General features: G+C 46.2%; 56 protein-coding genes and 1 tRNA gene (1 of these 57 running past the window's edge). 20 read left to right on the top strand and 37 right to left on the bottom strand.

Annotated features, from left to right (window positions below; all coding sequences use genetic code 11):
* Nucleotides 1–197 precede the first annotated feature (197 nt).
* The 16 genes from nuoI to ACTUJY_RS17850 form a co-directional block, all read right to left on the bottom strand.
* A complete protein-coding gene (gene nuoI / locus ACTUJY_RS17925) occupies nucleotides 198–692 on the bottom strand; it encodes an NADH-quinone oxidoreductase subunit NuoI (protein WP_463617500.1) in 495 nt (164 codons plus the stop codon).
* 11 nt (nucleotides 693–703) lie between these two features.
* A complete protein-coding gene (gene nuoH / locus ACTUJY_RS17920) occupies nucleotides 704–1726 on the bottom strand; it encodes an NADH-quinone oxidoreductase subunit NuoH (RefSeq protein ID WP_463617499.1) in 1023 nt (340 codons plus the stop codon).
* Nucleotides 1719–3947, bottom strand: a complete 2229-nt coding sequence (gene nuoG / locus ACTUJY_RS17915; protein ID WP_463617498.1) for an NADH-quinone oxidoreductase subunit NuoG — start codon at nucleotides 3945–3947, stop codon at nucleotides 1719–1721. Before nuoG ends, nuoH begins: the two co-directional genes overlap by 8 nt.
* Nucleotides 3948–3970: 23 nt before the next feature.
* Entirely contained in the window at nucleotides 3971–5257 is a 1287-nt protein-coding gene (nuoF, locus tag ACTUJY_RS17910; protein ID WP_463617497.1) for an NADH-quinone oxidoreductase subunit NuoF, read from the bottom strand.
* On the bottom strand, nucleotides 5247–5780 hold the full coding sequence (nuoE, locus tag ACTUJY_RS17905) for an NADH-quinone oxidoreductase subunit NuoE (RefSeq protein WP_463617496.1): 534 nt from the start codon (nucleotides 5778–5780) through the stop codon (nucleotides 5247–5249). Before nuoE ends, nuoF begins: the two co-directional genes overlap by 11 nt.
* On the bottom strand, nucleotides 5780–7033 hold the full coding sequence (locus tag ACTUJY_RS17900) for an NADH-quinone oxidoreductase subunit D (RefSeq protein ID WP_463617495.1): 1254 nt from the start codon (nucleotides 7031–7033) through the stop codon (nucleotides 5780–5782). The genes nuoE and ACTUJY_RS17900 overlap by 1 nt, the downstream gene beginning before the upstream one ends.
* Nucleotides 7033–7719: an NADH-quinone oxidoreductase subunit C gene (locus ACTUJY_RS17895; RefSeq protein WP_463617494.1), complete on the bottom strand. Its 687-nt coding sequence runs from the start codon at nucleotides 7717–7719 to the stop codon at nucleotides 7033–7035. The genes ACTUJY_RS17900 and ACTUJY_RS17895 overlap by 1 nt, the downstream gene beginning before the upstream one ends.
* Nucleotides 7720–7727: 8 nt before the next feature.
* Entirely contained in the window at nucleotides 7728–8204 is a 477-nt protein-coding gene (locus ACTUJY_RS17890; RefSeq protein WP_463617493.1) for a NuoB/complex I 20 kDa subunit family protein, read from the bottom strand.
* Complete coding sequence (locus ACTUJY_RS17885) at nucleotides 8195–8551, bottom strand: NADH-quinone oxidoreductase subunit A (RefSeq protein WP_463617492.1); 357 nt, start codon at nucleotides 8549–8551, stop codon at nucleotides 8195–8197. Before ACTUJY_RS17885 ends, ACTUJY_RS17890 begins: the two co-directional genes overlap by 10 nt.
* A 208-nt stretch (nucleotides 8552–8759) precedes the next feature.
* Entirely contained in the window at nucleotides 8760–9278 is a 519-nt protein-coding gene (locus ACTUJY_RS17880) for a retropepsin-like aspartic protease family protein (protein ID WP_463617491.1), read from the bottom strand.
* A 10-nt stretch (nucleotides 9279–9288) separates the two neighbouring features.
* Entirely contained in the window at nucleotides 9289–9624 is a 336-nt protein-coding gene (locus ACTUJY_RS17875) for an MGMT family protein (RefSeq protein ID WP_463617490.1), read from the bottom strand.
* Nucleotides 9625–9749: 125 nt separating this feature from the next.
* A tRNA-Leu gene (locus ACTUJY_RS17870) sits at nucleotides 9750–9835 on the bottom strand.
* 61 nt (nucleotides 9836–9896) lie between these two features.
* Complete coding sequence (secG, locus tag ACTUJY_RS17865; protein WP_463617489.1) at nucleotides 9897–10355, bottom strand: preprotein translocase subunit SecG; 459 nt, start codon at nucleotides 10353–10355, stop codon at nucleotides 9897–9899.
* A 5-nt stretch (nucleotides 10356–10360) separates the two neighbouring features.
* Nucleotides 10361–11113, bottom strand: a complete 753-nt coding sequence (tpiA, locus tag ACTUJY_RS17860) for a triose-phosphate isomerase (RefSeq protein ID WP_463617488.1) — start codon at nucleotides 11111–11113, stop codon at nucleotides 10361–10363.
* 225 nt (nucleotides 11114–11338) lie between these two features.
* Nucleotides 11339–13429 (bottom strand): EAL domain-containing protein, encoded by a 2091-nt coding sequence (locus ACTUJY_RS17855; protein ID WP_463617487.1) that lies wholly within the window; start codon nucleotides 13427–13429, stop codon nucleotides 11339–11341.
* Entirely contained in the window at nucleotides 13429–13941 is a 513-nt protein-coding gene (locus tag ACTUJY_RS17850) for a YfiR family protein (protein WP_463617504.1), read from the bottom strand. Before ACTUJY_RS17850 ends, ACTUJY_RS17855 begins: the two co-directional genes overlap by 1 nt.
* A 490-nt stretch (nucleotides 13942–14431) precedes the next feature.
* Here ACTUJY_RS17850 and ACTUJY_RS17845 point away from each other — a divergent pair, with 490 nt between their 5' ends.
* From ACTUJY_RS17845 to nqrM, 8 genes are all read left to right on the top strand, one after another.
* Nucleotides 14432–15775 carry a Na(+)-translocating NADH-quinone reductase subunit A gene (locus tag ACTUJY_RS17845; protein ID WP_463617486.1) on the top strand — a complete coding sequence of 448 codons (1344 nt, stop codon included), beginning with the start codon at nucleotides 14432–14434 and terminating at the stop codon, nucleotides 15773–15775.
* Nucleotides 15775–16992, top strand: coding sequence for an NADH:ubiquinone reductase (Na(+)-transporting) subunit B (locus ACTUJY_RS17840; protein ID WP_463617485.1), 1218 nt, complete (start codon nucleotides 15775–15777; stop codon nucleotides 16990–16992). The genes ACTUJY_RS17845 and ACTUJY_RS17840 overlap by 1 nt, the downstream gene beginning before the upstream one ends.
* Nucleotides 16982–17788, top strand: coding sequence for a Na(+)-translocating NADH-quinone reductase subunit C (locus ACTUJY_RS17835; RefSeq protein WP_463617484.1), 807 nt, complete (start codon nucleotides 16982–16984; stop codon nucleotides 17786–17788). The genes ACTUJY_RS17840 and ACTUJY_RS17835 overlap by 11 nt, the downstream gene beginning before the upstream one ends.
* On the top strand, nucleotides 17778–18410 hold the full coding sequence (locus ACTUJY_RS17830) for an NADH:ubiquinone reductase (Na(+)-transporting) subunit D (RefSeq protein WP_463617483.1): 633 nt from the start codon (nucleotides 17778–17780) through the stop codon (nucleotides 18408–18410). The genes ACTUJY_RS17835 and ACTUJY_RS17830 overlap by 11 nt, the downstream gene beginning before the upstream one ends.
* Nucleotides 18410–19018, top strand: coding sequence for an NADH:ubiquinone reductase (Na(+)-transporting) subunit E (gene nqrE, locus ACTUJY_RS17825; protein ID WP_463617482.1), 609 nt, complete (start codon nucleotides 18410–18412; stop codon nucleotides 19016–19018). Before ACTUJY_RS17830 ends, nqrE begins: the two co-directional genes overlap by 1 nt.
* Before the next feature lie 18 nt (nucleotides 19019–19036).
* Complete coding sequence (gene nqrF, locus ACTUJY_RS17820; RefSeq protein ID WP_463617481.1) at nucleotides 19037–20263, top strand: NADH:ubiquinone reductase (Na(+)-transporting) subunit F; 1227 nt, start codon at nucleotides 19037–19039, stop codon at nucleotides 20261–20263.
* Between the two features lie 138 nt (nucleotides 20264–20401).
* Complete coding sequence (locus tag ACTUJY_RS17815) at nucleotides 20402–21418, top strand: FAD:protein FMN transferase (RefSeq protein ID WP_463617480.1); 1017 nt, start codon at nucleotides 20402–20404, stop codon at nucleotides 21416–21418.
* A 12-nt stretch (nucleotides 21419–21430) separates the two neighbouring features.
* Nucleotides 21431–21658 (top strand): (Na+)-NQR maturation NqrM, encoded by a 228-nt coding sequence (nqrM, locus tag ACTUJY_RS17810; RefSeq protein ID WP_463617479.1) that lies wholly within the window; start codon nucleotides 21431–21433, stop codon nucleotides 21656–21658.
* 46 nt (nucleotides 21659–21704) lie between these two features.
* Here nqrM and ACTUJY_RS17805 read toward each other — a convergent pair whose 3' ends face one another.
* The 5 genes from ACTUJY_RS17805 to rlmE form a co-directional block, all read right to left on the bottom strand.
* The gene (locus tag ACTUJY_RS17805; protein ID WP_463617478.1) at nucleotides 21705–22112 is read right to left on the bottom strand and encodes a CBS domain-containing protein; all 408 of its coding nucleotides are present in this window, start codon (nucleotides 22110–22112) and stop codon (nucleotides 21705–21707) included.
* A 388-nt stretch (nucleotides 22113–22500) separates the two neighbouring features.
* Nucleotides 22501–23841: a phosphoglucosamine mutase gene (gene glmM, locus ACTUJY_RS17800; protein ID WP_463617477.1), complete on the bottom strand. Its 1341-nt coding sequence runs from the start codon at nucleotides 23839–23841 to the stop codon at nucleotides 22501–22503.
* 5 nt (nucleotides 23842–23846) lie between these two features.
* The gene (gene folP / locus ACTUJY_RS17795) at nucleotides 23847–24671 is read right to left on the bottom strand and encodes a dihydropteroate synthase (protein WP_463617476.1); all 825 of its coding nucleotides are present in this window, start codon (nucleotides 24669–24671) and stop codon (nucleotides 23847–23849) included.
* A gap of 100 nt (nucleotides 24672–24771) precedes the next feature.
* Nucleotides 24772–26679 carry an ATP-dependent zinc metalloprotease FtsH gene (gene ftsH / locus ACTUJY_RS17790; protein ID WP_463617503.1) on the bottom strand — a complete coding sequence of 636 codons (1908 nt, stop codon included), beginning with the start codon at nucleotides 26677–26679 and terminating at the stop codon, nucleotides 24772–24774.
* Nucleotides 26680–26799: 120 nt separating this feature from the next.
* Nucleotides 26800–27420, bottom strand: coding sequence for a 23S rRNA (uridine(2552)-2'-O)-methyltransferase RlmE (rlmE, locus tag ACTUJY_RS17785; protein WP_463617475.1), 621 nt, complete (start codon nucleotides 27418–27420; stop codon nucleotides 26800–26802).
* 184 nt (nucleotides 27421–27604) lie between these two features.
* On the opposite strand from rlmE, the gene yhbY reads away from it, so the two are divergent.
* Nucleotides 27605–27901 carry a ribosome assembly RNA-binding protein YhbY gene (yhbY, locus tag ACTUJY_RS17780; RefSeq protein WP_463617474.1) on the top strand — a complete coding sequence of 99 codons (297 nt, stop codon included), beginning with the start codon at nucleotides 27605–27607 and terminating at the stop codon, nucleotides 27899–27901.
* 61 nt (nucleotides 27902–27962) lie between these two features.
* Here the strand turns inward: yhbY and slmA are convergent, their stop codons facing one another.
* The 3 genes from slmA to coaBC are packed head-to-tail and all read right to left on the bottom strand — an operon-like array spanning nucleotide 27963 to nucleotide 32331.
* Nucleotides 27963–28547, bottom strand: coding sequence for a nucleoid occlusion factor SlmA (slmA, locus tag ACTUJY_RS17775; RefSeq protein WP_463617473.1), 585 nt, complete (start codon nucleotides 28545–28547; stop codon nucleotides 27963–27965).
* Nucleotides 28548–28571: 24 nt separating this feature from the next.
* Nucleotides 28572–31106 carry a phosphomannomutase/phosphoglucomutase gene (locus ACTUJY_RS17770; protein WP_463617472.1) on the bottom strand — a complete coding sequence of 845 codons (2535 nt, stop codon included), beginning with the start codon at nucleotides 31104–31106 and terminating at the stop codon, nucleotides 28572–28574.
* Nucleotides 31107–31128: 22 nt separating this feature from the next.
* Nucleotides 31129–32331: a bifunctional phosphopantothenoylcysteine decarboxylase/phosphopantothenate--cysteine ligase CoaBC gene (gene coaBC, locus ACTUJY_RS17765; protein ID WP_463617471.1), complete on the bottom strand. Its 1203-nt coding sequence runs from the start codon at nucleotides 32329–32331 to the stop codon at nucleotides 31129–31131.
* A 276-nt stretch (nucleotides 32332–32607) separates the two neighbouring features.
* On the opposite strand from coaBC, the gene radC reads away from it, so the two are divergent.
* A complete protein-coding gene (gene radC, locus ACTUJY_RS17760) occupies nucleotides 32608–33282 on the top strand; it encodes a RadC family protein (protein WP_463617470.1) in 675 nt (224 codons plus the stop codon).
* A 49-nt stretch (nucleotides 33283–33331) separates the two neighbouring features.
* Here the strand turns inward: radC and ACTUJY_RS17755 are convergent, their stop codons facing one another.
* From ACTUJY_RS17755 to ACTUJY_RS17725, 7 genes are all read right to left on the bottom strand, one after another.
* Nucleotides 33332–34255 carry a hypothetical protein gene (locus tag ACTUJY_RS17755; protein WP_463617469.1) on the bottom strand — a complete coding sequence of 308 codons (924 nt, stop codon included), beginning with the start codon at nucleotides 34253–34255 and terminating at the stop codon, nucleotides 33332–33334.
* 234 nt (nucleotides 34256–34489) lie between these two features.
* Nucleotides 34490–36295, bottom strand: coding sequence for an argininosuccinate lyase (gene argH / locus ACTUJY_RS17750; RefSeq protein WP_463617468.1), 1806 nt, complete (start codon nucleotides 36293–36295; stop codon nucleotides 34490–34492).
* A complete protein-coding gene (locus tag ACTUJY_RS17745; protein WP_463617467.1) occupies nucleotides 36295–37515 on the bottom strand; it encodes an argininosuccinate synthase in 1221 nt (406 codons plus the stop codon). Before ACTUJY_RS17745 ends, argH begins: the two co-directional genes overlap by 1 nt.
* A complete protein-coding gene (locus tag ACTUJY_RS17740) occupies nucleotides 37512–38432 on the bottom strand; it encodes a Rossmann-fold NAD(P)-binding domain-containing protein (protein WP_463617466.1) in 921 nt (306 codons plus the stop codon). The genes ACTUJY_RS17745 and ACTUJY_RS17740 overlap by 4 nt, the downstream gene beginning before the upstream one ends.
* Nucleotides 38416–39285, bottom strand: a complete 870-nt coding sequence (gene argB, locus ACTUJY_RS17735; RefSeq protein ID WP_463617465.1) for an acetylglutamate kinase — start codon at nucleotides 39283–39285, stop codon at nucleotides 38416–38418. The genes ACTUJY_RS17740 and argB overlap by 17 nt, the downstream gene beginning before the upstream one ends.
* Nucleotides 39282–40325, bottom strand: a complete 1044-nt coding sequence (gene argC / locus ACTUJY_RS17730; protein WP_463617464.1) for an N-acetyl-gamma-glutamyl-phosphate reductase — start codon at nucleotides 40323–40325, stop codon at nucleotides 39282–39284. Before argC ends, argB begins: the two co-directional genes overlap by 4 nt.
* Before the next feature lie 42 nt (nucleotides 40326–40367).
* Nucleotides 40368–40814 carry an arginine repressor gene (locus tag ACTUJY_RS17725; RefSeq protein WP_463617463.1) on the bottom strand — a complete coding sequence of 149 codons (447 nt, stop codon included), beginning with the start codon at nucleotides 40812–40814 and terminating at the stop codon, nucleotides 40368–40370.
* A 99-nt stretch (nucleotides 40815–40913) separates the two neighbouring features.
* Between ACTUJY_RS17725 and ACTUJY_RS17720 the strand changes: the two genes are divergently transcribed.
* The 10 genes from ACTUJY_RS17720 (at nucleotide 40914) to ACTUJY_RS17675 (ending at nucleotide 49154) form a co-directional block, all read left to right on the top strand.
* On the top strand, nucleotides 40914–42071 hold the full coding sequence (locus ACTUJY_RS17720) for a M20/M25/M40 family metallo-hydrolase (RefSeq protein ID WP_463617462.1): 1158 nt from the start codon (nucleotides 40914–40916) through the stop codon (nucleotides 42069–42071).
* 188 nt (nucleotides 42072–42259) lie between these two features.
* A complete protein-coding gene (rpmB, locus tag ACTUJY_RS17715) occupies nucleotides 42260–42496 on the top strand; it encodes a 50S ribosomal protein L28 (protein ID WP_463617461.1) in 237 nt (78 codons plus the stop codon).
* An 11-nt stretch (nucleotides 42497–42507) separates the two neighbouring features.
* Entirely contained in the window at nucleotides 42508–42678 is a 171-nt protein-coding gene (gene rpmG / locus ACTUJY_RS17710) for a 50S ribosomal protein L33 (protein WP_463617460.1), read from the top strand.
* 130 nt (nucleotides 42679–42808) lie between these two features.
* The gene (locus ACTUJY_RS17705; RefSeq protein WP_463617459.1) at nucleotides 42809–44032 is read left to right on the top strand and encodes an EAL and HDOD domain-containing protein; all 1224 of its coding nucleotides are present in this window, start codon (nucleotides 42809–42811) and stop codon (nucleotides 44030–44032) included.
* Between the two features lie 55 nt (nucleotides 44033–44087).
* Entirely contained in the window at nucleotides 44088–44951 is an 864-nt protein-coding gene (locus ACTUJY_RS17700) for an ABC transporter ATP-binding protein (protein WP_463617458.1), read from the top strand.
* Nucleotides 44945–46954 (top strand): Gldg family protein, encoded by a 2010-nt coding sequence (locus ACTUJY_RS17695; RefSeq protein ID WP_463617457.1) that lies wholly within the window; start codon nucleotides 44945–44947, stop codon nucleotides 46952–46954. The genes ACTUJY_RS17700 and ACTUJY_RS17695 overlap by 7 nt, the downstream gene beginning before the upstream one ends.
* Nucleotides 46930–47412 carry a hypothetical protein gene (locus tag ACTUJY_RS17690; RefSeq protein ID WP_463617456.1) on the top strand — a complete coding sequence of 161 codons (483 nt, stop codon included), beginning with the start codon at nucleotides 46930–46932 and terminating at the stop codon, nucleotides 47410–47412. The genes ACTUJY_RS17695 and ACTUJY_RS17690 overlap by 25 nt, the downstream gene beginning before the upstream one ends.
* A gap of 15 nt (nucleotides 47413–47427) precedes the next feature.
* Nucleotides 47428–48240, top strand: coding sequence for a bifunctional DNA-formamidopyrimidine glycosylase/DNA-(apurinic or apyrimidinic site) lyase (gene mutM / locus ACTUJY_RS17685; protein ID WP_463617455.1), 813 nt, complete (start codon nucleotides 47428–47430; stop codon nucleotides 48238–48240).
* Nucleotides 48241–48374: 134 nt separating this feature from the next.
* A complete protein-coding gene (locus ACTUJY_RS17680) occupies nucleotides 48375–48788 on the top strand; it encodes an ExbD/TolR family protein (protein WP_463617454.1) in 414 nt (137 codons plus the stop codon).
* A 57-nt stretch (nucleotides 48789–48845) separates the two neighbouring features.
* Nucleotides 48846–49154 (top strand): DUF3301 domain-containing protein, encoded by a 309-nt coding sequence (locus ACTUJY_RS17675; protein ID WP_463617453.1) that lies wholly within the window; start codon nucleotides 48846–48848, stop codon nucleotides 49152–49154.
* A 33-nt stretch (nucleotides 49155–49187) separates the two neighbouring features.
* On the opposite strand, the gene ACTUJY_RS17670 is transcribed toward ACTUJY_RS17675, so the two are convergent.
* The 6 genes from ACTUJY_RS17670 to ACTUJY_RS17645 all read right to left on the bottom strand — a co-directional run.
* Nucleotides 49188–49946 (bottom strand): patatin-like phospholipase family protein, encoded by a 759-nt coding sequence (locus ACTUJY_RS17670; RefSeq protein WP_463617452.1) that lies wholly within the window; start codon nucleotides 49944–49946, stop codon nucleotides 49188–49190.
* A 71-nt stretch (nucleotides 49947–50017) separates the two neighbouring features.
* Nucleotides 50018–50278 (bottom strand): YfhL family 4Fe-4S dicluster ferredoxin, encoded by a 261-nt coding sequence (locus ACTUJY_RS17665; RefSeq protein ID WP_463617451.1) that lies wholly within the window; start codon nucleotides 50276–50278, stop codon nucleotides 50018–50020.
* Nucleotides 50279–50404: 126 nt separating this feature from the next.
* Complete coding sequence (gene coaD, locus ACTUJY_RS17660; protein ID WP_463617450.1) at nucleotides 50405–50890, bottom strand: pantetheine-phosphate adenylyltransferase; 486 nt, start codon at nucleotides 50888–50890, stop codon at nucleotides 50405–50407.
* 22 nt (nucleotides 50891–50912) lie between these two features.
* Nucleotides 50913–52484, bottom strand: coding sequence for a GMC family oxidoreductase (locus tag ACTUJY_RS17655; protein ID WP_463617449.1), 1572 nt, complete (start codon nucleotides 52482–52484; stop codon nucleotides 50913–50915).
* The gene (locus ACTUJY_RS17650) at nucleotides 52484–53017 is read right to left on the bottom strand and encodes a hypothetical protein (protein WP_463617448.1); all 534 of its coding nucleotides are present in this window, start codon (nucleotides 53015–53017) and stop codon (nucleotides 52484–52486) included. Before ACTUJY_RS17650 ends, ACTUJY_RS17655 begins: the two co-directional genes overlap by 1 nt.
* A 72-nt stretch (nucleotides 53018–53089) precedes the next feature.
* On the bottom strand, nucleotides 53090–53884 hold the 3' portion of the coding sequence (locus tag ACTUJY_RS17645) for a hydrolase (protein WP_463617447.1). Its footprint extends 180 nt past the window's final position; only the last 795 of its 975 coding nucleotides appear in the window; its start codon lies beyond the right edge, outside the window — the gene reads right to left on this strand; its stop codon occupies nucleotides 53090–53092.

Raw genomic sequence — 53884 nt, 5'->3', positions numbered from 1 at the left:
AAGTTCTAAGTTCTAAGTTCTAAGTTCTAAGTTCTAAGTTCTAAGTTCTAAGTTCTAAGTTCTAAGTTCTAAGTTCTAAGTTCTAAGTTCTAAGTTCTAAGTTCTAAGTTCTAAAAAGATTGTTTTGGACTAACCACTATGTCAACTTTATTTCTGATTTTCTTATTACTTAGTGCTTAGTGCTTAGTGCTTAGTGCTTATCGATATTTCGCATCAGCAGTACGATCCGCGGCAATCTGCGCTTCCAGTTTATCGCCAATGGCTAACAGTTTGGCCTTCGTCATAATATGCTCGCCACGCTTTTCAAAGTGGTAATCTAAAACCCGAGTTTCCACTATCGAATCCACCGGACAAGATTCTTCACAAAAGCCGCAATAAATGCATTTGAACAAATCGATTTCGTATTTGGTTGTACGGCGTGTACCATCACTTTGTCGTGGACCAGCTTCAATCGTAATTGCTAAAGCCGGGCAAACCGCTTCGCAAAGCTTACAAGCAATACAGCGTTCTTCACCATTAGGATAACGACGCAACGCATGCAGTCCTCGAAAGCGCGGCGACTGCGGAGTTTTTTCTTCCGGAAATTGCACCGTCACCTTTTTCTTCCATAGGTGACGGCCAGTTACTCGCAAGCCTTTCACCAACTCGGTAAGAAAAAAAGTATCAATAAAACGTTTTAGTCCCAGCGCCATAATGTACCTTGTCAGTTAAACGGCCACCATTGCAGTTTTATCCATACCGCTAGCACAGCAATCCAAACAATTGTGACCGGTATAAATACTTTCCAGCCAAGTCGCATAATTTGATCGTATCGATAGCGAGGAAAGGTCGCTCGCAGCCACAACATACCAAACAAAAACAGCGAAGCTTTTAGTAGTAACCAAAAGGTCCCAGGGATCCAGTTGGTCCATGCTTCGAGATAAGGCACCCCTTCAAAAGGTGACAACCAACCACCAAAAAACATTAATGCGGTCAGTACCGAGATCAAGATCATGTTGGCGTATTCCGCAAGGAAAAAGAGCGCAAAAGCCATTCCAGCGTATTCCACATGAAAGCCGGCCACAATTTCCGATTCACCTTCGGGTAAATCGAACGGCGCACGATTGGTTTCAGCAACCCCAGAAATCCAATAAACCACCAACAAAGGAAGTAAAGGCAACCAAAACCATTGAAAAACGCCACCCGATTGTTTTAACACAATATCGCCCAAGTTCATGCTACCTGAACACATCAACACGCCCACCAAGGCAAATCCCATCGCAATTTCGTAAGACACCACCTGCGATGCTGATCGTAAAGCGCCAAGAAACGCGTATTTTGAATTCGAGGCCCATCCTGCAATGATGATGCCGTACACTCCGATAGAGGTCATTGCCAACACGTAAAGTAATCCCACGTCGATATCTGAAAGGACAACATCGGCATCAAAAGGGATCACAGCCCAAGCCGCAAATGATGGACCAATAAACAAAATGGGACCGAGAATAAACAAAGCTTTACTGGCACCCGTTGGTAATACAATTTCTTTCATCGCCAACTTGATAACATCAGCAAAAGGTTGCAGCCAACCTTTTGGGCCAACGCGATTCGGTCCCAATCGTAATTGCATGTAACCAATGATTTTACGTTCAGCGTAAGTGGTATACGCCACAGCTAATATCAAAGGCATCAGAATCATGCCGATTTTAAACAGGATCTCGAATAACGTGTTCAGCCACTCAAGCATCAGCCGTCTCCTGGATGAGTTCTGGAGTTGTTCGGCATAAATTCGCAATTTGCTCTATACGCCAGTTTGCCTGGCCAAGTGGAGACTGTTGCAAAGCGGTTGCTCGTCGGGTTAACGGATCGATATCATAAATCGCTAACGGTCGCGGCAGTTCACCGCCAGTTTCCAATTGCTCTGGTGTGTGCCGATGGCCGACACGTGCTTCCGATATGCTTTCAAACTTATATTGCACCTGTTTTTTCACATCCAACGAAGACGTGTATTCGAAATCTTTTAACTCCAATAAATTCCCTAATACTCGCAATACTTTCCACGCTGGCCGCGCTTCGCCCTTGGCTTTTACTGCGGCCGTAAAACTCTGCCACTGTCCCATGGCATTGACAAAAGTACCGGACGTTTCACTGAATGCGGCTATCGGTAACAAGACATCCGCGTAATCTATAAATTCACCTTCAGCAAATGGCGTAAGCATTACGACAAACGAAGCTTTCAATAACGACACACGTGCGGCATCACGATAGCTGGAATCGAGTTCCGGTTCAGTGTTTACCAAGACATAAGCATCCAATCCTTTTTGCAACATTTGTTGCGTATTCCAGCCACAAATGTCGCTTTCAACACCAGCAGCCATCCGGTGAGGCAAGGCACCCGCAATATGCGCTCCAGCTGTATTGGCACCGTGTGTAAGTTCGCCGTAGTGACATTTGGACAAATCTGCGATCAAACGCGCTAACCAACGCAAGTGACCACTGTGTGAGTGCTCCAAAGCAGTCTGCCCAACGATCAAGCAAGCGTTATCGTGAATTCGCATTTCACTGGCAATCGCTAATTGCTCTGGTGTTGGCTCTATCGCAGCAAACAACTCACTGATTTCAGCGCTGACAGGCTCTTTAGCCTGTTGAATTAATGATGCCGCAATACCTTGTAATTGTTCTAAGAGTTGCTGCGGTGGCACCACCAAACGGTTTGAAACCTTGAAGTTGTCATCGGTATGGCTGCAATTGATCGACATCACTTTGCCAAAACGTGTCGACTTTCTTAGCCGTAAAGCCAACAAAGGCTGCTCACGTCTTAGATCAGCCCCTACCAAGAGAGTGGCATCCATTTCTTCCAACGATTCAAAGTCAAATTCAACATCTGGGTAGAGGGGATCATCGTGTTGAGTCGAAAAATCAACCTGTCTTAGCCTGTGATCAATGTTGTTGCTGCCCAGGCCGCGCATCAGTTTTTGAGCAAGAAAACACTCTTCCATGGTGCAGGAAGGTGACATTAGGGCTCCTATACGATCCGCACCCTGCTTACTTGATATCTGCTGTAACTGCCCCGCAACATGCTCTAAAGCAGTTTGCCAATCGCAGTTTTGCCACTGCCCATTACGTTTTATTTTTGGTTCAAGTAATCGCTTACTTTCATTTAAAGATTGATAAGAAAAACGATCACGATCAGTAATCCAAACTTCGTTAATCGCTTCGTTTTCACGCGGAACGACTCGGATCACTTCTCCGCGTCGATGATGAATGTCGACATTGGTTCCCAAACAATCGTGTGGTGCTACCGAAGGAGTCGATTGCATTTCCCATGCCCGTGCTTTGTAGCGCGACGGTTTAGCCGTCAGAGCGCCTACCGGACAAAGATCGATGATATTACCCGAAACCTCCGAGCCCACACTGTGCTCAACATAAGTACTGATCTCCATATGCTCGCCACGTCCCACAGAACCCAGTTCGCGAATACCCACAACTTCGGTACCAAAGCGAACGCATCGAGTGCAATGAATGCAACGCGTCATGTCGGTTTCAATCAAAGGGCCTATATCTTTGTCTTTTACAACGCGTTTTCCTTCAGTAAAACGCGACACATCGTTACCGTAACCTACGGCTAGATCTTGCAATTCGCATTCTCCCCCCTGATCACAGATTGGGCAATCCAGTGGATGATTGATCAGCAAAAATTCCATTACTGACTTTTGTGCAATCAGTGCTTTGGTTGAACGCGTAAGGATCTTCATGCCTTCGGCTACGGGTGTAGCGCAAGCCGGTACGGCTTTGGGTAAGTTGGTAACGTCTACTAAACACATGCGGCAATTGGCCGCCACAGACAGCTTTTTGTGATAACAAAACCGCGGAATATGCATTCCAGCTCGATCGGCCACTTCAATGATCATGGAGCCGGTTTCGGCTTCTAAGGGTACTCCGTCGATTTCAAGATGAACTATGCCCATGATAATTCCAGTCGGTTGTTCTCTTAAGCCGCTTGTTGGTGGTCATCTACCCAACGGCGTCCAGTACGGATCTTGTGTTCAAATTCGTGTTTAAAATGTTTTAAAAAGCCGCCCACCGGCATGGCTGCAGCATCACCTAATGCACAAATGGTGCGCCCCATAATATTTTTCGATATATCGGCCAGTTTATCGAGATCGTCCATATGCCCCTTGCCTTCAAGAATGCGATGGATCACTCGCGACATCCAACCGGTCCCTTCTCGGCAGGGCGTGCATTGACCACAAGACTCTTCGTAATAAAAATGCGCAGTGCGAGCCGCCAATTCCACCATGCAAGTCCCCTCTTCAATCACCATGACAGCACCCGATCCCAGCATGGAGCCCGCTTTACCGATGGCATCATAATCCATGGTTAATTCCATCATCACATCGGCCGGTAAAATCGGTGATGATGAGCCGCCAGGGATCACCGCTTTTAATTCACGCTCACTGCGCATGCCGCCACACAGTTTCAGAAGATCTTTAAAAGGCGTTCCCAACCCTATTTCGTAATTTCCCGGCTTCGCAACATGGCCGGACACAGAAAAAATTTTGGTGCCACCGTTATTGGGAATGCCCAAATCGAGAAACCACTGCCCGCCGTGCTGTAAAATCGGCGGCACCGAGGCATAACTTTCGGTGTTATTAACATTCGTCGGACGACCAAAAACACCATAGTTCGCTGGAAACGGAGGTTTAAAGCGCGGCTGACCTTTCTTACCTTCGAGCGACTCAATGAGTGCGGTCTCTTCGCCACAAATGTACGCTCCAGCGCCGAGATGATTGTATAGATCGAAATTCACACCAGTGCCGAGAATATTCTCGCCAAGATAACCGGCATCGTAAGCTTCTTTTAACGCCTGCTCCATTCGCTCAAAAGGCTCGTAAAATTCACCGCGCATATAGTTGTAGCCCACGGTCGCTGTCATCACGTAGCCAGCAATCGCCATACCTTCAATCAATTGGTGCGGATTAAAGCGCATGATGTCGCGATCTTTAAAAGTACCTGGTTCACCTTCATCGGAGTTACACACCACATACTTTTGTCCTGGCATACCACGCGGCATAAAGCTCCACTTTAATCCGGTAGGAAATCCAGCGCCGCCACGACCGCGTAACGCAGACAACTTTAACTGCTCAATGATGTCGTTAGCCGGTGTTTTATTTTTCAGTATCGTTTCCCATTGTTGATATCCACCAACACTACGATAATTCTCGAGCGACCAGGGGGTATCGAAATGCAACGTTCGAAAGCAAACTTCATTCGCCACTGGCCACCTCCCGACTTTCTGTCAGTTGATCGAGAATTTGATCCACTTTTTGCGGCGTCAAGTTTTCGTAAAAAATTTTTTGTACTTCCAGCATGGGCGCGCCGCCACAGGCAGCCATACACTCCACTTCTTTTAAGGTGAACTTACCGTCTGCCGTTGTTTCACCTAATTTGATACCCAAACGTTTTTCCAGATGATCGACGATCTGCTTGGAGCCACACATCATGCAAGACAAGTTTGTGCATACGGAAATCACATGCTCGCCTACCGGTTGTAAATGAAACATGGTGTAAAAAGTTGCCACTTCGTACACCGCCATTCGTGGCACGTCGAGATAGTCCGCCACCGCGTCCATCAGTTCTTCGTTGAGCCAATTATCATGGTGTTCTTGCACCACTTTGAGTGCGGCTATGATTGGTGGGCGTTTACGATCAGCAGGGTATTTGGTGCGCCAATGCTCAATTTCTTTAATGGCATCGGCGGAAACCAGTTGGGTTAAACGATTGGTATCGATGGTGGTCATTAGCGGTCGATCTCCCCAAATACGATATCCATGGTGCCAATGACAGCCACTACATCGGCCAGCATGTGTCCGCGCACGACTTCGTCCATCGCAGCCAGATGGGCAAAACCCGGTGCTCGAATTTTCACTCGGTAGGGTTTATTGGCACCATCTGAAATTAAATAAATGCCGAATTCTCCTTTCGGATGTTCAACCGCCGCATAAACCTCGCCTTCCGGAACACAAAACCCTTCAGTAAACAACTTAAAGTGATGGATCAGGGCTTCCATATCGTCCTTCATGGCTTCGCGGCTTGGTGGCACTACCTTGTAATTATCAGCAATCACTGGTCCTGAGTTGTTACGCAACCATTCAATACACTGCCGGATGATTCGGTTAGACTGTCGCATTTCTTCCACACGCACCAGATACCGATCGTAACAATCGCCATTTTTGCCAATAGGAATGTCAAAATCCATTTTATCGTACACTTCGTAAGGCTGTGTTTTACGTAAGTCCCATGCAACGCCAGACCCACGTAGCATCGGCCCAGTAAAGCCAAGCTGATAAGCACGCTCAGGCGATACCACACCAATGCCGACCGTTCGTTGCTTCCAGATACGGTTTTCAGTAAGCAGAGTTTCGTAATCGTCAATATGCGACGGAAAAGATTCCGTAAAGTCCCAAAGAAAATCCAATAGGCCGCCTTGTCGTGCTTCGTTTAATGCATCCGTATCCTTTTGACTGCGCCAGCGCGACGACTCATATTGCGGCATGGATTCTGGTAAATCGCGGTACACGCCTCCAGGACGAAAATACGTGGCGTGCATACGCGATCCGGATACCGCTTCATAAGCATCCATTAAGGGTTCACGATCGCGAAAACAGTAGAGAAACATCGTCATGGCGCCAATATCGAGACCGTGTGCACCTAACCACATTAAGTGGTTCAAAATTCGCGTGACTTCAGAAAACAATACGCGTATGTACTGGGCACGTTTCGGTACTTTTAAATCCAGTAATTTTTCAATGGCCAAAACATAGCTGTGCTCGTTACACATCATCGAGACATAGTCGAGCCGATCCATATAGCCGATGCTTTGGTTATAAGGTTTACTTTCCGCAAGTTTTTCGGTCGCTCTATGTAACAAGCCAATGTGCGGATCGGCACGTTGGATGACTTCTCCATCCAGCTCCAGAACCAGTCGTAATACGCCATGTGCCGCCGGATGTTGAGGACCAAAATTCATCGTGTAATTGCGGATCTCGGCCATCAGCTTTGCTCCTCTTGATCCAACTGATAGCGCGAGTCATGGCGGATAACTTTGGGTACCAAAATGCGAGGCTCTATAGAAACGGGCTCATACAAGCAGCGTTTTTCAGTCGCGTCATAACGCATTTCAACATGACCAATGAGAGGGAAATCTTTGCGAAATGGATGGCCGACAAAACCGTAATCGGTAAGTATGCGACGCAAATCGTCGTGATCTTCAAAGCGAATCCCATACAGATCAAAGGCTTCGCGTTCATACCAGTTGGCACTGGCCCAAACACCGGTTAGCGAAGGGACCATCATTGTTTTTTCAGGAACGAAACAACGCATTCGCAAGCGTCGATTATTGGTGAGCGACAGTAGGTGGTACACCACGGCAAACCGGGGTTTGGTCCAATGCACATCAGCATCCTGCATCGCTTCAACCGCGCGCGAAAAGCCACCGCTTGACGCCTGGTCCACCTCCCACTCGGTACTGCCATAAGCCAAATAATCAACACCGCATAAATCAATTAACTGCTCAAAATGAAAACCGTCTTCATCACGAAGTCTTCGTGCCACGGCAATCAACAGTTCTGGCTCCACTTCGATGGTGGTTTCACCCTTTTCAAAGTGGCAATCCGCAATCTGCCCGCCCAGCTGTTTTTTCAGCCACTGGGTCCATTGTTGCATCGAGGTTGATGTCACTGCGACTCCTACACGTTTCGTGCAATTGTATTCGTTCGTTTTATTTTGTTCTGCAGTTGAATAATGCCGTAAACCAACGCTTCAGCAGTCGGAGGACATCCCGGCACGTAAATGTCCACAGGAATGATGCGATCACACCCTCGCACCACGGAATAAGAATAATGATAATAACCGCCACCGTTAGCACAGGACCCCATGGAAATCACCCAACGAGGCTCTGGCATCTGGTCATATACTCGGCGAATGGCGGGGGCCATTTTATTGGTTAACGTTCCGGCCACGATCATGACATCGGACTGACGAGGAGAAGGCCGAAACACAATACCGAAACGATCCAAATCGTAACGTGACGCACCGGCCTGCATCATTTCAACCGCACAACAAGCCAGTCCAAAAGTGACCGGCCACATGCTACCGGTACGCGCCCAATTGATTAGGCTATCGGCGGAAGTGACGAAAAAGCCTTTGTCGGCTGCTACTCCCATTCCAAAGCTCCTTTTTTCCACTCGTAAATAAAGCCGACAACCAGCAACAGTAAAAATACCGCCATGGTGATCACGCCAAACCACCCCAGTTCGTTAAACACTACGGCCCACGGAAACAGGAAGGCAATTTCAAGATCGAAAATAATAAAAAGAATGGCAACCAGGTAAAATCGGACATCAAACTTCATGCGGGTGTCTTCAAAGGCATCGAATCCGCATTCGAAGGGGGCGTTTTTGGCCTCATCAGGGTTGTGTTTACCGAGAATAAAACCGACAAGCTCAAGGCCAAGGCCGAGGCCTAATCCCATAGTAATAAAAACTAAGATGGGCAGGTAATTCTCTAACATTCTGTTTCCCGCTCTTTTTTGGTTTAAGATTAGTTGCAGATCACAGCTTTGTAAACTCGGTTTTTAATTCAAGAACTTTTTTTTCTTCAATAACTTAGCACTGCAATTGAGTCTACACACTTTTGTTAGGAGTGAAAAGTAAAGGTGATTAAAATTCGCAGGTTATGCCAAAAAGGGAATGGCTTAAATCGAAATAGAGAAGGTTACATCAGTGGTATTGACGTAAAATCAATTGGTTTCCGCGTTGCGTAAACTCAATGTGCTTCAGTGCGCTCATACCTAACAACACCTGCTCTCCTGGCATATTTTCGGTGATGCCGCCTCTAATACCCTGTAATGAAATATTGCCGATGTTGAGTTGGTCGATTTCAGTTGCGTAGCTCGTACCGATACCATTAGCAGTCAGTGTTTGAAACTCGCGCCCTTGTGGTAACCCGATTGCTCGAGCTACATTTTTCGGTACTGCAACATGTGACGCTCCAGTATCAAGCATAAAAACGACCGGAACAGAATTGATAGTCCCACTGACCACGTAATGCCCGTATTTATTGCGCTCCAAGATCACTTCCGTAAAGTCAGCATTTTTCATTGATTGGGGTGAACGGTTGGGGTTTTGTTGCTGTTCCAGCAAATCACCGAATATTAGAGTCAGTAACCCTAATCCGATAATCCAGGTGATCACCCAGAACTTTTTACCTATTTGGCCAGTGAGGTCAGTTTGCGACATAGACTTTAAATTAATGATCCAGTTGAAACAATATATCAGCTAATGAAGGTTGCCAACCATAGCGGGACATATCCACTTTGTTACAGATCACTTCAACACCTTCTTCGGCCAGCAAGTTGATTTGCTTTTCAGCCTGTTGTGAGCCAGAAGAAAACGCCAGTGCACCATTCGCACGTATCACGCGGTGCCAAGGTAAATTTAACGAGTCAGGAGCTTCTCGAAGAACCTTACCCACCAGTCGCGCTCTCCCCGGAAGTCCAGCCAAGTCCGCTAACTGGCCATAACTTGCCACTTTACCCGCGGGCAAACAGCGCAAAGTACTTATGATGCGTTGTTGTTTACTCATCTCCATAATGCTCAAATTGTTAAGACGAAACTTTAAACCTTAAGCTGGCTGGGATTGTAATGGATCATGAAGGAAAGATAGACATGCAATAAAGAAAAACCCGACATATAGCCGGGTTTGCAATATGGTGCCCAGGGCCGGACTTGAACCGGCACGGCCTACGGCCACTACCCCCTCAAGATAGCGTGTCTACCAATTCCACCACCTGGGCATAAAACGTTTTTCAAAATATGGTCGGAGCAAAACCTTGCGTAAAACCGACGTATGACAATTTATTGTTCGTTATTGTCTTTCTTCGACTCTGGCTTTTTTTCAGATGAGTCAGCAGGTTCCGCTTTTCTTTCGACTACCGGAGGTTTTTCTTCGCTAGGAATATCGCTTTCCTCAACTTGAGAAGGCGCTTTATTTTCAGCCGGAATATCGCTATCCGTCGCAACTTCGAGCGTTTCAGTTTGCTGCTGCTCCACGGCTTGGTCAAAGATGTCTTTTTCAACCGCACCGTCTTTGCCAGAAAGATACCCCAGCGCCAACGCGATCGCGAAAAAGATAATCGCCAAAACGGTAGTAATTTTCGTTAACACGTTGCTGGAACCAGGAGCCCCAAAAACAGTCCCAGAGGCACCTGCACCAAAAGAGGCACCCATGCCAGCTCCCTTGCCTTGTTGCAGCAAAATAACGCCGACCAAAGCCAAAGCAACAACTAAGAATACAATTAATAATATTTCTTGCATGTCTTTTAACCTGCAGATTGACAAATCTGATAAAAGTCCTCAGCGATCAGCGATGCTCCACCAATCAAGCCACCGTCGATATCTTGCTGAGCAAATAATTCGGCCGCATTGTCTGCTTTGACACTGCCGCCATATAAAATTCTTACACCTGCTGCAACTTCAGCACTTTGTTGCGCTAACCAGCCCCGTATCGCAGCATGAACGTCTTGTGCTTGACTCGGAGTCGCCGTTTTTCCAGTGCCTATTGCCCAAACCGGCTCATAAGCCACCACTAACTGTGCGAAAGCGTTAATGCCACAAAGCGTCACAACCGCCTGCAATTGTTGCTCTACCACCTGTAACGTGTCACCACTTTCTCGCTCTGACAAGGTTTCTCCCACACACAATATGGGAGTTACGCCACCAGCAATGAGAGCGGCAACTTTTTTGGCTACCTGCTCGTTACTTTCAGAGAACAATTGCCGTCGTTCCGAATGGCCAACAATTGCAAACTGACACTGAAGATCGGCTAACATGTCAACCGCAATTTCGCCAGTGTACGCGCCCTGCGAATATTCACTTACCGTTTGCGCACCTACTTTTAACTCGCCTTTGGCCAGCTCTTGAACTTGTGCCAAATACAACGCGGGAGGGCAAACAATGACTTCGCATTTCAGGTCATTTAACGGGTGCTCTGTTAAGGACTGCATCAGCTGCCTGATACTCGAACGGGTACCGTTCATTTTCCAGTTACCGGCAACAATTGGCTGACGACCCATCACATTTCCCCACATCCTGAAGCGGGCGCAAATGTTACACAAGACCGCTCATTGATACAAGCAGAATGCGTACTTTTAACCAATTTAGCGACACAAACCCAGACTGGATGTGGCGAAACATCGAGCAAAGCGAACAAAAACAGCAATTAACTGCCAATTCAGGCGTTGTTACTCCAAGTTAGGAAGCACCGAGGATTGATGGAAGGTTCAAAAGCTGAGATCGCCTCAGGAACCACTGTTAGCAGCGATTTTATCGGAACTGAAACTGCGCAAAAACGCCAGAAATTCATTACTGGGTATCCCTTTACTGATCAGGTAACCCTGTACTTCATCACAATTATGATCAGCCAAAAAGTCCCACTGTTGTACCGTTTCTACACCTTCGGCTACTACTTTAAGACGTAGGCTTTTGGCCATAGAAATAATGGCCAGTGTGATCGCGGTATCGTCAGGGTCCATGCACACTTCATCAATAAAGGTACGATCAATTTTTAATGAATCAAGTGGAAAACGTCTTAAATAACTTAATGATGAATAACCTGTTCCAAAGTCATCTATGGCAATTTGTAACCCCATGCGTTTCATTCGCTGCAGAGTTTTTATGGCTTGCTCAACATCGCGCATCAACATGCTTTCCGTAATTTCCAGCTCCAGAGCGTTCGGTGGCAAGTTGTGTTTTTTTAGCAACATGGCGATGGATTCGGGTAGATCGGGTTGTCGAAATTGCAGTGCCGATAGATTTACCGCAACCTTGATATCGTCGCCGCACTCACGGCGCCACTTTCCAGCTTCGGCACAAGCACTGTCGATCACCCAAATACCAATTTGTTTGATCAACCCAGTACTTTCCGCGATTGGAACAAACTCACCGGGCGACACAAACCCTAAATCGGCGTGCGTCCAGCGCAACAACGCTTCAGCTCCAACCACCTTACCACGCGCGAGATCCACTTGTGGCTGATACACCAGGCTAAGTTCACCCCGATCGATAGCGCCGCGTAAATCGTTTGCGATTCGGTGACGTCGCAAAGCCATTTCGTTCATTTCCGACTCGTAAAATGCGTAGGTATTGCGTCCGACTTCCTTAGCTTTATACATGGCCGCATCAGCAGCTTTCATCAATTCATCAACATCGTTGCCATCATTGGGATACACGCAAACACCGACACTGACAGTGGAATTCACCACATAACTCGATAAGTTAAAGTGCAGGTTAAAGTTATCAACGATCTTTTCAACGACGGTAATAATGTCTTCCGTGTCTTCCACTTCGTTGAGAATAATAACAAACTCATCGCCGCCCAGACGCGCCAAGGTATCTTCTTCGCGCAGCAGTTCCCTTAGCCGGGTACTGGCGGCTTTTAACAGCTCATCGCCCACCGCATGACCAAGCGAATCATTGACGTCTTTAAAGTGATCCAGATCGAGAAACAGCACGGCAGCGAAGGTTCGCGTGCGCGCTGCACGCTTTAATGCGTAACGTATGCGATCCATACAAAGCGCACGATTAGGTAACTGAGTCAACGAGTCGTAATTAGCAAGATACTGTAAATCTTTTACTGCCCGCTCAAGTCGTCGTTTATTTAATTGCAAAGCTTCTTCTGCCGCATCTCGCTCGCGTTGTCGGCGCTCGATGGTCTCTAACATGTCATTAAAAGTGCGAGACAACTTGCCAATTTCATCATGAGTAACAACGGGGACACGTAACGAATAATTCTGACTGGTGCTTACTTGATGGCTGATGCTTTCCAAATTTAGAATGGGTTGGGATATATACTTTTGCATGGCCCGCGCTAATAAATAAGACAAGGCCACCATCACTATCAATAAAAACAGCAAGGTTAAAATAAAAGAACGTAATTTGGCTTTAACCGGCTCAGTTGAAACTCGCAAATACAAAGTACCCAGTTGATCGTTTAAAGAGTCGGTAATGGGTTGGTAAATATGCAGCCAATCGCCATCCCAAACAATACCTTCTTCTTTTTGATAGTCCGTTGTGGAAATATAACCCGCACCATTTTCAAACTGTGTAAAGATACTGCCCTGTCCTTCAAAAATAGCTACGCTGTGGCGTGTACTTAATGATACTTTTTCTAACAAATCATTCTGCGCCTGCCCAGGGCTGCTGAGATTAATATAGATGACACTTTCCGTTGCTAACCACTGTGCCTGCGCTACGGCATCATTTTGTAACGACTCTTTCATATTCTGGTAAAAGCTGATGGACACGACCACGAAGCCGAGACTGATAGTGAGCATGGAAATGCCAGCAATGGTCAGTGTTAATTTAGAGCGGATTGAAGCGTTCCATCGCATCAGAGCTTGCCCCCGTTGCGATTGCTCCCATAAACTTTTTTCGCGTGCTTTAAGAAATTAACTTGTAATTCGCTACCATTTTCAACAAAAGCATCCTGGTTAACCTCAATATCTACCGTTTTTGCTTCACCGACATAAAGACGTATGTGCAATCCCATTTCAGCGCTGTATTCACTGGAAGCCACAAAAATGGAATCTTTAATAATGTTTAGGTCGAGAATTTTTTCTATATCAGCTTTTGAAATTTGCCCAACATAGGACACATGACAGGCACTTAAATCTTCGATATCGCGGGTGAAACGGTATTGAATTTTGGTACCCTTGACTGTTTTATCCTTAAGAAAATCTTTGACGAAATTGTAATAGTCACGATCACGATAAATACAAAGTCGGTACTGAGTTCCCACTTTGTTAAAATCGGAGTCTTTAGCCCAATAGATTAAACCAGGTAGCCGAGCCAGAATAGTTGAACGAACGCGCTCTTCGGTTTCGCGTGCGAAGCCGACCCCCACTGACAATATCAATATTCCTGAGACGATCCGTTTTACAACTTTATACACTCAGCACGCTCTATTCCTAAAAACCGATGTTGAAACTGCCGTTTTATTGATCGGATGGCCAATACTTTGCTTCTTGCGACAATCTGGGGGATTAGCGCAATTCTGCTTAAAATACAATCAATTGCAGGCGGTAGCTACCAGTACTGTATAGTTTGGCAGTTATTTGCCCCCTGTCAAACCACTGCCCAGAAAGAATTTCCACTAAATAAGTGTGGAAACTGGCGATCACTTAATCAAAAGCAGTATAATACCGCGCCCTGAAACGGGCTACCCCTGTTTCAGGAGTTCTTATAGTTCAATTTTCTCGTTTCTGGCCGTAGGTTTTGATACGCAATCGTAGCAAGGCCGGGCTTGGTACGTCTTGTATCCCGGCAGGTCCGGGGATGATGGACTATAGTATTCGTTTTAACTTCCTCTATGTTAACGAGTTCGGCGCAAGCGTATGATTAAAATCAAGAAAGGTCTGGATCTCCCAATTACGGGAACCCCGGAACAAGCAGTGAAAGACGGTAATGCCGTTCGACATGTCGCTGTTCTGGGTGATGATTATGTCGGCATGAAACCGACGATGTTAGTCGAAGAAGGTGATCAAGTAGCTTGCGGGCAACCTCTGTTTTCCGATAAGAAAACCGAAGGTGTGGTTTACACCGCGCCCGCAGCCGGTAAGGTGGTTGCAATTAATCGCGGAGCAAAGCGTAAATTGCAATCGGTTGTCATCGAAATAAACGGTGACGAATCGATTACCTTCGACAAATATTCCAATCAGGAATTATCCACTCTGCCAAGGCAGCAAGTGGTTGATAACCTAGCTAAATCGGGTTTGTGGACAGCGTTCAGAACCCGCCCTTACAGCAAAGTTCCCGCTCTGGAGTCAACCCCAGATGCGATATTTGTTACCGCCATGGATACCCATCCGCTCAGTGCGGATCCGGCAATTGCTATTAAAGAACATAATGAAGCCTTTAACTTAGGTTTGACTTTGTTAAGCCGCCTCACTCAAGGCAAAGTTTACGTATGCAGCGCACCAAGTGCTGATTTTTCAATCAATAGCAATGGTCAAATTCAGCAGGAAACGTTCGACGGCGTACACCCTGCCGGGCTCCCAGGAACACATATTCACTTTTTACACGGCGCCAGTGCACAACATCCCGTTTGGCACATTGGCTATCAAGATGTGATTGCTTTCGGCAAACTTTTCACTACCGGGAAACTCTTTACCGATCGCATTGTTGCCATAGGTGGCCCTAGCGCATTAAAACCGCGACTGGTAAAAACGCGACTAGGTGCCAACCTGAAAGAGCTACTGGTCGATGAAGTTGCTGGCGGTGATGTTCGTCGATTATCCGGTTCGGTATTCAGTGGCTTCGCAGCGACAGGACCACGTGCTTATTTGGGTCGATTCCACAACCAAATCACCGTATTGCCGGAAGGTCGCGAAAAAGAATTTTTCGGCTGGGCCATGCCGGGATCTGACAAGTTTTCGGTCACCCGTGCTTTTATTTCTCATCTGATCCCTGGCAAAAAATTTGACTTCACCACCACAACCGGTGGTAGTGAACGCGCAATCATGCCTATTGGCAGCTACGAGCGCGTCATGCCGTTGGATATTCTGGCGACGCAACTGTTAAGAGCACTGGTTACCAAAGACACCGATACGGCTCAACAACTGGGTTGTCTAGAGCTCGATGAAGAAGATCTCGCATTAGCCACTTTTGTTTGCCCTGGCAAATTTGAGTACGGCCCGATTCTTCGTGATGTTCTCACCACCATTGAGAAGGAAGGGTAATGAAAAAGCTGAAGAATTATTTTGAACACCTGGAACCTCATTTTGAAAAAGGTGGGAAGTACGAAAAGTGGTACGCACTTTACGAAGCCGTGACCACTATTTTTTATACGCCAGGTCATATCACAAACAACACATCGCACGTTCGCGACAATGTTGATTTAAAACGTATTATGATTTTTGTTTGGGCTTGTACTTTTCCAGCCATGTTTTGGGGCATGTACAATTTGGGCGCACAAGCTACCATGGCAATGCAAAGCGTTGGCATGACAGAAATCGAAGGTTGGCGCGGCAGTATCATGAGCCTGTTTGGTGTTGGCTACGATGCTGACTCAATCGGCGGCAGCATGTTCCTGGGTGCGTTGTACTTTTTACCGATATACGCCGTTACTTTTATTGTCGGTGGTTTTTGGGAAGTTCTGTTTGCTAGCATTCGAAAGCATGAAATTAATGAAGGTTTTTTTGTTACCTCTATTTTATTTGCTTTAATTGTTCCGCCCAATACACCCTTATGGCAAGTTGCCCTTGGCATCAGCTTTGGCGTGGTGGTTGCCAAAGAAATTTTCGGCGGAACCGGTAAAAACTTCTTAAACCCGGCTTTAGCGGGTCGAGCGTTTTTGTTTTTCGCTTACCCGACCGATATGTCTGGTACGCAAGTTTGGACGGCAATCGATGCTTATTCCGGAGCAACACCTTTGGCTCAAATGGCAGCTGCTGCTCCCGGTGCATTTGATTACAGCCTGAACGCTTCCTGGTGGGATGCCTTTTACGGTTTTATCCCAGGTTCGATTGGTGAGGTTTCTACCCTGATGATACTCATCGGCGGGGTCGCACTCATGTATTTCCGGATTGCTTCCTGGCGTATTGTCGCCGGTGTAATGATCGGTATGATTGCAACATCCTTTCTGCTAAACAGTGTTGGCAGTGACAGCAACGGTATGTTTGCCATGCCTTGGTACTGGCACCTGGTTACCGGTGGTTTTGCTTTCGGCATGGTGTTTATGGCAACCGATCCAGTTTCTGCATCTTTAACCAATACCGGTAAATTTTACTTTGGTGCTTTGATAGGTGTTATGTGCGTTCTGATCCGTGTGGTAAATCCTGCCTATCCAGAAGGTATGATGTTGGCCATTTTATTCGCCAACTTGTTCGCGCCATTCATCGATCACTTTGTGGTTCAAGCTAATATCAAACGGAGGGTTCGTCGTCATGTCAGCTAACGATGCTCCAACCAAAAATAATGACTCTTTCGTAAAAACAATCATTGTTGCCGTATCACTTTGTTTAGTGTGCTCACTGATGGTGTCAGGCGCTGCAGTCGTTTTGAAAGAAGATCAACAAGCCAATAAAGCAGCGGATATACAAAAAAGTATCCTGTTAGCAGCTGGCTTAGTTGAAGAAGGCGAGATTGCCGATTTTGATCAGATCTTCAAAAATAATGTTGAAACCAAAATCATCGATATCGCCACGGGTGAGTTCGTTGAGGGAATTGACGTTGCTAAATTCGATCAACGCAAAGAAGCCAACAATCCAAAAAATAACATCGTTCTAACCAAAGAACAGGACATTGCCAGTATTAAGCGACGTGCAAAACAGGCAAAAATATATTTGGTGAAACAAGACCGTGCACTTAAATCTGTTGTTTTACCGGTTAAAGGTTACGGGCTTTTCTCAACGTTGCACGGATTTATTGCGCTTGAAGCCGATACTACAACCGTTGCCGGCATTAAGTTCTACGAACATAATGAAACCGCAGGTTTAGGTGCAGAGATTACCAATCCGCTCTGGACAGCAACATGGAAAGGCAAGCAAGTTCTGAACAGTAATCACCAACCCGTTTTAAAACTGGTTAAAACTGGAGCCAGCACAAACACCGAAGTGGATGCGCTGAGCGGAGCCACAATGACCAGCCGAGGCGTTGAAAACTTACTTGCTTACTGGTTGGGTGAAGACGGTTTTGGTCCTTTCCTAGCACGTATTCGTAATCAAAAAGTCGGAGGCAGTCATGGCGTTTGATAAAGCAGAAGCAAAGTCGGCTCTGACCACGCCGATTTTTGATAATAATCCGATAGCATTGCAAGTTCTGGGAATTTGTAGTGCGTTAGCGATAACCAGCAAAATGGATAAAGCCTTGGTGATGAGTATTGCACTCACCACCGTTGTGGCTTTTTCTAATTTACTGATCAGTCTTATTCGTAACCATATCCCTTCCAGCATTCGAATTATTGTTCAAATGACCATCATCGCTTCTTTGGTTATTGTTGTGGATCAGATTCTGAAAGCTTATGCCTATGAGGTAGCCAAAGAGCTTTCGGTATTCGTCGGATTGATCATTACCAACTGTATCGTAATGGGTCGTGCCGAAGCTTACGCCATGAAAAACGGTCCTGGTATGAGCTTTATCGACGGTATTGGAAACGGACTCGGTTACTCGGCTTTATTATTAACCGTTGGCTTCTTCCGCGAACTTTTCGGTAGCGGCACACTTTTCGGTTACACCATTCTTGAGTCCGTTAAAGACGGCGGATGGTATCAAACCAACGGCTTATTGGTGTTACCACCGAGCGCATTTTTTGTGATTGGATTTTTAATCTGGGCACTGCGTACCTGGAAGAAGAATCAGGTGGAGGCAGCATAATGGAAGCGTATATCAGTTTATTTGTTCAAAGCGTCTTTGTTGAAAACCTGGCGCTCTCTGCGTTCCTTGGAATGTGTACTTTTCTTGCGGTTTCCAAAAAAATTCAAACCGCAATGGGACTCGGTGTCGCTGTAATCGTTGTGCAGTCGATTACCGTCCCAATTAACAATTTGTTGGTGAACTACTTGCTGAAAGAAGGTGCATTGAGTTGGGCAGGCTTGAGTGAAGTTGACTTAAGTTTTCTCGGCCTAATTTGTTACATCGGTGTAATCGCAGCGATGGTGCAAATACTGGAGATGACTCTGGATAAGTTTTTTCCGGCACTTTATAACGCGCTTGGGATCTTTCTTCCGCTCATTACTGTAAACTGCGCCATTTTAGGAGGCACTCTGTTTATGGTGGAACGCGATTATCAATTTGGTGAATCCGTGGTGTACGGTATCGGTAGCGGTTTCGGCTGGGCGTTAGCCATTGTGGCGCTTGCAGGTATTCGCGAAAAAATGAAATACAGTGATGTGCCCGCGGGTTTACGTGGCCTGGGCATTACCTTCATTACTGTTGGTCTGATGGCGTTAGGCTTTATGTCTTTCACCGGTGTTTCACTGTAATCATTTAAGGAATTACCCATGCAAGAGATTATTTTAGGCATCTCAGTATTTACCGGGGTTGTCCTTGCGCTAGTACTGATCATTTTATTTGCTAAATCAAAGTTAGTCGCCAGTGGTGACGTAGCCATTTCTATCAATGACGATGCGAATAAATCCATTTCGACAAAAGCAGGAGGCAAATTACTCGGTGCTTTGGCTGACAGTGGTATTTTCGTATCTTCCGCTTGTGGTGGCGGCGGTACCTGTGGCCAATGCCGTTGTAAGGTTTTAGACGGCGGAGGCTCCATTCTTCCAACGGAAGAAAGCCACATCACCAAGCGTGAGGCGGCTGAAGGCTATCGATTATCCTGTCAGGTTGCTGTTAAGCAAGACATGAAGGTGGAGTTACCGGAAGAAGTTTTCGGAACTAAGAAATGGGAATGTGAAGTTATCTCCAATGATAACGTTGCAACCTTCATTAAAGAGCTGCGTTTGAAGCTGCCAGAAGGTGAAGAAGTGCCTTTCCGTGCCGGCGGATACATCCAGATCGAATGCCCTCCTCACGTTTCCAAGTACAAAGATATGGACGTGGCCGAAGAGTATCATCCGGACTGGGATCGCTTCAAAATCTGGGATCTGGTATCGGAGGTAAAAGAAGAAACCATTCGCGCTTATTCGATGGCCAACTACCCAGAAGAAAAAGGCATGATCATGTTGAATGTTCGTATCGCTACTCCGCCACCCAATAATTGGAGTTTACCACCCGGTAAAATGTCGTCTTACATCTTCAACTTGAAAAAAGGTGACAAGGTGACTATTTCCGGCCCTTACGGTGAATTCTTTGCTAAAGACACTGACAATGAAATGGTTTTCATTGGTGGTGGCGCCGGTATGGCACCTATGCGCTCGCATATTTTTGATCAACTGCGTCGCATTAAAACCAATCGTAAAATCACTTTCTGGTACGGTGCTCGTAGCAAACGTGAAATGTTCTATGTAGAAGATTTCGATATGCTGGCACGTGAAAACGATAACTTCGAATGGCATACCGCATTGTCGGATCCGTTACCGGAAGACAACTGGGATGGCTTAACCGGTTTTATCCACGAAGTACTATACGAGCAGTATTTGAAAAACCATAAAGCTCCGGAAGATTGTGAGTATTACATGTGTGGACCACCGATGATGAACGCTGCGGTGATCAAAATGTTGGAAGATTTGGGTGTTGAACGCGACAACATCTTCCTCGATGACTTTGGTGGTTAATCACTTAAGCTCTTAAAAAGCGACTTTCGAGTCGCTTTTTTTTCGCGTTTGTTTTAGCAAGAAAATCGATTTATTCAAAGATCACCGACTAAAATCAGTTACAATAGCGCCTATCAACTTTCCGTGTCTTGATTTCGAATGGCTACCTTCAAATCTATTCTTTACGTTTCACTACTCTTGCTCTTGATTGCCTGTCAGGATAATCATTATCAAAAACTTCAAGGCCAAACAATGGGTACCAGCTACCACATCACCTTCAAGCCCGAAGCAAAGAGCACTGCCGAGTTGCATAGAGATGTGGAAAAGCGACTGGAAGAAATCAATCGACGAATGTCGACCTATCTTGAAGACTCAGAGCTCAACCAGCTTAACCGTGCAAAAGCCGATATTTGTTTTCCTCTTTCAATGGATACGATGACCGTACTTTCAGAAGCCATGTCAATTTATCAATTATCGGGTGGAGCATTTGATCCGGGTCTAGGTCCACTAATCGAGCTGTGGGGATTCGATAAAAAAGAGACTGGAAATCAAATTCCAACCGATGATGCAATCGCCGAACGATTGAAACAATTATCGTTTGGTAAAAGCCGTATTGATACTTCACGAAATTGTGTCAAAAAAGGTGCGGATAACCTTTACATTAACCTTTCGGCCATCGCCAAAGGATACGCCGTCGATGAAATTGCAAAACTGGCGGAGCAAAAATACGGTATTCAACATTACTTGGTAGAGATTGGCGGCGAAGTAAAAGTAAAAGGTGTCAACGCACGCGGCCAAGCCTGGTCGATTGCGATAGAAGCTCCGCAAACAGGGCAAAGAACGGTGCAAAAAATAATCAATCCAGATATAATGGGTGTCGCAACATCGGGAGATTACCGCAACTACTTTGAACGCGATGGGAAACGTTACTCTCATACGATCAATCCAATAACCGGGCTCCCTATCAATCATAAACTCGCGTCGGTTACCGTTATACACCCATCCACCATGACCGCCGATGCGATAGCAACTGCCATTATGGTACTGGGTGAAGAGCAAGGCATAGCGCTCGCTGAAAAGCATAACTTAGCGGTGTTTATGATCACTAAAACCGCTTCGGGTTTTAAAGAGACTTATAGTCAACCTTTTCGAGCTTATTTAAAAGCTTCGCAGTAACAGGATTGAAAAATGCTCAATGTATTTTTAATTACTTTTGGTGCCATGATATCCGTAATCCTTATTATGGCGGTAGGGTATATCTTTCAGCGCAAAACGATCACCGGTAGCTGCGGTGGATTATCGACCATTGGTATAAAAAAAGTGTGCGATTGTGAAGAACCCTGCGAAAAACGCAAAGAAAAAATGCGCGCTGAAGCTCGAAAAAACCAAAGTGAAATTCAAATCCTTGAACAATAAAACGTTTGCCCATTGATAACTTTATAGTCAACGGGCAAAACGAGTCCTAATCCCAGTTCACACCGATTTTTTCCATCGCTTGCAATACATTAGCACGTGAAATCATGCCTACCAGTACATTTTTTTCAATCACAGGAAAACAACGACACGAGCACTTTAAAAAGCGTTCAGCAACATCGGCGATACTGTCATCTGGGTGTGCAGCAATCACTTCTTGAGTCATGCGATCTTGCACACGATCGCCTAAATCGCCGTTGTAAACGGCACTTAGCACCACATGTAAGCAATCCTTTTCCGATAAAAAGCCTATCACTTCGCGGTGCTCATCCACCACGGGTGCGCCCGATAGTTTGTATTCTAATAAAGTTTCTACCGCTTCCAATACATCTTGCTCCGGTTTCAATGTAATGGATGCTGAAGTCATATAATCGCGAGTGGTGACGGATTTGAGCATTTCACTTCCTCCCAAAAGTCCCCTAAGGAGCTTTTGTTTTCTTTTTGTTCGAAAGATATGCGTGACACAACCAAGGGAATATTAATGAAGTCCCTTTCATTTAAGTAAATCACAAGAAGTGGAATTCCACTAGAAAAAACAGGGATTTTTTATGTTGCAGAGCAGGAAAAATTAAGTTGCGAGTTGCGAGTTGCGAGTTGCGAGTTGCGAGTTGCGAGTTGCGAGTTGCGAGTTGCGAGTTGCGAGTTGCGAGTTGCGAGAAAATGATAAAACGCTTTTTCATACTGTAAACGAAATATTTCGGACGATCACCCGATACTAGCTATCTTAGCTCAGGATGCCGCAGCACCCCGAACCTCGTTTCTCACTCCATCAGTAAGCCGGTCAATTAACAGTTGGCTTCGACTTCAGCGGCAATCGCTTGCGCGCATTCTTTTACCAGCGACGCATCTTCACCTTCTACCATCACGCGGATCAACGGCTCTGTTCCGGAAGCCCGCAATAATACTCTGCCTTTGTCTGCCAACTTTTCTTCCATCGTTTTAACTGCATCCTGAACAGCTTGTGATGTCATTGGCTTACTTTCTTTCGAAGGCAGCCGGACATTAATCATGGTTTGAGGGTATTTGCTCATGCCCGACTTCAATTCGTGCAGTGATAATCCCAATTTCGCCATGACCGACAACACCTGTAGAGCTGATATCACGCCATCGCCAGTCGTGGTCGCGTTTAAGCAAATCACGTGTCCTGATGATTCACCGCCATACTGCCAGTTATGTTCTTTAAGCAGCTCCATCACATAGCGATCGCCAACTTTGGCCCGCAAAAATGGAATGCTGTGTTTATCCAACGCTTTTTCCATTCCCAGGTTGGTCATTAAAGTACCGACCACACCACCTTCTAAAGTGCCACGCTTTTTTGCATCGCGCGCAATAATAAACAGCAGCTGATCACCATCAACCTGCTCGCCACGATGATCAACCATCATCACTCGATCGCCATCACCATCGAATGCAATACCCAGATCCGCTCCTTCAGATAATACCGTTTCCGCTAATTTGGTGGTATTGGTTGCGCCACACTGTTCGTTAATGTTTAGACCATTAGGTTTAACACCGATGGTGATCACTTGCGCACCCAGCTCACTGAATACTTCCGGTGCGATATGGTAAGTCGCACCATGCGCACAATCCAAAACAACTTTCAGATTACTGAAGTCAAAAGAGGAAGGAATGGTGCTCTTACAAAACTCAATGTAACGACCACGAGCATCTTCAACACGGCGCGCTTTGCCTAGATCTTCGGAGCTGACCGTTTCCATGGGTTGATCCAACATGCGCTCAATTTCCAGCTCAACAGAGTCGGGCAATTTAAAGCCATCTTGTGAGAAAAATTTAATCCCATTGTCGTGGTAGGCGTTGTGAGAGGCTGAGATCACAATACCAGCGTCCGCCCGAAAAGTACGTGTAAGATAAGCGATTCCTGGTGTTGGCATCGGTCCAAGTTGTAATACATCAACGCCCGCAGCGATTAACCCAGCCTCCAGCGCGGATTCAAACATGTAGCCGGAAATTCGCGTGTCTTTGCCGATCAACACTTTGCTTCCATTTCCTTTGCCTAATACTTTTCCAACAGCCCAGCCCAGCTTTAACGCGAAGTCAGGCGTAATGGGGTATTGTCCTACTGTGCCTCGCACACCATCGGTACCAAAATATTTGCGCTCTGTCATTGAGATTACCCTTCGTTAAACTCCAAATTATTCACTGCTAATACCACTTTCATTGCATCCACTGTTTCAGCAACGTCATGAACACGCACGATGCTCGCGCCTTTGCTTATCGCAATTAATGCCGCGGCAACACTGGCGCTCACACGTTGATGCGGCTGCTTACCGGTAAGCTGTCCAAGCATCGATTTGCGCGACAGCCCCACTAAAATGGGTAAGTTCATTTGTTGAAAGCGATCTAAATGTTGCAATAGCTCTAAATTATGCGTCAGCGACTTACCAAAACCGAAACCAGGATCAATAGCAATTAACTCGCGACTTAAACCAGCACTAACACAGTGCTCGACTCGTTCTACCAGAAAGGCAATCACCTCTTCAACAACTTGCTGATAGTGCGGATTGCTCTGCATGGTTCTTGGTGAGCCTTGCATATGCATCAAGCACACAGGTACGGCTAGTTCGGCGGCAGCTTGCATCGCACCTTCAACTTGCAACGCACAAACATCATTAATCATTTTCGCACCAACAGCGACTGCGGCACGCATCACTTCTGGTTTACTGGTATCGATAGATACTGGCTTTCCAAGAGGAACAATAGCTTCCAGCACAGGAATCACTCGTTGCAACTCTTGCTCAACCGAAACTTCTGCAGCACCAGGCCGAGTTGACTCACCTCCAACATCGATAATATCAACACCGGCATCAATCATAGCTGCAGCTTGTCGAGTCGCGGCTTCTTGAGAGTGATAAAGACCACCGTCTGAAAAAGAGTCAGGGGTCACATTAAGAATCCCCATTACCTGAGGTCGGCTCGATTGATAAAGTGGATGCATCTGATTTCGGCACTTTCAAATCAACAGGGGCGGGATTATCGCAGATAATCCCAAAAAAGAAAAAGGCGCCGAGTAGCGCCTTTGGAAGTGTTCAACCAACTTAGTGTTCGTTAGCTGGGCCACCAATCGGACGTGATGTGACATCCCCCGAAGGAGCTGTACCCGAAGGTGGATTGTCCGAAGGGCCTTTATCATTCCAGCCCTCTGGCGGTCGAGGCTCACGCCCTTCCATGATATCGTCGATCTGCTTAGCATCAATGGTTTCGTATTTCATCAATGCGTCAGCCATCGCATGCAATTTATCCAAATTTTCATTGAGAATTTTTTGCGCTCTATCGTAGTTGCGGTCAATGATGGTTTTGATTTCTCGATCAATCGCACTCGCTGTTTCATCAGACACGTTTTTATGCTGAGTAACCGAACGTCCCAGGAAAACTTCACCCTCATCTTCCGAGAAATTCATAGGTCCCAAAGACGATAAACCGTAATGCGTTACCATATTGCGCGCGATTTCGGTCGCTCGCTGAATATCGTTGGAAGCTCCAGTCGTAACACCTTCCGCTCCATTAATGATTTCTTCGGCAATTCGGCCGCCATAAAGCGAACTCAACATGCTTTCCAACTGCTCTTTACTCTGGCTGTACTTGTCTTCTACCGGTAAGTACATGGTGACCCCTAAAGCACGACCCCGCGGTATAATACTGACTTTGTACACCGGATCGTGTTTCGGAACCAACCGCCCAACAATGGCATGTCCAGCTTCATGATAGGCGGTGTTGCGTTTTTCCTCTTCGCTCATCACCATCGACTTACGCTCAGCTCCCATCATGATCTTGTCTTTGGCTTTATCAAACTCTTCCATCGACACAGTTCGGCGATTAGAGCGAGCAGCAAAGAGAGCGGCTTCATTCACCAGGTTAGCCAAATCAGCGCCCGAAAAGCCTGGCGTACCACGCGCGATAACCGCGGGTTCCACATCATCACCTAAAGGCACTTTACGCATGTGCACCTTCAAAATCTGTTCGCGGCCTCGAATATCTGGTAATCCAACCACTACTTGGCGATCGAAACGACCAGGACGTAATAAAGCCGGGTCCAGAACATCCGGACGGTTGGTCGCGGCTATCACGATGACGCCTTCACCACCTTCAAAGCCGTCCATTTCGACCAACAATTGATTCAACGTTTGTTCACGCTCGTCGTGTCCGCCACCTAAACCCGCACCTCGATGTCGACCGACAGCGTCAATCTCATCAATGAAGATAATACAAGGTGCATGTTTTTTCGCTTGATCGAACATGTCACGCACACGTGATGCGCCCACACCGACAAACATCTCGACAAAATCGGAACCCGAAATAGTAAAGAAGGGGACTTTAGCTTCACCCGCTATCGCTTTTGCAAGCAAGGTCTTACCAGTTCCGGGAGGGCCAACCATCAACACACCACGAGGAATTTTACCGCCCAGCCGCTGAAACTTGCCAGGATCGCGTAAAAAGTCAACGAGCTCTTCTACTTCTTCTTTGGCTTCTTCTACACCGGCGACATCAGCAAAAGTGGTTTTGATTTGGTCTTCGCCCATAAGGCGTGCTTTACTTTTACCAAAAGACATTGCGCCTTTGCCGCCTCCGCCTTGCATTTGACGGAGCATAAAGATCCAGAAACCGATTATCAGCGCTGTGGGTAGAAGGTATAAGATAATGCTCCAGAATGAACCACCATCGTCGCGCTTTTCGCCCGTAACGGTAACATTACTCGCTTCCAGCTTTTCTACCAAACGTTCGTGCGCTCCAGGCGGAATAATTGCCTCTCTTGGACCTTCATTACGCACATTAACTTTAATACTTTCAATACCCATTTTCGCAGACTCAATTTTGCCGCGTTCTAAATCAGCCAATAACTGATTGTAGGTATATTCCTGACTGTAGCTTTGAGTCGGTCCAAAGTTATTGAATACCGTGATCAGCACCACAGCGATCACTGCCCAAAGCAACAGATTTTTTGCCATATCGTTCAAACTAACGACCTCTTGTTACGGGTTATAAAGGCATTATTACTTACTGGCTGGAGCTGTCAAACCATCAATCGTAACACTTTGCTATTGTGTGATAGATTAGGCCAATTGACACTATCCCTTAAAACCTTTTGCCAGAATGTAAACTTCTCGTGATCGCGCACGAGAAGCCTCAGGTTTCCTAATTTTAACGCTGGAAAAGGCGCTACGGACCTCAGCCAAATACTGGTCGAAGCCCTCACCCTGAAAGATTTTAACCAAAAAGACACCGCCTTTGCGTAAAACCTGGCGCGCCAAGTCGAGAGCCAGTTCCACAAGATATATGGCTCTAGGCTGGTCGACAGCACTCATGCCGCTTATATTGGGGGCCATATCGGATAAAACAAGGTCTGCTTTTTGCCCGCCTATCGCATCCAGAAGCTGAGTAAGTACTGACTCTTCTCTAAAGTCGCCCTGGATAAAGGTCACGCCGGCAATCGCGTCCATCGGCAAAATATCGAGTGCAAAAACTTTTCCCTTATCACCGACTTTTTCCACGGCCAGTTCCGACCAGCCGCCAGGGGCTGCCCCCAAATCGACAACGGTAGCCCCTTTTTGAAACAAACGATCTTTTTGATCCAGTTCATCGAGCTTAAATAAAGCACGCGAGCGGCGCCCTTCGAACTGGGCTTTTTTAACGAAGGGATCGTCAAAGTGCTCTCTTAACCAACCTTTACTGCTTTTACTGCGTGCCATAATTGCTCTTACTGAAATAATCCCAACTCAAGATAAACACCGAATGGTTAACAAAACTCCAACTTATCTTATCCTGAGTTAAGAATTAACTGATCACGGTCGCCAAAATGACGATCCAAGAAAGAGGATTATATCATCCGTTGAATAAGGTAGAATAGCGCATGTCTTTTGGAGAAGCACACTTATGAAATTAACAACCTCGCAAATTCGCTATTTACGCTCACAGGCGCACAAGTTAAAACCTGTCGTTATGGTGGGTGCTAATGGCGTAACCGAAAACCTGCTGGACGAACTGGCAGTAGCCTTGAAGGCGCATGAATTGATTAAGGTAAAAGTTCGCGCAGAAGAACGTGACGATCGCGATGCCATGATCGAGATGTTGTGCCAGAAATCCGGAGCCACCAATATTCAACGCGTTGGACATATTGTCACGCTTTATCGGCGTAACCCAGAAGGTCCCAAGTACACCTTACCAAAGTAATCTCTCTTGCGTGACTTCAGGAATAACTGAAACACCACCGTTATTCCTGCATACCACTTCATTATATTTTTACTGCCAAATAATCCCATTGCTGCCCCCAGTTTTCTACCGGAGAGCGTTTAAAGCCACTGCGAACAAACTGCTGGATTTTGCCTTCCGCCATCGCCATGATTGCATTGGCAAGCAATGCCGCATCAAGATGATCACGTCGTTGTTCCAAACGCGAATCACGAATGATCTGTTTCAATTGGGTTTCAATACGATCAAAAAACTGCACCACTCGCTCTCGCAAACGCTCCTGTTCGCCAATCAGCGCGTCGCCCATCAATAACCGACAGATCCCCGGATTTTTACTCGCGAACCCTAACAACAAGCCGGTAATTAATTGGCAGCGTTGCGCCGGCTCTTTATGTTCATTGTTAATCATGGAAATGCGCGAAAAAACACTTTCTTCAACAAACTCCAACAACCCTTCAAACATTTTCGCTTTGCTGGGAAAGTGCCGATATAAAGCCGCTTCAGACACTCCAACCTCTTTTGCCAAGCGCGCCGTTGTGATGCGCGCACCCAGTTCAGTTTCCAACATATGGGCAAGGCATTGTAAAATTTCCTGGCGGCGTGAACCGCTCTTCTTGATTGCTGGCATTTTCTTCTTCCCCCAAACCCGCAATTAAAATGGTATTTGTAATGAACTGTCGATGGCCAGGATTTGATCCCGGAAAATATTTTGAATGCGCTTCATACCGGTTTCATTATCGGCTTCAAAGCGAATCACCAAACAAGGTGTTGTGTTAGATGCACGAACCAAACCCCAACCGTCATCAAAGTCGACGCGTACTCCGTCAGTGGTATTAATACGGCCATTAGGAAAAGTACCGTTTTTCGCTAATTTAGAGACAAACTCGAACTTCCGCGTATCGGAAATGGTCACATTCAGTTCAGGTGTCGCTTCGCTGTTCGGTAATGCGGCAAACACTTCTGCCGAAGAGCGAACATCACCGGCTAACACTTCGAGTAATCGAGCGGCGGTGTACAGCGCATCATCAAAACCGTACCAACGTTCTTTAAAGAAAATATGACCACTGCACTCTCCGGCCAACAACGCTCCGGTTTCTTTCATTTTTGCTTTGACCAGCGAGTGACCCGTTTTCCACATGATGGGTCGACCGCCATGCGAGGCGATCACTTTCGGTAAATGTCGGGTACATTTCACATCGAAAATAATATCGGCACCGGGGTTGCGCGACAGTACATCTATGGCATACAGCATCATTTGTCGATCCGGCCAAATGATACTACCATCGGAAGCAATCACCCCCAGACGATCACCATCGCCATCAAATGCAAGGCCAATATCAGCGCCTTCACTTTTTACCATTTCAATGAGATCTTTCAGGTTTTCCGGCTTGCTCGGATCCGGATGGTGATTCGGAAAATTACCGTCCACGTCACAATAAAGACCGATCACTTCACAGCCCAATCCTTGCAACAATTTTGGCGCGATATTTCCTGCAACGCCATTGCCACAATCCACCGCAACTTTGAGCGGTTGTGCCAATGCCACATCAGCGGTAATTTGCCCCAAATAATCTGGCACCAAATTTCGCGACTCTTCAGAGCCCTGCCCACTGACATACTCACCTTGGGTAATTCTTTTGTAGAGTTTCTGGATCCCTTCTTGCGACAACGTTTCTCCAGCAATAACTACTTTTAACCCATTATAGTTGGCGGGATTATGACTGCCGGTAAGCATCACACCGGTGCGGGTATCCAAATAATTGGTCGCGAAATAAAGCACCGGCGTCGGCACTTCACCGATATCGATGACATCACGACCGCTTTCTTTTAAACCTTCTTTTAAAGCATCGAGTAAAGTTGGCCCAGACAAACGACCATCGCGAGCAACTACCACTTTCTGCTCACCCCGATCAAAAGCTTCACTCCCTATTGCTTTGCCTATTTCACGAACAACATCGGGTGTGAGTTGATTATCGACAATGCCACGAATATCGTATGCTCGAAAAATGCTTTCAGGTACTTTTACCGACGCTTGCTCCGAAATGGTTTCGACTTCCAGGCCGGAGTCGCTGGCAAACGCCGAAGTTAGAGTTTTTCTCAACTCTTCGGTATCAGCCTCCTGTTCTGAAACCGTCGGCTTTGCTGCATCTTCAGCAACAGAACCGACCATGACATCATTTCGAGCAAGGGTAATAATTAAATCACGAAAATAATCGATTTGAAAACGGGAAGATGCGTCACTTAAACGCGAGGTCGCATCTAAAAACAATTTGGCCAACTCGCCGGTATCCACTTTCACTTCGTGTTGGATCACCTGCAACCCATAATAATTAACACCCGCTGACGCACCAAGTATCAACAAAACACCGACAATGAAATATAACAGTTCAGACTGACCCGAAAATTCAGCCCAATTCTCCGGCCAAAACGCTACCTGCCAGTTGGAGCCTTCACTTTTGCCCACGGCAAAGGGAGCCCCTTGCTTGAGCGCAGAATCACCAACCTGCCCCACTATTTGTTCTTGCTGGTAAAAACTTTGCAAGACTTCCACATAGCCTGGCACTGAATGGATCCGGTTTACAGTATCATCAATTAACTTTCTATCGAGGCCCAAAAACACAATTCCAACAACTTGATCACCGCTTTTTATCGGCGCCAGAATAGCAACAAACTGTTGTGGTTGCCCTGGCAGTATCACTTCTGGATGTACGGGCTTATTTTTTGCGACATTTCGAGCCAGATCCAACACCGCATTAGTCACCGGAGGATTCGAATCCACCGACTGGCGTAATACGTCAGGATAAATAATTTTCACGCCAATCGAATACGGCACTTGACTCGAGATACGTTGTTCAAACTCCGAAACTCTTTGCTCATCTCGATCAATCACCGCGGTCACCAATTGGCGATTTTTGGCAAACTCTTCGATGTAATCCTTCGCTGTTTCCAGCTTAACCAGAATCGAGTCAACATAGGAGCGCAATGCTGTATCGATAAAAATTTTATTTTTTTGCGCGCTGGGACCTGCGACTACCAAGTAATACTGGAATATTGCGACAATACCAATGACCAATAATGAAAAAACCAAATAAGGCAACCCTATCTTGAAAATTGATCGGGCACCGGTACGATGAGCCGGTTTTTTGCTCGGAGCTTTTTTCTGCTCGACTTTTGCTTTTCTTTTCACAATGATTCCCTTTCAGGATTGATTATTTTAGAGCGTGTTTATCGGGTGTTAAAAAAGCTTTAACAATTTGCTTAACCAGATTTTCCGCAATTTTATTTTTATCATTTTTTGCCAAAGTGATGCTTTCACCGTTTTTCAAATAAAGAACCAAAGCATTCTCATCTGCGTCGAACCCTATGTCCGATTGGCTAACATTATTGGCGCAAATCATATCGAGTTTTTTACGCTGAAGTTTGTCTCTGGCAAAGTGTTCTACCTTTTGAGTTTCAGCCGCAAAACCGATACACAAAGGTCTATTTTTCAGTGCTGCTACCTGTTGCAAAATATCAGTATTTTTTATCAGTTGCAGCTCCATATGCTCTTTTTGTTTTTTGATTTTCTGCTTGGCTTGTTCAACCGGGCGATAATCCGCAACCGCAGCACAACCGATAAAAACGTCAACATCCTCAATAGACGCCATAACTTGTTCCAACATGTGTTCGGCGGTTTGTACTTTTATGCAATCGACTGAAAGCGGCACGGCAACATTGACTGGCCCACTGATCAGAGTCACTCGCGCACCCATCCGAGCTGCTGCACGAGCAATGGCATACCCCATTTTACCGGAGCTGTTGTTCGACAGAAAACGCACCGGGTCTATCGGTTCTCGAGTTGGACCTGCGGTGATCATCCAATGCTGCCCCACTAATTGTTGCGTGGCCGGAGTTTGTAAGAAATCAATGATATCTTCGACTTCCAACATACGACCTGGGCCGATATCACCACAAGCCTGCTCACCACTACCAGGACCAATGATCTGGACATCGCGTTTTCGCAATATTTCGAGATTAGCTTGAGTCGCAGACGCTTTCCACATTTGTTGGTTCATTGCTGGAGCTAAGGCAATGTGTGCCGATGACGCCAAACATAAAGTCGTAAGCAAATCGTTCGCCATACCCGCAGCTAATCGTGCCATAATATCCGCAGTGGCCGGTGCGATCAGAATGCAATCGGCCCATTTTGCCAACTCGATGTGTCCCATGGCTGCCTCAGCAGCTTCATCGAAAGTATCTCGATGAACAGGATAACCCGACACCGCCTGAAAAGTTAAGGGAGTCACAAATTCCGTCGCTGCGCGAGTCATAACGACGCGAACATCGTATCCGGCATCTTTTAATCGTCGACAAAGTTCAACACTTTTATAAGCGGCAATTCCACCGCTGATCCCCAGCAGAATGTTGTTCATCAATGGACTGTTTCCACACGCTAATTTTTCATCTCAATGCCAACAGCCTGAGCCTTGTTTTATTTATACACAGGATCTCGACACCGTAAGATTGAATTATAGATTATGAATTGGTTAGAAAAGTAATAAGTTAGCGATTAACCACTAACATAATCACTCAATATACCTCAGAAATCAATGATTTCCGACATTCAAATGCGCCGATCTCGCAAGCTACCGCATCTCAAAACGATTATGCTTGCAAGCCACAATATGCATTGACAAAGGATTGAGCAATTGACCATCCGTAATTGGCCTTCGCAGGAGCGTCCCCGAGAAAAACTTCTAGCACAGGGTGCAACTTACCTTTCCGACGCCGAGTTGCTGGCCATATTTTTACGTACTGGCATAAAAGGAAAAAATGCCATTGAACTGTCACGCGAATTGCTGCAGCAAACGGGCGGATTAAGACCACTGTTAAATCTGAGTCAAATCGAATTACGTCGGTTCAAAGGCATTGGTACCGCCAAATATGTGCAATTGCAAGCTGCGATCGAAATGGCCAGGCGCTTTTTTGAGCAACAACTGAAGCGTGGTGACGCACTCACTTCTCCACAGCTGACGCGACAATATTTACGCGCGCAGTTACGCGACTGTCCGAACGAACATTTTGGTTGCCTGTTTCTTGATAATCGACACCGGGTAATCGCTTTTGAAACCCTGTTTTATGGCTCGATCAGTTCGGCAACAGTGCACCCACGTGTGGTAGTACAACGTGCTCTCTATCATAACGCGGCTGCGTTAATTTTGGCACACAATCACCCCTCAGGTGTCAGTGAACCCAGTCAGTCCGACATAGACATCACCCGCACCTTAAAACAAGCGTTGGGTTTGATCGAAGTGCGAGTTCTGGATCACATCATTGTAGGTGACTTTGAAATCACGTCTCTGGCAGAGCAGGCACTGCTATGAGGACGCTCAATAAAAAGAAGCGGTAAAAACTCCTGTTAAAAGCGATGAGTTACTCTTCCACAATAAACTGGAATATTAACGAAAACCCATACTCATCACGCCAGTGAGACAATTCCGACCAACGCACATAAGGATTAAATTCAACAAACATCCACTCGCGCCAAAATTGACGACGATGACTCAATGTGAGCTGCGAGCTGACCCAACGCGGTTGTGGCCGGGTGTAATAGTCGGAACTCCAGCTCAGTCGCCAGGCCGATTGTGTCGTCAATGGATAAATAAACGAAGTAGTCGTGGTAAACTGAGTACCCAGTGTGTCTTTCTGATACTCCTGCCACAACAGTCGAAAACGTTGTTGCAGTAACCGTCTTTCCCTTAGCACCCATTCCGTATCAAAAATGCTCAGGTTTTCCCAACCGTCATCATGATACCAACGAATACGTTGCGAAAACCTTTGTTGCCAATCTTCGTCTAACAACCAATTTTTTCGCCAGCGCCCTCCAAAATAAACGGCAGAACGACTGAAGCGATAACCAATTTTGAAACGTTGACTGAAATTCTTTGGGAACTGTTTAATGTATTGCAGCCCGAGGTTGGGATTTTCGGTCGACTGATCGATGGATTTTGTGATGTTGTTTTCCGCGGTGGGCTCATCGTCTTCATCGTTTCCCTCAAACGTTAACGACAATTGTTGAGATAAGTTTGGCAAACGCACTCGGCCACCAATTCGCGTTTTGTAATCGAACGGTTGCGACTCAAGTTTTTCAAAATACTGACGAACGTCGAGTCGCACATCGACGTCTTCGCGCGGAAAGTCAGGGTCGTCGAAAAAGGAATCCAGCCAACGCGCCGCTGTAGTAACACCGGCAGCGAGCTTTTGTTTGATGTCATCGGCGTCGGATGAATCTTCCGGAAGAGCTTGCTCTTTGGTTCGATCCACTTCAGAGGCGACTAAATTGATACTTAATGCCATGAACAGGGCAATGACAGCCCAATTTCGAAGCATACAGTTTAAAAAGGAGCTACAACAAACCATCAACGGATACTATTCAATTGCTCTAGTGGTGGAAAACTTGACACTTCTTTTTATTTCATCAAAAGAAGTGCTTTATTAAGTTGTCTGTAGTTTAGCGCAGCTACTAAGACTACGCACGAAACACCACACAAAACGTGAACTATTGAACAGTCTCTAAAGTTTACTTAAAAATCACAACTCGTAAACCATTGCAATTTCATCACATTGCGCTTTGCGCGGACAAAACTGGCAATCTTTTAGAATCTTTTTTGGTAAATGCTCAATTTTTGTTATTTCAAACTCGCAAGACTTAAAAAACTCCGGTTGTCGAGTCAGCACAAACGCCGTTTGCAAGTTCAGATCTTTAGCAGCCGCTAACAGTGCGTACACAATACGCTTGCCCAAGCCTTTTCCATGATGCTGCGACTCAACACCTAAAGAGCGAATTTCCACCAATTGCTCATCGTAAATGTGCAGACAACCGCACGCCACAATTTGATTGTCGGCATTTTTAATCAGCTTAAAACTGGGCAATTGGTTAATGATATCTTCACGCGAACGCGGCAGGTTTTCACCTTGCTGGCTCCAATAATTCACGAGTTGATAAATTCCTTCTACATCGTTGAGTGAAGCTTCCACTAATCGATACTCCAACATCGCACGCGCCGATCGCGAATGGCTTCCTACCCCGCCTTTTACCTGACGACGAGCGATCGCTGCTTCATTGTTAAGCCAGTGAAACACATCTTGTTCAATTGCTGGGTTTATATGTTGAAATTGTTGCAACGTTAATTGATGCAAATACCCGTGTTGCTTTTCTGCCAGCAATACCAGCTTTCCGGTTTGTTCGTGCGCGTCGCGAAAAGGGATGCCTTTTTCTACCAGGTAGTCGGCCAGCTCCGTTGCATTGGAAAAGCTGTTTTCCACAGCCGCACGCATTTGTGATTTGTTCACTCTCAGCGAATGTATCACTTGCTGAAGCATACCCAAACAATCGAGCCAGCATTTGATTGATTGAAACAACGCGCTTTTGTCCTGTTGCAGATCTTTGTTGTACCCCAATGGCAAACTTTTTAGCGCCATCATCATCTGCGACAACAGTGCATAACCTTCGGCACTTTTTCCACGGATCAATTCCAGTGCATCCGGATTTTTCTTTTGTGGCATTAATGACGAACCGGATGTGACACTGTCGTCCAGCTCAATAAACGCCGCCTCTTGTGTGTTAAAGAAAATTAAGTCCTCAGCCAAACGTGACAAGTGCAACAAAGAACAACTGCTGGCGTACAATAAATCAATCACAAAGTCACGATCGGAAACCGTATCCATCGCGTTATGCGTTGCCCGCGCAAATCCCAAATGAATCGCTAATTGATCGCGATCAATTTGAAACGCGGTACCGGCAATTGCGGATGCGCCTAACGGACATTCATTCGCCAGTTCCGACAACATCGCCAAACGTTTTACATCGCGTATTATCATTTGCGCTGCCGCGTTCAGCCAAAAACCAAAAGTGATCGGCTGCGCGCGTTGCAAATGGGTGTAGGATGGCATCACTGCGTCGACGTAAACCAACGCTTTATCGTTTAACAGTAATACGGTTTTCTTCAGTTCGCGTTGCAGTTTTTTCACCTGCTTTTTACACCAGAGTTTGACGTCGGTCAGTACTTGATCGTTTCGACTGCGTCCGGTGTGTAATTTTTTACCCAAATCACCCACTTTCGCGATCAACGCCTGCTCCACCCAAGAGTGAATGTCTTCGGCGTCGGATTGTAAAATCTGTTTTGGATCTTGCTGAACCTCTTGCAACACCTGCTGCAATGCCTGTCGCAATTGCACTTGCTCGAAATCGTTCAATACACCGGCTTGATGCAAAGCATCGGTCCAGGCTAGCGAGCCAATAATATCTTGTTCGGCCAATTGATAATCAACGGGCAACGAGTCATTGAACGCTTTAAACAATTCGCTGGCAGCGGTTTGAAAACGTCCGCCCCACATCAGTTGAGTCCTCCCTGTGCCTTTAAAGCGGAGATGCGATTACTTAATGAAAACAATCGAATAAATCCTTCTGCATGCGACTGATCGTAAACTTCGTCATCACTAAAGGTGGCAAAATTTTCAGAATACAAGCTTTTGCTCGATTGTTTCTGGATCACTTGAGCCTGACCTTTGAACAGTTGCACCACCACACTGCCGGAAAGATTTTGGGCCAGGCTATCCGCTGCAGCCAAAATACTCTGGCTCATTTGGGTAAACCATTTGCCGTCGTACACCAGTTTGGCAAAATCGAGCCCCAGTTTTTGCCTGAAATGTAACGCATCGCGATCGTAAACCAATTGCTCGAGCCCACTTAACGCTTTCATCATTACCGTGCCGCCGGGTGTTTCGTAACAGCCACGCGACTTCATACCCACCAAACGATTTTCGACAATATCAATACGACCCACACCGTGTTTTGCTGCGATGGTGTTGAGTGCGTTCAAACACTCCAGTGGTGACATCACCTGCTCGTTAACCGAGACGATTTCACCGTTTTGCACATTAATTAACACTTGTTCTGGCTCATCGGGTGATTGCTCGATTGACGCTGTGAGTGTCCAGACTTTTTCGCTCGGCGCATTCCAGGGTTCTTCCAGTTCACCACCTTCGTGTGAAATGTGCCAGGCATTAGCGTCGCGACTGTAAATTTTTTCTGCACTTGCGCTGCAGGAAATATGACGTTCTGCCAAATATTGCAAACAGTCTTCACGCGACTTTAAATTCCAGATCCGCCAGGGTGCAAGTACGCTGAGTTGCGGAGCAAACGTCGCGTATACGGTTTCAAAGCGCACCTGATCATTGCCTTTTCCGGTACAACCGTGACAAAGCGCATCGGCATTGATCGAAAGCGCATAATCCACCTGGGCTTTAGCAATGAGCGGACGCGCGTAAGAAGTACCCAGCAGGTAGCCGTCCTCATACACAGCTCCGGTTTTTAAGGCAGGATAAATAAAGTCTTTCACAAACTCGGCTTTTAAATCTGCAACAAAACAATCAACCGCACCGGACTGAATGGCTTTTTCTTTAATACCGATGAGTTCTTTTTCACCCTGCCCCACATCGGCAACAAACGCATACACGTCGCAGTGATAATTTTCATTTAACCAGGGAATGATGGTTGAAGTATCCAGTCCGCCCGAATAAGCCAGCACCACTTTTTGAATAGTTGTCGATTTCATGGTTTTGCTCCAAAAATAGAAATCATTAATGCCTGTTGCGCAAACTTTCGATTGGTCGCCTGTGTGTACATTAGAGACGCAGCACTCTCACACACTTCGGACGTCACTTCTTCGCCGCGATGCACCGGCTGACAATGCATAAAATGTTTCGCCTGAGTGCGCTGCATTAGCGACGGAGTAACTTGAAAAGGTTGAAATGCCGAATGCGATGTCGATTGAGATTGCCCCATCGATTGCCAAACATCGGTGTAGATCGCATCACATTGAGAAAGCGCATTTGAATTGTGCGTGATGACAATTTTTCCAGAAGAAAGCTCGTTAACCGTTTGCCAATATTCGAGTTCCAGCTCTTTGGTTGGCGTTACCAGAGTCAGTCTCGCATCAAGTTTTAAAGCCAGATCGCACAACGAACGTGCAACATTATTGATATCGCCGAAATAAGCCAGATGCCATTGCTTAAAATCAGAATTGATTTCATACAAAGTCAAAAAATCGGCCAACGCCTGACAGGGATGATGATGATCGCACAACGCGTTGATCACCGGGATTTGTCCGTGTTTTGCCAACGCTTGCAAAGTCTCGTGTTGATCCACACGTGCAATCACGCCCTGATACCATTGCTGCAAATTGTTAATCAGATCAACGACCGATTCGCGACGGCCAATTTTTTCTTGCTGCATGTCGTAAAAGTGCACTTGCCCACCCAATTGTTCAACGCCTACTGAAAAACTGGCACGCGTTCGCAAGCTGGGTTTTTCAAACAGCATCGCGAAATGCTGGCCGTTTAAACAACCGCGATAATGTTTCGGGTTTTGTTTAATGTCGATGGCCAAATCGAACAACGAAAGCAAGTGTGTTTTTGAAAACTGGTTTGCTGTGAGTACCGATTTGCAGGCAATTTCAACCTTGGCATTCATAGGTTGCCTCCTGTTTGAAATGTGGTGCTGAAGTAATGTGCTGATTGACACTGCTGGCTTGTTGCAAATCACCCATCAATATTTCAGTAACGGGTAAATTTCCGGTTAATCGTTTGATTAGCAATTCGGGTTGTAATCCCGATGTGATCACCACACGTTGTAATGATTGCCAGGACAATTGAGACAGCGCATGAAGTTTGGCCAACATGCCACCGGAAACCGAAAGGTGTTGTTGGCATGAATCGGCTTCACCAATCAATATTTTTTCGATGCATTGCCCTTGCTCGTCGAGAACTCCATTAACATCGGATAGAAACACCAACTCAGAGGCCGAAACACAATCACAAAGTGCCGCAGCGATGTCATCGGCATTCACATTCAAGCATTCTCCCGATTTCGTAATCGCCAGCGAATGAAATACCGGCGTATAGTGTTGCGCTAACAATCGTTTGACTAAAACGGGATCATTGGCGGAAACCCTCCCCACACGACCCAACTGCAAATGTTGTGCATGCAACGTACAATTTAAGGTGTTGCCGCTAGCCGCCGTTAAACCAACCGCATTTAAACCAACGGCTTTACAAGCGGCCATGACTTGCATGTGTGCGTAACCCGCCAAAGCGCCGGTGATCACGGGTAGTTGTTTTTCGCTGGTAACACGTAACCCATCCATTTTTTGCACTGGTAGTTGCCAGGCATTGCACCAGTCATCGCAATAAACACCACCACCATGAACCAATATGGCCTGGTATCCGCTTTGGTTTTGCCAACCAGCGATTTGTTGCAGCACCTGTTGCAGCAATGTCACATCGCTAACGATTTTTCCGGATAACTTAAAAATACTGACACTCATGCCGCAGCCTCCTGTGGTATTTGAGAATGTAGCCCTGTTGCCTGAGGCCAACCCCATGATGCATTCAAGCATTGGATCGCAGCACTGGCAGCGCCTTTCATCAGGTTGTCGATCACCGAGAACAACTGAAGGAATTTGCCCCCGGCAATCACCTTGCTCGCGATGTGGATATTGGGCGTGTGCTGCACATGATGAATTGCCGGTAGGTCTCGACACACACTGACCATCGGATGCTTTTGGTAAAAGGCTTCGAACAATGACGTTATATCTTGCTCGGTTACACCCGATTGCAAAGGTGCCGTGATGGTCGCAGCAATGCCACGTACAAAATTTCCAAGGTGCGGCGTAAACACCACTTCCGTTTGCAACAATTGTTCGATTTCCGGTTGGTGGCGATGTTGACCAGCGCCATAGGCTTGCACACTCACTTCACAAAATGAGTTATACAAACTGGCTTTACGCCCGGCCCCACTGACGCCACTGATGGCATTAATGATTGGTGGACCGGTTAACAACGATTGTTGCAGCAGCGGGTACAAAGGCAACAAAGACGCAGTAGGGTAGCAGCCGGCTACAGCGATCAATGAAGCACCTACTAAGTGAGCGGCGGTAATTTCCGGTAATCCGTAAACCGCCTGCGCCAGATATTTCGGTTGCGGATGTGAAAAGCCATAGAAGTGCTCAAACACCTGAGGATTATTGATTCGATAAGCGCCAGACAGATCAAGCACCTGCTTGCCCGCGTCCAGAAGCTGCGGAACACAATGAGCGCTGAATTCATGCGGTGTTGCCAAAAACACCACGTCGATTTCCGGCCAGAGAGTCGATTGTTGAATATCCGAAAAGCTTTGCAATTGCAGTGTTGCTGCCTGAGAGTCATTGCAAAATTGTGGAAATTCCTGATGAAAGGATCGCCCGATAAACGGACTTTGAACAGAGACAGCGAGCGCCGCCAGCTTTAGTTTTGGATGATTCAGTACCAGTTGCGTCAGTTGCGCACCGACATAACCACTGGCACCCAGGATCAGACAGTTTTTCATGGTAGAAAGCCCCCGCCTTACGGGAGCCTTCTACCCGTAAGATTAATGGATCAGTTGTTCCAGTTCTTGCTTTAATTGCATTGCGTCGTTTTCACTGCGGGTGGCAATAAAGATGGTATCGTCACCGGAAATATTCCCGACCACCAGCGGCAACTTGATGTTGTCCAGCTCGTAGCCAATGGCCTGTGCCCGACCCGGCTGTGTTTTTAGCACCACCAAGCTGGCCGCCACTTCGACCGATACCATCAGTGATTGCAGCACCTTTTTCAGTTCACTCTTGGTCGCCCTTACGGGCGCCGCTTCGTTACCAAGAACATAACCTTCCGGTCCTTTCCAGATCCCAAGTTCATTTAAGTCGCGTGACAATGTGGTTTGGGTTGCCCGCAAGCCACGCTCAGCCAATAACTCGACCAGTCGCTCCTGATTCGGTACTTCATGAGTCGCAATCAGGTCTTTAATGGCGGTTTGTCTTACCTGTTTTTCAGACATAAGTGTCCCGTTGCATTAAAACTAACACACGAAAGAATAATTATGCAATAATTAATGCATATTTATTCCATATTAATTTGCATAAAGGGCATTATACCCATGTTTAAGCCGAAACAATTGCATAACTTGCTGTCGCCACTGGTTGCCAGCAACAGTGTCAGCAGCGATCATCAAACACTCGATCGAAACAATCGACCTTGCTTGGAAATTCTAGCTAACTTATTGGAAGAATTGAATTTTCACTGTCAGTTACTTGCGGTTCCAGAAAGTCGCAATAAATGGAATTTAATTGCCCATCGTTCAGGTAAACGCAATCATAAAGGCGGACTGATGTTTTCCGGACACAGCGATACGGTACCGGCATTATTGGACCAATGGCAACAGGATCCCTGGCAACTCTTACAGTCAGAAAACGCTTTTTCCGGGCTCGGCGCCACCGATATGAAAGGCTTTTTTGCATCCGTTCTTTATACCTTGCAGCGGGCACCAAAACAGACCGACTTACCGATCAGTCTGGTGATCACCGCCGATGAAGAAACCACCATGGCCGGAGCCCGAGCCATAAGAGCAGAGCAGTTAGCCCAACCACGACTCAACATTATCGGCGAACCCACCAATATGAAACCGATTGTCAGCCACAAAGGGTATCTGGCGTTTCGTCTTGAGTTGATGGGCCAAGGTGGACACTCCAGCTATCATTGGCCCGAGAGAAACTGCATTGAGGCCATGCATTCGATAATTGAGCAGTTGCGACTATTGCGTCAGCAACTCCAATTGGAATATCAGTCCGAACAGTTTTCGGTGCCGGTTGCAACGCTGAACCTGGGTACGTTAAACGCCGGTGATGCGGTCAATCGTATTTGCGCCAACGCTTCACTGGAACTGGATATACGGCCGCTGCCGGGGCTCGACGAAATCTATTTAGAACGGCGATTACTTCACAGTATTGAACGAGGGCTGACCGGGTTCGCTGTCGAGTTCCAATTGCACGCGCTTTACGCGCCGATACCCGGGTTTGCCTCCAGCCTACCTGACTCCGAACAACAAATACTGGCTCATTGCTGCGGTCATTCACCTCGCAGCGCCAATTATGTGACCGAGGCGCCATGGTTTGAGCGACAGGCTTGTCCCAGCGTGGTGCTAGGCCCTGGGAGCATTGAGCAGGCCCATAGCGCGAACGAGTTCGTCAGCTTTCAGCAACTGAGTCAAGCTGTCCACACTTACCAACAACTGATCGCAAACTATTGCATTCTATAGCGACGCGTTCCGATCTTTTTATTGCTTAAAAAGTCTTCATCTGGTATAAAGTGCGCCCTCGTTTTCTAACGACTTTCGGCATGCAACGTTTAGCATGCCCAGATTCACCGCCATTTTGATGTTTGTTAACTCCGAATCGGTAGTATAGGCGGCGAAAATAGCGAATTTTAGTAGTTTTGGAGGCAATTATGTCACGAGTATGTCAGGTTACGGGCAAACGCCCAGTCGTGGGAAACAATGTTTCTCATGCAAAAAACAGAACTAAGCGTCGTTTCTTACCCAACTTACACTCTCACCGTTTTTGGGTTGAAAACGAAAAGCGTTTCGTAAAATTACGCGTATCTGCTAAAGGCATGCGTATCATCGATAAGCTTGGTATCGAAACAGTACTTGAGCAAATCCGCACCCGCGGCGAAAAAGTGTAAGGATCTAAATCATGGCTAAAACTGGCGCACGCGAAAAAATTAAACTGGTATCCAGCGCAGGAACCGGTCACTACTACACCACCGACAAGAACAAGCGTAACACTCCACAAAAACTGGAGTTCAAAAAGTACGATCCTGTTGTTCGTCAACACGTGATGTACAAGGAAGCGAAAATTAAGTAATTGATTTTGCCTCCAAGCAAATTAAAAAACCCGGCCAAGGCCGGGTTTTTTATTGACTTATAATACAAACGACCAGTACCTCATGTTCTTGTGCTACATTTTATGAAGTGCCCGAATTTGAGAATTAGAAATGTCAGATGACCCACTGACTGCCTCGGATATTTTACTGGCCCGGCAACCGATATTTGATCGTAACATGAAGCTTTATGGCTACGAACTGCTGTATCGAGCCAATAGCACTGCTGAACAGGCACAATTCTTATGTGGCGATAATGCAACCTCACAACTTTTACTGAATAATTATGCAAGTTTATCACAAGCCACAGAACATCATCGTGTGCCCGCCTTTATCAACATTACCGAAAACTTAATCAAATCGAGCGAAGTGCTACCCTTGGAACCTGATCAAGTGGTATTGGAAATCTTAGAAAACGTTAAGCCCGACGATGCTCTGATAGACGCCATTAAGCGATACAAAAGTCTCGGCTTTAAACTGGCACTCGACGACTACCCTTTTACACCGGAGTTTGAGCGATTGTTAAGCCACGCAGACTTTATCAAGGTTGATATTCTCAGTATTGAATTAGATGGGCTACAAGAAAAACTCGATCACCTGAAAAACTTTGACGCGCAATTGCTTGCAGAAAAAGTCGAAGATAATCCGGCCTATGTACGTTGCATGGAAATGGGATTTCATTTGTTCCAAGGCTATTTTTTTCAACGTCCGCAAATTGTCCGTGGCAAACAGTTGGCGTCCAATAAACATTTAGTGATGCAACTTTTAAGCAGCCTTTACGCAGAAGAGGTTGATTCAAATGAAATTGTAAGCCTGGTGTCTCAGGACGCGCAACTCAGCTATAAGTTGCTTCGAATCATTAATTCTGCAGCCTATGGTTTGCCTCGAAAAATTCATTCTATGAAAGAAGCTGTGGTTATGCTCGGCCTGGCTCAACTAAAACGCTGGATCACTTTGCTCTCTTTTTCCGCATCCGATGACACACCACCAGAGTTATTACGCACGTTACTGATCCGTGGTCGCTGTTGTGAATTGGTTGCAGAGCACAGAGGAGCTGAAAAGCCAGAGCAATATTTTACTGTTGGCTTGTTTTCTGGACTTGATTCTTTATTGAGTGTCGATCTCAATTATTTACTCAATGAGCTTCCCTTAGCGAACGAAACCAAACAGGCTATTTTACAGTACCATGGACCGATGGGCGCCATATTAAAAGCCAATATCGCTTTCGAGCAAGCTAAATGGGATGAACTCAATGGTGATATCGACAAAGCACTGCTTAATCACAGTTACCTTAACGCCATTCAATGGTGTGATGAAATGACCGCCCGTCTCTATTGATTTTTCGAACCGACTTTCGCACAATCGGTGGCACACTCACTTAATGAGCGCCGATGTGACTTTAGCAGTAAACGCACTCGAATATCCGATTGGTACCAGTGGCTTCCAATTTAACTTTCAAATTCAACAGCGTGAACGAGTTGGACTAATTGGGGTTAATGGCGCAGGAAAATCGACACTGCTGAAAATGCTTAGCGGCGAGCAGGAACTTCAACAAGGAGACGTGACGCTAGGAAGTTGTTCACTTCGTCTGCAGCCCGAAGCGTACAAGTCACAACTCGGATACGTCCCTGACATTTTTCCGGTTGATGAACACTTCACTCTACAATCTTTTTTAGAGTTTTGCGCACTCTGTCGACAACTCTCTCGAAAAGCAGCGAAACAACGCATAGATACTCTATTACAGCAGTTTAAAATAGAGACTTTACGTAACAGGCGCCTGAATCACTTGTCGCTTGGGCAAAAACAAACGCTGTCATTACTTCAGGCTTTACTGCATCAACCTGACTGTTTATTTTTAGATGAACCGCTTAACGGACTCGATCCGTCACAGCAAATGAACTTTTGGCATATGCTGAAACATCACAGTAACCATGCCAAAGTGCTCATTGCCAGCCATCATCTATCGGATTTATTCAAACATTGTCATCGATTGTTAGTAATTGATCAGCAGCGCCTGGTTGCCGATATTTCATTATCAAAGTTTTCGTATGTATTGGCTTTCAACTCAACAGCGGATGCGCAAAACAACTTAACCAACGCCCATTGGGCTCACCCTAAATTGGCCTTATTGTCACAGGAAGCCGACTACCAAATGGCTCTAAAAAACTTTCAATCACAACTCTTGTTGTTTGACTCACTAGAATCCGGGCTTTCCCAGCTATTCCAATTACAAGCGAATGGAACTTGGCAATGGTAAAAGCGCTCTTTCTATTACAGTGGCACTCCTGGAAAAGTCGCCCCATGCTGTGTGGGTTTATGGCGATTTATCTGTTGTTAATGGCGGTTTACGCCAATCAATTTACCCAACAATATTTACAACTTCAGGCGAGCAAAACGACTGCAATTAACCTGAGTGGTGATCTACTGGCTCCTCTCGATAGTTTGTCCTTAGTGTTGTGGCTTTTGATGCTGCCGTTGTTGTTGGCTCAATTGCAGCCTCGACGATACAGTATTGGAACACAACGGCTGCTCAGCAGTTTTCCAATATCACCCGCCAAACTCTGGCTCTGTGACTGGCTGTGGATGGTGAGTTTTATTTTATTGGGTCACTTATTGCTACTGATCATTCACTTGCCCTTTTTTCTAACAGCACAAATGGATTGGCCAGTTTACTTTCTGCACCTTAGCAGCCACTGGTTGTTGATTGCCTGTCTGGGTACTTGCTTTCTTTGGTTACAGCAAAATATTCACCACCCTTTAACAGCGGTGTTACTGAACTTTGCTTTGCTCTTTTTATTTTGGTTGCTAACCATTCTCACACCCTGGTTTAACGTGCTGCAACCACTCAATTTGATTGACGCATACAGCAGACTTACATTGGGCATTTTGAACTTGTCCGATTTAGCAGCGCTTATCGTTTTACTAGCATTTGCAGTGTGCGGTGCCTTATTTTTTATCGCGAGCAAACGTCACTGGATACTTCACCTAATAGCTTCAGCACTATTGATATTCTTTTTAACCGGAACCCAAATACTTTCTGCTCGCTGGGATCTCACTAGCGATCAACGCTTCAGTTTATTGCCTTTATTAGCTGAGCAAATTAGCTCAATTCAAGAAATAAACATTACCAGTTTCGGGCTTGATGAGTCTGCGCAGCACGAAGCTAACCTACGACTGATTGAGCCCATAAAACAAAAAGCATTAAAAATAAATTATAAAAAGAATGATTTACCTGCACAGTGGGAATCACGAGAACAAAGTGGTCTGCTCCTGCAAATCGCCGATCAAGAAGTCTGGCTCGGTTATCCCTTTACCAAGCACCCACAACTTCAATTGTCACAAGCGTTAGCCTCTTTACAAAGCCGACAATCCAATTGGGTCCTGTTCATCAAAGGCCACAACGAAACAAGCATTGACTCCCAGCAACAACGAAGTATGTCACAGCTGGCGATGCTACTTAAACAACGAGGCTATCAGCTGGTTCAGCTTTCTTTATCACAATCCGATAGCATTCCGGATAACACCCAACTGGTTGTGATCGCTTCATCACGTACCGAATGGCTAAACACTGAAAAACAGCAGTTGCTTACCTATTTACAGCGAGGTGGTAACTTATTGTGGCTCAGAGATCCGGAAGACTCGATCATCCCTGAGCTCGAAGACTATATTGGTGTGCATAAAATTCCCGGTACATTGATGGATCCCGCAGGATACCAACAAGGCACACCACATCCGGCAGTGGTTTTAATTGCTCGCTACCCGGATCACCCCGTTACTCAATCGCTATCCAGTGTAACTGCTTTGCCATGGACCAGTGGATTAACGCTTCAACCAAATAACTGGCAAAGCCAAGCCTTACTTTCCAGTCACCCGAACTCCTGGACCGAGTTTGAGCCAGAAAAGGAAAAACTGAGCTTAAACAGTGAACAAGGTGAACTTGAGGGTGAGTTTCATGTCATGCTCGCATTGCAAAGAACTCAAGGTAATCGACAACAACGCCTGATTGTCAGTGGTGACAGCCATTTTCTCGGCGATCGCGCATTAGACAACTACGACAACAAACAGCTGGCACTAAACTTATTCCATTGGCTGACCGAATATGAAAATACCAATGCACCAAAACTCAACCAGGCAATTGATCGCAGTCTGTTATTGACACCCGTTGCAGTCGCACTTTTGAGTTGGGTCAATCCCTTTGTTCTTCCCATTTTACTCTCATTACTTGGACTCATGTTATGGCTGCGACAAAAAAAAGCTTGAATCAGAGGCAGTGGCTGAACGTCATGACGATCGCTACGGCATTTATGATCTTGCTGTTCGTGATTGTTGGTCGTGTAATGGAGTCGAAAGTAGAGACCAAAGCCAACGCGTTTCCTTTTACGGCATTGGAAGCGATACGCATTGCTGACTGGCGACTTGAATATCATAAACAACAGTGGCATCAACACCCAGAGATTTTGACCTCGTCAGAACTAAAGACTTTGATTATCGCCTGGCAAAGCTTCCAACCCTCAGCTTGGAGTAACCAAATAAATCATCCAATTGCTTTGGAAATTGAACTGCAAAACGCTGGGAAAAACCGACATTGGCAGCTTCAGCTCGGCGATCAAATATTACTAAAAGAGCAAGATTCCGATCGCGCGATCATCCTGAGCAAATACGACCTGCAACGAATGCTGCCGACGAAACTGTTGCAGCAGTGGCAATCTTCTCAGTAAAAGGAAGGACAGCTTATGCCGGAACTCCCCGAAGTCGAAACCTCTCGACGCGGAATTGAACCTTTTATCAAAAATCAACGCATCGAATCGCTTGTCGTTCGTAACGCTCGATTGCGATGGCCAGTGCCGAAAAACTTGGCTCGAATACTCAAAGGCCAACTTGTTGAAAAAGTCGAACGTCGCGCCAAGTACCTACTACTGCATTGCGGAAACGGTAGATTATTAATTCATTTGGGCATGTCAGGCAGTTTACGTATCGTTGATTCTCAACTACCTGCAGGTAAGCACGATCACATCGACTTACAACTCACTTCAGGAAAGTCATTGCGATACACCGACCCACGCCGTTTTGGTTGCTGGTTGTGGGATCAAGATCCCATCGCACAACAACTATTGGATCATCTTGGTCCGGAGCCCTTAACGGATGTTTTTAACACTGACTATTTATGGCAAACCTGTCGCAAACGCAAAGCGGCGATCAAATCAGTGATAATGGATAATAAAGTTGTTGTTGGGGTCGGTAACATATACGCCGCCGAATCACTGTTTGCCGCTGGGATCCGACCCGGACACGCAGCAAACCGCATAAGCCGAATCAATATGCAGCGGTTGGTGGATGCAATCAAATCCATTCTGGCAAAGGCGATCGCACAGGGCGGAACCACGTTAAAAGATTTCACCCAAAGCGATGGAAAGCCAGGGTATTTCAAACAACAATTGATGGTGTATGGCCGTGAAGGACAACCCTGTCTTGTATGCAATCATCAATTGAAAGGCACTCGTCAGGGACAGCGCGCGACCGTTTATTGCCCCTTTTGCCAATCTTGATCGTTAGTGAATCAAGGAACCACTGATCCGCGGTGATTGCTCTGGACTTGCTGTCGTCGAACCGCTATATTGCGTTGTTTGAAGACAGATAGCTCGTTTGAGCAATAATTAATCATACAGAATAAGGTGTACCAATGCGTAGACATCGCCATGAAGATGATGATGCAAATGTCGATATGACGCCGATGCTTGATATCGTGTTCATCATGCTGATCTTCTTTATCGTCACCACATCCTTTACCAAAGAAGACGCACTGGACATGACCCGTCCTTCCAATAATCAAACGCAAAATACTGACTCGAAAAGCGCCCCTGTCGCCATTGAAATTACCGATATCGGCGAAATTCGCTTCGATGGCCGTATCATTGATGCGCGCCAAGTCAGTGCCAATATTGAAACCAAAATGGCAGAAAACCCAAAAACAATAGTGATTGTGCAAGCACATCCTCAAGCCAACACGGAAGTCGTAATGGCAGTAATCGATGGTGTTCGTGACGGCGGCTTCCAAACACCGGTTTTAGCACGATTACCCGGCGCTAACGAGTAACATACCTGTACGCCAGCATTCGCTGGCGTTTCTATTGCCTAATACCTAACCTATTTTATGTTTCGAACTTTGATTTTGGTGTTACTGGGTGGTCTTGTGTACTACTGGTGGCGCAGTCAACAGATAAAGGATAAAGCCTATCAGGCCGTGTTGACTCGCTGTTACCAGTCTGATGTCGAGCTGCTCGATGCCAATATTGCTCTATCGAAACAGGGGCTACATAAAGATAAGAATGGTCGCTGGCATTGGTTGCGGCATTATCAATTTGAGTTCACTTCTACCCGAGAGCATCGTTACCGCGGCAAAATTATTATGGCTGGATTTCATGTGGTGGATATTGAAATGGATGCTTTTCATATCAATTAAGTACGGTCTACATCTTCAGCAATAAACAGATAGTTACACAACGACTTCAACCGACGCTCCACTTTCAACAGGTTTGAGCAAAGCCTTATTTGTTGCCAACAATGCAGCCTCAAAAATCTCTGGCCCCAAATGCAATTTATCGGGTCCACTTCGCGGCAATCCCCTCAACACTAACGCCTGTAACCAAGGCCTTTTGGGTATGCGCATCGATGGACTGTTTTTTCTACGCCAGGGTGAACGAGATGCAATATGGTGATATAAAACACGCTCATCTTTTGCTGTCGCGGCTAGCCCTGGACGGTCACCTACTCCCCCATCCCAATAAGGACGACCTTGCAACCACAAGGGTTGAAACAGAAAAGGTACCGCACACGAAGCGTAGATCGCGTTCGTCAGAGAGCCTTGCTCCCAAACCTGGGTTTTACGCGCCAACCCATCCCAAACGGATACTGCAAAAGGAACCCGACATTGCTCAATCGTTTCACAGCCCAGCATTTGCTGTAAATACGAACGAAACTGTTCACCTTTTAACAGGCCTAATCCAAGTGAAGGGTCCCAGAAATCCTGTTTTTTCAAAGCAAAAAGGTGCTGTTGGAATTGCTCAGGCTCAATGCCGGAAGCCCAGCAACCGCCCACCAGGGCGCCAGCGCTGGAACCGGTAACTCGAACAGGAGCAAGCCCTTGCTGAAGTAAGGCTGAGAGCATGCCACTATGAGCAAAAAAGGAAAAAAATCCAGAAGAAAGGGTCAGTGTAAAAGGGGCTTGTTGTAGCCAGTCTTTTAGTGTCAACATGAAGCGTGATTCAGTAATTTCAGCTAAAAAAAAGGCGGTGAAATCACCGCCTTCGAAGTAAAAAAATTTGTTTAGCCCGCAAAACTTTCACCGGTCAATTTTTCATATTTTGCAACCAATTGCTCCCGTGACTCGGTGTTGTTAGGATCCAAAGGAATACAGTCTACCGGACAAACCTGCTGACATTGAGGTTCATCATAATGACCGACACACTCTGTACACTTGTCGGGGTCGATTTCATAAATTTCTTCGCCCTGATAGATCGCTTCGTTCGGACATTCGGGTTCGCAAACATCACAGTTAATGCATTCATCAGTAATATATAAAGACATCTATCACTCTCACTTGTTCGTGCTGCATCGCACGTCGGCCGCGTATTGTACTGGTCTGATCGTTAAATGCAAGTATCTGCTCAATATTTCACCATTATAAATGGCGACAAGCAAAAAGAAAAAAGGTTATTTAGTGCTGAACTTATCGGCCAACTGTTGTGCTACGAAAGGATGCACAAAGTCTGAAATATCGCCTCCATATTTTGCAACTTCGCGTACCAATGTTGAAGAAATGAACGTATTGGTTTCGCCTGGTGTTAAAAACACACTTTCGATTTCTGGTGCGAGGCGGCGATTCATATTGGCGAGTTGGAATTCATACTCAAAGTCGGACACCGCACGGATCCCTCTCAATAGCGCTTGCGCCTTGCGCTGTCTGGCAAAGTCGACCAGTAATCCGGAAAACCCAACCACCTCAACGGTGCCCAGCTTTTCTGTAGCCTTTTGCGCCATGGCCACCCGCTCATCAACAGAAAATAGCGGACCTTTCCCCGGATTTTCTGCAATAGCAACGATGACCTTGTCAAACAGTCGAGCAGCACGAGCGATCAGATCCGTGTGTCCGTTGGTAATGGGATCAAACGTACCCGGATAAAGAATTACTTTCGTCATAAGTGTATGCGTTTTATTGCGATTAAGCGGATTGTAGCCGCTTTGCAAGGGTTGACGCCAGCTTTGCACACATAGCGTACAGAGTTAGTTGCGGGTTGACTCCAAGACTGGTGGGCAACAGCGAACCATCCATCACATACAGGTTGTCCAAATAATGAAATCTTCCTTCTAAATCCACCACACTCATTTGCGGATGGCTCCCCATCGCCGACCCACCCATTACATGAGCAGAGAATAATGAGCTTCGCAAAGGGCTATGTTTCAGCTCAGCTAGGGTACGCTGCGCCTGACGCCAGCTCATGCTCCAACCAGCATCCATATGTAATGGGCGAACACGTCTGGCACCGGCAGCAAACTGCAACTCAGCCATCGACAACTGAGCATGAGCCACACCTTCCCACACGTAATTGTTGGGCGTGTATTCAAGCTGCGGTTCACCAAAATCATCCAGCAGCACTTGTCCACCTTCACTGTCCGGATGAAAGCCATCGCGCAATAGCGCTAAACAGGCATGAATATAGGGTAAACGTGCCATGATGTCGCTATGTTCGGCGCCATGTAATGGAATAAGGCCGCTTGTCATTAGGGGATGAATTGGTGGCACTTCCAGTTTATAGCCAACTTTCCCTGTCACTCCATCTCGCCAAAGAAACTCATCGCTGTAAATACTCTGAGGAGCACCGTAATAAGGGTCCACTTTATCATCCATCTCGGCAATCATAGCCGTTACTGGATGGAGAAATGTTCGACGGCCAATCCGTTGATGAGGATCGGCCAATTGACTTCGCAACATAATTGAAGGTGTACCAACTGCGCCAGCCGCCAATACGATTGTTTTTGCAAATATTTGACCTTGGAACTTTCCTGGCTTGCCAAAAGTATCCATCGATCGTAATTGCACTTGCGTTACCTGATGGGTATCTGCGATCAATCTTTCACATCGCGCACGAGAAATTAACTGTGCGCCACGTTCTATTGCAGCAGGAATGGTCGTTATCAACATTGACTGTTTGGCATCAATGGGGCAACCCATTCCGCAATACCCTAAGTTGGCACAGCCTTTCACATTGCGCGGGATCACGCCTGCACTCCAACCCAGTTTTTGTGCGCCTCGCAACAAGATCTGGTTATTTTCGTTAGGCGGTAATGCCCAAGGTGAAATATTCAGTTGCTTTTCAACTTGGATAAACCAAGGCAACAAGGTTTTGCTGTCAAATCCAGCAACGGAATGATGTTGTTGCCAATGTTGTAAAGTTTGCTGAGGCGTGCGAAAACTGCTGGTCCAGTTTACGGTGGTAGAACCTCCAACACTGCGTCCTTGTAAAATGTTGATGCTTTTATCCTTCGTTTTACGAGCAGCAGCCTGTTGGTACAGATCAGGATAAGCCTCGGCTTCGCGCATACGAAAATCCAGTCGCGTTTTTAACGGCCCCTCTTCGACCAGACAAACGGTCAGTCCAGTCGCAGTGAGTATTTCCGCAGCAATGCCTCCACCAGCGCCAGAGCCAATGATCACGACATCAAACTCGATGTTCTCGGGCATTTTGCCGAAACTGAAATCGATGTGGTTGGGGTGGCGTTTAAGATCGGTCATCAGAATGGTGGTCCAGGATAATCACACATGACCCAACTCGACGACTCGGCGAAATAAGCCGCCATATACAATTGTTGCAGTCCGAGATATCCTTGATTGAGTGGTGTTAGCCAGCTGTCACGCCAACGTTGCAGAAAACGCATTAGCTCCGCATTGCCAGCTTCAGACCAACTTGACCAGATTCCTGCCAACAACAATTTACCCAGACGGCCAAAAAGCAAATCAAACAGTTCTCGAGTTTGCTTTTGGTCTGATAAAGACACATAGCCAATAGTTAAATCGATGTTTTGCAGCAAGCGTTGTAAATTTAGCCCTTGATTGCTCCAGTGATTGAGGTATTTTTCACTTAAAATGGCGGGCGCTAAAACGGTTAACAGTAAACTGTCGTTGGCAGTCAGAAAACGAAATTGATGCTCGTCCTCTATCAGGCGCGAATAGTCTTCTTTTTGCAACCATTGTAACCCTGTGACACCAGTGGTCAGTAATACTGCGGAAGATACAGTCCAACGGAGAAATTGGCGGCGATCAGGCATGAGCAGCAGGTTGTTATTCTGTTTTTGCTCACTTTAACGCTTACTGGTCAAACCTGCAAATCGTGATGGACGTTATAAATTCAAGGTATCGGAAAAATATCGTTGCACCCGCTGTGTGAGAAAACAGCTTTGACGACGAAAATTAATGTGATCGATAAAGCCAACGTGACCTCCATACCGACTCACTTCCAATGATACCCCTGCACCAAGGTGCGATACTTTTGGTAAAACCTTGGGCGACATAAAAGGATCATCCATTGCGTGCAAGATCAGCGTGGGTGTTTGAATGCGAGGCAAAAAATGAAAACTGGAAGCTTTTCGATAATAGTCTCTTGCGCCATTAAAGCCATGCAGTGGCGCGGTCACTTGATCATCAAACTGCCAGAAATCTTTAACCTCATCAAGCTGTAGCGTAGCTTTTAATGACGGACCAGGTAAGTCCAATTGCAACTTGCGTAATGTTTTTTGCTTAAGTAGCCCGACTAAATGGCTCTGATAAACTCGGCTGAACCCCCGATTTATCGCAGTAGCACACAAGTCCAGTTTGAGTGGAACCGAAACGGCCATCGCCGCATTAATCCAGGTTTGAGAGGACTGCTCTCCCAGCCACTTGAGTAATACATTACCGCCTAGCGAAAATCCCAATGCCATAACCGGACGGTCACCGGCATTGTCCAATAGTTGTTCCAAAGCAAGCTGCAGGTCTTCGCTGGCTCCAGAGTGATAACTGTTCATTCGCCGGTTCAAATCTCGTCCGCAAGAACGAAAATGCAATACCCCAACTTGCCATCGCAGCTTTAAAGCACCCGCAATCACTCGTTGGATGTAATGAGAGCGATAACTCCCTTCCAGCCCATGCAGTATTAA

Source organism: Pleionea sp. WD8-19, assembly GCF_055326765.1.
The sequence above is the reverse complement of the archived record's forward strand: the minus strand, read 5'-3'. Positions and strand labels throughout refer to the sequence as shown.

Excerpts from the sequence above, each read along its gene's own strand:
- ACTUJY_RS17900 (WP_463617495.1), bottom strand. The coding sequence starts at position 7,033 with ATGGCCGAGATCCGCAATTACACGATGAATTTTGGTCCTCAACATCCG.
- nuoG (WP_463617498.1), bottom strand. The coding sequence starts at position 3,947 with ATGGGCATAGTTCATCTTGAAATCGACGGAGTACCCTTAGAAGCCGAA.
- rpmB (WP_463617461.1), top strand. The coding sequence starts at position 42,260 with ATGTCACGAGTATGTCAGGTTACGGGCAAACGCCCAGTCGTGGGAAAC.
- ACTUJY_RS17880 (WP_463617491.1), bottom strand. The coding sequence starts at position 9,278 with ATGTCGCAAACTGACCTCACTGGCCAAATAGGTAAAAAGTTCTGGGTG.
- tpiA (WP_463617488.1), bottom strand. The coding sequence starts at position 11,113 with ATGGGTCGTCAGCCAATTGTTGCCGGTAACTGGAAAATGAACGGTACC.
- nuoE (WP_463617496.1), bottom strand. The coding sequence starts at position 5,780 with ATGACCACCATCGATACCAATCGTTTAACCCAACTGGTTTCCGCCGAT.
- rpmG (WP_463617460.1), top strand. The coding sequence starts at position 42,508 with ATGGCTAAAACTGGCGCACGCGAAAAAATTAAACTGGTATCCAGCGCA.
- mutM (WP_463617455.1), top strand. The coding sequence starts at position 47,428 with ATGCCGGAACTCCCCGAAGTCGAAACCTCTCGACGCGGAATTGAACCT.
- glmM (WP_463617477.1), bottom strand. The coding sequence starts at position 23,841 with ATGACAGAGCGCAAATATTTTGGTACCGATGGTGTGCGAGGCACAGTA.
- ACTUJY_RS17675 (WP_463617453.1), top strand. The coding sequence starts at position 48,846 with ATGTTTCGAACTTTGATTTTGGTGTTACTGGGTGGTCTTGTGTACTAC.
- ACTUJY_RS17720 (WP_463617462.1), top strand. The coding sequence starts at position 40,914 with ATGTTTAAGCCGAAACAATTGCATAACTTGCTGTCGCCACTGGTTGCC.
- ACTUJY_RS17835 (WP_463617484.1), top strand. The coding sequence starts at position 16,982 with ATGTCAGCTAACGATGCTCCAACCAAAAATAATGACTCTTTCGTAAAA.
- argC (WP_463617464.1), bottom strand. The coding sequence starts at position 40,325 with ATGAAAAACTGTCTGATCCTGGGTGCCAGTGGTTATGTCGGTGCGCAA.
- nqrE (WP_463617482.1), top strand. The coding sequence starts at position 18,410 with ATGGAAGCGTATATCAGTTTATTTGTTCAAAGCGTCTTTGTTGAAAAC.
- nqrF (WP_463617481.1), top strand. The coding sequence starts at position 19,037 with ATGCAAGAGATTATTTTAGGCATCTCAGTATTTACCGGGGTTGTCCTT.
- nuoI (WP_463617500.1), bottom strand. The coding sequence starts at position 692 with ATGGCGCTGGGACTAAAACGTTTTATTGATACTTTTTTTCTTACCGAG.
- ACTUJY_RS17815 (WP_463617480.1), top strand. The coding sequence starts at position 20,402 with ATGGCTACCTTCAAATCTATTCTTTACGTTTCACTACTCTTGCTCTTG.
- folP (WP_463617476.1), bottom strand. The coding sequence starts at position 24,671 with ATGCATCCACTTTATCAATCGAGCCGACCTCAGGTAATGGGGATTCTT.
- coaD (WP_463617450.1), bottom strand. The coding sequence starts at position 50,890 with ATGACGAAAGTAATTCTTTATCCGGGTACGTTTGATCCCATTACCAAC.
- yhbY (WP_463617474.1), top strand. The coding sequence starts at position 27,605 with ATGAAATTAACAACCTCGCAAATTCGCTATTTACGCTCACAGGCGCAC.
- slmA (WP_463617473.1), bottom strand. The coding sequence starts at position 28,547 with ATGCCAGCAATCAAGAAGAGCGGTTCACGCCGCCAGGAAATTTTACAA.
- ACTUJY_RS17755 (WP_463617469.1), bottom strand. The coding sequence starts at position 34,255 with ATGGCATTAAGTATCAATTTAGTCGCCTCTGAAGTGGATCGAACCAAA.
- ACTUJY_RS17805 (WP_463617478.1), bottom strand. The coding sequence starts at position 22,112 with ATGCTCAAATCCGTCACCACTCGCGATTATATGACTTCAGCATCCATT.
- ACTUJY_RS17665 (WP_463617451.1), bottom strand. The coding sequence starts at position 50,278 with ATGTCTTTATATATTACTGATGAATGCATTAACTGTGATGTTTGCGAA.
- ACTUJY_RS17890 (WP_463617493.1), bottom strand. The coding sequence starts at position 8,204 with ATGGGAGTAGCAGCCGACAAAGGCTTTTTCGTCACTTCCGCCGATAGC.
- nqrM (WP_463617479.1), top strand. The coding sequence starts at position 21,431 with ATGCTCAATGTATTTTTAATTACTTTTGGTGCCATGATATCCGTAATC.
- ACTUJY_RS17725 (WP_463617463.1), bottom strand. The coding sequence starts at position 40,814 with ATGTCTGAAAAACAGGTAAGACAAACCGCCATTAAAGACCTGATTGCG.
- ACTUJY_RS17655 (WP_463617449.1), bottom strand. The coding sequence starts at position 52,484 with ATGACCGATCTTAAACGCCACCCCAACCACATCGATTTCAGTTTCGGC.
- ACTUJY_RS17680 (WP_463617454.1), top strand. The coding sequence starts at position 48,375 with ATGCGTAGACATCGCCATGAAGATGATGATGCAAATGTCGATATGACG.
- ACTUJY_RS17650 (WP_463617448.1), bottom strand. The coding sequence starts at position 53,017 with ATGCCTGATCGCCGCCAATTTCTCCGTTGGACTGTATCTTCCGCAGTA.
- ACTUJY_RS17690 (WP_463617456.1), top strand. The coding sequence starts at position 46,930 with ATGGCTGCGACAAAAAAAAGCTTGAATCAGAGGCAGTGGCTGAACGTC.
- ACTUJY_RS17855 (WP_463617487.1), bottom strand. The coding sequence starts at position 13,429 with ATGCGATGGAACGCTTCAATCCGCTCTAAATTAACACTGACCATTGCT.
- ACTUJY_RS17885 (WP_463617492.1), bottom strand. The coding sequence starts at position 8,551 with ATGTTAGAGAATTACCTGCCCATCTTAGTTTTTATTACTATGGGATTA.
- ACTUJY_RS17740 (WP_463617466.1), bottom strand. The coding sequence starts at position 38,432 with ATGAATGCCAAGGTTGAAATTGCCTGCAAATCGGTACTCACAGCAAAC.
- ACTUJY_RS17840 (WP_463617485.1), top strand. The coding sequence starts at position 15,775 with ATGAAAAAGCTGAAGAATTATTTTGAACACCTGGAACCTCATTTTGAA.
- ACTUJY_RS17695 (WP_463617457.1), top strand. The coding sequence starts at position 44,945 with ATGGTAAAAGCGCTCTTTCTATTACAGTGGCACTCCTGGAAAAGTCGC.
- ACTUJY_RS17670 (WP_463617452.1), bottom strand. The coding sequence starts at position 49,946 with ATGTTGACACTAAAAGACTGGCTACAACAAGCCCCTTTTACACTGACC.
- ACTUJY_RS17705 (WP_463617459.1), top strand. The coding sequence starts at position 42,809 with ATGTCAGATGACCCACTGACTGCCTCGGATATTTTACTGGCCCGGCAA.
- ACTUJY_RS17745 (WP_463617467.1), bottom strand. The coding sequence starts at position 37,515 with ATGAAATCGACAACTATTCAAAAAGTGGTGCTGGCTTATTCGGGCGGA.
- secG (WP_463617489.1), bottom strand. The coding sequence starts at position 10,355 with ATGCAAGAAATATTATTAATTGTATTCTTAGTTGTTGCTTTGGCTTTG.
- nuoH (WP_463617499.1), bottom strand. The coding sequence starts at position 1,726 with ATGCTTGAGTGGCTGAACACGTTATTCGAGATCCTGTTTAAAATCGGC.
- ftsH (WP_463617503.1), bottom strand. The coding sequence starts at position 26,679 with ATGGCAAAAAATCTGTTGCTTTGGGCAGTGATCGCTGTGGTGCTGATC.
- ACTUJY_RS17830 (WP_463617483.1), top strand. The coding sequence starts at position 17,778 with ATGGCGTTTGATAAAGCAGAAGCAAAGTCGGCTCTGACCACGCCGATT.
- rlmE (WP_463617475.1), bottom strand. The coding sequence starts at position 27,420 with ATGGCACGCAGTAAAAGCAGTAAAGGTTGGTTAAGAGAGCACTTTGAC.
- argH (WP_463617468.1), bottom strand. The coding sequence starts at position 36,295 with ATGTGGGGCGGACGTTTTCAAACCGCTGCCAGCGAATTGTTTAAAGCG.
- argB (WP_463617465.1), bottom strand. The coding sequence starts at position 39,285 with ATGAGTGTCAGTATTTTTAAGTTATCCGGAAAAATCGTTAGCGATGTG.
- coaBC (WP_463617471.1), bottom strand. The coding sequence starts at position 32,331 with ATGAACAACATTCTGCTGGGGATCAGCGGTGGAATTGCCGCTTATAAA.
- ACTUJY_RS17845 (WP_463617486.1), top strand. The coding sequence starts at position 14,432 with ATGATTAAAATCAAGAAAGGTCTGGATCTCCCAATTACGGGAACCCCG.
- ACTUJY_RS17875 (WP_463617490.1), bottom strand. The coding sequence starts at position 9,624 with ATGAGTAAACAACAACGCATCATAAGTACTTTGCGCTGTTTGCCCGCG.